The sequence below is a fragment of the Streptomyces phyllanthi genome (assembly GCF_009377205.1).
Classification (GTDB): Bacteria; Actinomycetota; Actinomycetes; order Streptomycetales; family Streptomycetaceae; genus Streptomyces; species Streptomyces phyllanthi.
Genome location: NZ_VJZE01000019.1, coordinates 1 through 45,226 on the forward strand (window position 1 = coordinate 1; position 45,226 = coordinate 45,226).

The following is a 45,226-nucleotide window of genomic DNA, read 5'->3' on the forward strand; positions in this document are numbered from 1 at the left end:
CAAGCCGGAAGTATGCCTCCCGCTCCTGGACCAGCTTCCTGGGTCCCTGCGGCCTCCGGTCCTCCCGGATCTTGAAGTCCATTGCCACCCCTGAACTGGGGTGTTGCAACGACCACTAGAACCTAAGGATCCGGTCGGGGGCCTTACTCGTGCACGCTTATAGCCGTCGGGCATGGCCGACCCTGGCACTTCGTCGCTCGGGGACAAGCCCGACCTGCTTGTGTGCGGAGCTGACGATCGGTGTGCGCTCGGGGGTCAGGACGCTGCAACCACAGATGCCGATCAGAACCTTGTGGCCTGGGACAGGCTCGTAGATCCACAGGCCGCCGTTGATCAGCGGGCCGGCCTTCGCCTCCCAGCCGGTCTCCTCCTGGATCTCCCGCGCGACCGTGGCCCGTTGGTGCCCGGAGTTCGGCGACGCGTCGACGAGGGACGCCAACGCTGGTTGCCCGGTCGGCCCCGGCGGTTGGTGTCAAAAGACCCCCGGCCCTAGTGGACCGGGGGTCTTTTCGCTGGTGGGGCTAACAGGATTTGAACCTGTGGCCTCATCCTTATCAGGGATGCGCTCTAACCAACTGAGCTATAGCCCCGCCGCGCTGTGCGGTATGTGTCCCGCGCGCTGACTCCTGAAGGTTAGCGCACGACCTGGGCAGTCCCAAAATCGATAGTCGGCGTGGACCGACAGTGCGTACGGGATGCCCGCCTAAGCGGCCCGGAGACGGAGCCAACAAACCCGGCCTCCCCGGCGCCCCTGCTACTCGTCCTCGGCCAGCGTCAGCTCCACGCCACCCACGAAGCCCGCGGAGAGGTTGTAGATGAAGGCGCCGAGCGTCGCGAGTGCCGTCGCGAGGACGACGTCGATGACCGCGATGACCGAGGCGAAGATCAGGACGTTCGGAAGGGACAGGAACGCCTGGAGGTCGAAGCCGTTCGACTCGTTCGAGCCCGTCGCCTCGGAGATGGTGCCGCCGACCGTAGTGAAGACGCCCATCGCGTCCATGACCATCCACAGCACCGCCGACGCGACGATCGTGCAGATGCCGAGCGCGATGGAGAGCAGGAAGCTGACCTTCATCACCGACCACGGGTCGGCCTTGGCCACCCGCAGGCGTGCCTTCCGGGTGCGTGGCACCGTACGCGCGCCGGTACGTGGACGGCGTACCCCACTGGCGGGAGCGCCCGCCGGAGCCCCCTGACCCGCCGCGGCAGGACCGGCGGGGCCACCCGAGGCGGGCTGGTAGGCCTGCGGCGGGTGGTACGGGCCGGCCGGCTGCTGCGGCTGCCGCTCCCCGGGCAGCGGGGAGCCGGACGGCTGGGCGGCATGGGGCTGGGGCGCGGGCTGTGCGGCGGCGGCCGCGCCCCCCTGGGCGGCCTGGCCCGCTCCAGCCGCGTACTGCTGGGTCTGCGGACCTCTGGTGTCCGTCACAGTTCCCCCCTGGGAGTCCTGAGAGTCATGGGAGGCCGTGGAGTCCGCGGCGGAGCCACGGTCCCCGTCCGTTTCCGTACCGGTCGTTTCCGTACCGGTCGATCCGGGGCCCGTGGCTCCGCTCACGATGACTCACTCCTCGCGCTACTCGGCCGAGGACGGCTCGCCCTCGTCCGTGCCGGTGGTCGTGACAGCCTCGGCCGGCTCGTCCACGGCATCCTCGCCGTCGACCTCCTCGGCCTCGCGTCCCGCCTCGGCGTTACGTGCGATACCGACGACGGCATCGCGCTTGCCCAGGTTGATCAGTTGGACGCCCATGGTGTCACGGCCTGTCTCCCTGACCTCGTTGACTCGCGTACGAATCACACCGCCGGACAGCGTGATGGCGAGGATCTCGTCGGTCTCCTCGACCACCAGCGCGCCGACGAGGGAACCGCGGTCCTCCACGATCTTGGCGGCCTTGATGCCGAGGCCGCCGCGTCCCTGGACGCGGTACTCGTCGACAGCGGTCCGCTTCGCATACCCGCCGTCGGTGGCAGTGAACACGAACGTACCCGTTCGAACAACATTCATCGAGAGCAGCTGGTCGCCCTCGCGGAAGCTCATGCCCTTGACGCCCGAGGTGGCACGGCCCATGGGGCGGAGTGCCTCGTCGGTGGCCGTGAAACGGATCGACTGTGCCTTCTTGCTGATCAGAAGCAGGTCGTCCTCGGCCGAGACGAGTTCGGCTCCGATCAGTTCGTCATCGGAACCGTCCTCCGTTTCACGGAGGTTGATCGCGATCACACCGCCCGAACGCGGCGAATCGTAATCCTTCAGAGGCGTCTTCTTCACCAGACCGCCCTTCGTGGCGAGCACCAGATACGGCGCCGCCTCGTAGTCGCGGATGGCGAGGATCTCGGCGATCGACTCGTCCGGCTGGAAGGCGAGGAGGTTCGCGACGTGCTGGCCTCGGGCGTCGCGGCCGGCGTCCGGCAGCTCGTACGCCTTGGCCCGGTACACCCGGCCCTTGTTGGTGAAGAAGAGCAGCCAGTGGTGCGTCGTGGACACGAAGAAGTGGTCGACGATGTCGTCTTCCTTGAGCTTCGTGCCGCGGACGCCCTTGCCGCCGCGCTTCTGGGCGCGGTAGTCGTCGGTCTTGGTGCGCTTGACGTAGCCGCCGCGCGAGACCGTGACGACGATGTCCTCCTCGGCGATCAGGTCCTCGATGGACATGTCGCCGTCGTACGGGACGAGCTTGGTCTTGCGGTCGTCGCCGTACTTCTCGACGATCGCGGCGAGTTCCTCGCTGACGATGCCGCGCTGGCGGATCGGCGAGGCCAGGATCGCGTTGTACTCGCGGATCTTCGCCTGGAGTTCGTCGTGCTCCTGGACGATCTTCTGGCGCTCCAGGGCGGCCAGTCGGCGCAGCTGCATCTCGAGGATGGCGTTGGCCTGGATCTCGTCGATCTCCAGGAGGCTCATCAGGCCCTCACGCGCGATCTCGACGGTGTCGCTGCGCCGGATCAGGGCGATGACCTCGTCGATGGCGTCCAGGGCCTTCAGCAGACCACGCAGGATGTGCGCCCGCTCCTCGGCCTTGCGCAGCCGGAAGCGCGTACGGCGGACGATGACCTCGATCTGGTGCGTCACCCAGTGGCGGATGAACGCGTCCAGCGAGAGCGTGCGCGGCACACCGTCGACCAGCGCCAGCATGTTGGCGCCGAAGTTCGTCTGGAGGTCGGTGTGCTTGTAGAGGTTGTTGAGGACGACCTTGGCGACCGCGTCCCGCTTGAGGACGATGACCAGGCGCTGGCCCGTACGGGACGACGTCTCGTCGCGGACGTCGGCGATGCCGCCGATCTTGCCGTCCTTCACGAGGTCGGCGATCTTCTGCGCGAGGTTGTCCGGGTTGACCTGGTACGGCAGCTCCGTGACCACCAGGCACTGGCGGTTCTGGATCTCCTCGACCTCGACGACCGCGCGCATCGTGATGGAGCCGCGGCCCGTGCGGTAGGCCTCCTCGATGCCCTTGCGGCCCACCACCAGGGCGCCGGTCGGGAAGTCGGGTCCCTTGATGCGCTCGATCAGGGCGTCCAGGAGGTCCTCGTGGGACGCCTCCGGGTTCTCCAGGTACCACTGGGCGCCGGCCGCGACCTCGCGCAGGTTGTGCGGCGGGATGTTGGTGGCCATGCCGACCGCGATACCGGCCGAGCCGTTGATCAGCAGGTTCGGGAAGCGGGCCGGCAGGACGGTCGGCTCCTGGGAGCGTCCGTCGTAGTTGTCCGTGAAGTCGACGGTCTCCTCGTCGATGTCACGGACCATCTCCATCGACAGCGGCGCCATCTTGCACTCGGTGTAGCGCATCGCCGCCGCCGGGTCGTTGCCCGGAGAGCCGAAGTTGCCGTTCGAGTCCACCAGCGGCATGCGCATCGACCACGGCTGCGCGAGGCGGACCAGCGCGTCGTAGATCGAGGAGTCACCGTGCGGGTGGTAGTTGCCCATGACGTCGCCGACGACGCGGGCGCACTTGTAGAAGCCGCGCTCGGGGCGGTAGCCGCCGTCGTACATGGCGTACAGGACGCGGCGGTGGACGGGCTTGAGGCCGTCCCGTACGTCCGGCAGCGCACGCGAGACGATGACGGACATCGCGTAGTCGAGGTACGAGCGCTGCATCTCCGTCTCGAGCCCGACGGGCTCGATGCGCATGGTCGTCTCGCCGGCCTCTTCAGGCGTGACTGGAATGTTCTCGTCGGCCATTGCTGGTGAAGATCCTTCCTGGTGCGGTCAGCTGAGACCGACTCAGATGTCGAGGAAGCGGACGTCCTTGGCGTTGCGCTGGATGAAGGCGCGGCGTGCTTCGACGTCCTCGCCCATGAGGACCGAGAACAGGTCGTCGGCCTGGGCGGCGTCGTCGAGCGTGACCTGGCCGAGGACGCGGTGGTCGACGTCCATGGTCGTCACCCGCAGCTCCTCGGCGTTCATCTCGCCGAGACCCTTGAAGCGCTGGACCGAGTCGTCCCTGATCCGCTTGCCGTTCTGCCGGCCGAGCTCGATCAGCGCGTCGCGCTCCCGGTCCGAGTACGCGTACTCGAAGTCGTCCCGACCCCACTTGATCTTGTAGAGCGGGGGGCGCGACAGGAACACGTGCCCGGCCTCGACCAGCGGCCGCATGAAGCGGAACAGGAAGGTCAGCAGCAGGGTGTTGATGTGCTGGCCGTCGACGTCGGCGTCCGCCATCAGAATGATCTTGTGATAGCGCAGCTTCTCGATGTCGAAGTCCTCGTGGACTCCGGTACCGAAGGCGGAGATCAGCGCCTGGATCTCCTGGTTCTGCAGGATCTTGTCGATCCGCGCCTTCTCGACGTTGAGGATCTTGCCCCGGATCGGGAGGATCGCCTGGTACTCCGGGTTGCGGCCGGACTTGGCCGAGCCGCCGGCGGAGTCACCCTCGACGATGAAGATCTCGCACTTGACCGGGTCGTTGGACTGGCAGTCGGAGAGCTTGCCCGGCAGGGACGCGGTCTCCAGGAGGCCCTTGCGGCGGGTAAGGTCGCGCGCCTTGCGGGCCGCCACGCGCGCGGTGGCCGCCTGGATGCCCTTGCGGACGATGTCCGCGGCCTCGTTCGGGTTGCGGTCCAGCCAGTCGGTGAGGTGCTCGTAGACGACCTTCTGCACGAAGGTCTTCACCTCGGTGTTGCCCAGCTTGGTCTTCGTCTGGCCCTCGAACTGCGGCTCGCTCAGCTTCACCGAGATGATCGCGGTGAGACCCTCGCGGATGTCGTCACCCGTGAGGTTGTCGTCCTTCTCGCGCAGCAGCTTCTTGTCGCGCGCGTACTTGTTGATCAGCGAGGTCAGCGCGGCGCGGAAGCCCTCTTCGTGGGTACCGCCCTCGTGGGTGTGGATGATGTTGGCAAACGAGTAGACGCCCTCGTTGTAGCCGCTGTTCCACTGCATCGCGACCTCGAGGGACAGGAGCTTCTCCTTGTCCTCGGCCTCCAGGTCGATCACGGTGGGGTGCACCACGTCTCCCTTGCGGGAGTTGAGGTACTTCACGAAGTCGACGATGCCGCCCTCGTAGTGGTACGAGACGGCCTTGACCTCGTGCTTCTCGTCCTCGCCCGCCTCGTCCGCACCGGCCGTGGCCTTCGCCGACTCACGCTCGTCGGCGAGGTTGATGCGCAGACCCTTGTTGAGGAACGCCATCTCCTGGAAGCGCCGCGAGAGCGTCTCGAAGGAGTAGTCGGTGGTCTCGAAGATGTCCGGGTCGGCCCAGAAGGTGACCGAGGTGCCGTGCTCCTCGGTGGCCTCGTGCTGGGCGAGCGGGGCGGTCGGGACACCGAGCTTGTAGTCCTGCGTCCAGCGGTATCCGTCGGTCTTGACCTCGACGGCGACCTTCGTCGACAGGGCGTTCACCACGGAGACGCCGACGCCGTGCAGACCGCCGGAGACCGCGTAGCCGCCACCGCCGAACTTGCCGCCCGCGTGCAGCACGGTCAGCACGACCTCGACGGCCGGCTTGCCCTCGGACGGCACGATGCCCACCGGGATGCCACGGCCGTTGTCGACGACCCGGACGCCGCCGTCGGCGAGGATCGTCACGTCGATGGTGTCCGCGTGGCCGGCCAACGCCTCGTCGACCGAGTTGTCGACGACCTCCTGCACGAGGTGGTGGAGTCCGCGTTCACCGGTCGAGCCGATGTACATGCCGGGTCGCTTGCGGACCGCGTCCAGCCCTTCGAGGACGGTGATGGCGCTGGCGTCGTACGAGGAGGCCGCGACCTCGCCGTTCGAGGAGGTGGCCTCGGCGTTCACGCCGGCGTCGGTGGACGGGATGTTCTCGATGGGGTTGCCGGAATCGGCCACGAAGCGCCCTTTCTGGCACGGCACAAGCCAGGCTCCCGGCGGGTTTGCCGGAGTGGCTGCGGCATGTTGCGGTGGAAGCCTTTGTCAGCGTTGCACAGTGTTTCCGAAGCGGTCCCCACAAGTGGGGCGGGATTGCTTCCAGTCTACCGGTAGCGCCGACAGTGATGGGCGTTTGCCGGTACCTGAGTCCGCATGTGCCGCCCTGAACCGGTCTCTCCCGACTCCCCATATGCGGAACGGGGCTCCAAGAGGCTCACGGAGGCACTCAGCGCTTCGAGGTGTCAACCCATCGCTACTTCCGGGTCAGGACGGCATTCGCAATCGTGTGCGGTTACGTGCGGCGACACGAGGGACGGTCCAGAGCCCATCAAAACGTGCACAACCAGCCCGTGACGGATTCGTCCGTGTGAATCTGGTCACCGATTGCCCGGTTTTGCCCTCGCGGCTTACCCGTACGTGTCTCCGGGACCCGTGCTCCCGGGTGCGCGCAGCGGACCGAACCGGCGGGCGGGGCCTCCGGGGCCGTTCACCCTGAGCAGCCGCACGGTGCCATGGCCGAGGTCCTCGTTGAGGCGGGCGACCAGTTGGGGCGCCAGCAGGCGCAGGTTCGTCGCCCAGGCCGTGGAGTCGCACCGCACGCTCAGGGTCCGCTCGTCCTCGTCGTACTTCTCCGGTACGCAGTGCTTGGCCACGTCCTCGCCGACGATCTGCGGCCAGCGGCCCATGACACCGCCGACAGCGGCCGGTGTCTCCCAGCCGCGCTCGGTGATCAGGCGGTTGATGGCGGAACCGAGCGCCATCGGGTCACGGCCGTCGGCGCGGGCGCCGGAGCGCAGTCCGCCACCGCGCCGGGCCTGCTTCTTCTGCTGAGCGGCATCCCCCCGCGCGCGTGCCGCCTCTTTCGCGGCCCTGAGCGCTACGCGCGCGAGGTCCACGCCGGAGGGTTCGGGGATCCTCCGGGGCGCGGGCTCCGGTGCGTCCGGGGCGGGTCCGTCGGTGCTCATACGCGCTCCACAGTGCCGTCCGACACGGCGTACCGCGTCCCTGTCAGTACGTCCGGTACGTCGTCGTCGACCGCCGCGGTGACCAGCACCTGCTCCCCCGGGGCGACGATCTCCGCGAGCCGCTCCCTCCTACGGGTGTCCAGCTCGGCGAACACGTCGTCCAGGACGAGCACCGGCTCGTTGCCCTCGGCCCGCAGCAGGTCGTACGAGGCGAGCCGCAGCGCCAGGGCGTACGACCAGGACTCGCCGTGGGACGCGTATCCCTTGGCGGGCAGCTGACCGAGCTTGAGAACCAGATCGTCCCGATGGGGCCCGACAAGGGTGACGCCCCGCTCGATCTCCTGTTTACGGGCCTCGGCGAGGGCGGCCGTCAACTGCTCGTAGAGGGCCTCGCGTGTGTGGGCCTCTCCGGGCGCGGACGACTTGTACTCCAGGGCGACCGGGCCGCCGCCGGGGGCGAGCTGCTCGTACGCCTTGTCGGTCAGCGGCTGGAGCGCGGCCACCAGGTCGAGGCGCTGGGCGAGCAGTTCGGCGCCCGCGCGCGCGAGGTGCTGGTCCCATACGTCGAGCGTGGACAGGTCCGCCCCCGTCCGGCCGCCGTGGCGACGGGCCAGGGCGGCGGTCTTGAGGAGGGTGTTGCGCTGCTTGAGGACCCGGTCGTAGTCGGAGCGGACGCCCGCCATGCGTGGGGAACGTGCGGTGATCATCTCGTCGAGGAAGCGGCGCCGCTCACCGGGGTCGCCCTTGACCAGGGCGAGATCCTCGGGCGCGAACAGCACGGTCCGTACGATGCCGAGCACATCACGGGGTCTGACCTGCGAGGACCTGTTGATGCGGGCGCGGTTGGCCTTTCCGGGGTTCAGCTCCAGCTCGACCAGTTGCTGACGGTCGCCCTGCCTCACCTGTGCCCGGATGATCGCGCGCTCGGCGCCCATGCGGACCAGGGGCGCGTCCGACGCCACCCGGTGGCTGCCGAGGGTCGCGAGATAACCGATCGCCTCGACCAGGTTCGTCTTGCCCTGCCCGTTGGGGCCGACGAACGCGGTGACGCCCGGGTCGAGCGGGACCTCGACCCGGGCGTACGAGCGGAAGTCGGCCAGCGACAGGTGCGTGACGTGCATGGTCGGGTGCCGACCTCCCCCAACGTGGTGCGTGCGCGGCCCCGGCTGACCGGTCCGCCGTGGCTTTCGGGTTTTCCCCCGGCCGTCCACGGCTTGTGGACAACCGGGCTGTTCCTGGGGGTGCCATGACGGTGTCACCCCCAGGCTGTGGACTACTTCTTCTCGACCGCGTGGCCGCCGAACTGGTTCCGCAGCGCCGCGATCATCTTCATCTGTGGGGAGTCGTCCTGCCGCGAGGCGAACCGCGCGAACAGCGACGCGGTGATCGCCGGCAGCGGGACGGCGTGATCGATGGCGGCTTCCACAGTCCAGCGGCCCTCGCCGGAATCCTGTGCATAACCGCGCAGCTTCTCCAGGTGCTCGTCCTCGTCGAGGGCGTTGACCGCCAGGTCCAGCAGCCAGGAGCGGATGACCGTCCCCTCCTGCCAGGAGCGGAAGACCTCGCGTACGTCCGTCACGGAGTCGACCTTCTCCAGCAGCTCCCAGCCCTCGGCGTACGCCTGCATCATGGCGTACTCGATGCCGTTGTGGACCATCTTCGCGAAGTGCCCGGCGCCCACCTTGCCCGCGTGCACCGCGCCGGAGGCGCCCTCCGGCTTGAGCGCGTCGAAGACGGGCTGCACCTTGGCGACGTTCTCGGCGTCACCGCCGTACATCAGCGCGTAGCCGTTCTGCAGCCCCCAGACACCGCCCGAGACACCGCAGTCGACGAAGCCGATGCCCTTGGCCGCCAGCTCCTCCGCGTGCTTCTCGTCGTCCGTCCAGCGCGAGTTGCCGCCGTCCACCACGACGTCACCGGGCTCCAGGAGCTCGGCCAGATCGTCGATCGTCGACTGGGTCGGGGCACCGGCCGGGACCATCACCCACACCACGCGCGGGCCCTCGAGCTTGCCCACAAGCTCTTCGAGGCTGTGGACATCGGCGAGGTCCGGGTTGCGGTCGTATCCGATCACGGTGTGGCCTGCGCGGCGTATTCGCTCGCGCATGTTGCCGCCCATCTTGCCGAGGCCGACGAGACCGAGCTCCATCAGTTGTTCCTTAGGTTGCGACGTGGCATGAGGGCACCTTCGTACCCGCGTACGAGCCTAAACCCGGACGCTCATGCACATCTGTGGGCATAGGCGCTCAGCCGTATGCCCCGACCTGCGGCTTCGCCCTGGGGCCCGGTGATCCACCGGGCCCGTCCGGCACTGTGGACAGCGGTCATGGCGCCTGTCGCCCAGCCGCTCGAGCGGTCAGCCGCTGAGGCGCACCGGCATGATCAGGTACTTGTAGGCCTCGTCCGCCTCGGCGTCGACCGCGGGCTTGCCACTGAGCAGCGCCGGCTTCGTGGACGTCGTGAAGGACAGCTGGGCCACCGGGGAGTCGATGGCGCTCAGGCCGTCCAGGAGGAACGTCGGGTTGAAGGCGATCGAGATCTCGTCGCCCTCCAGATCGGCGTCCACCCTTTCCACAGCCTGTGCGTCGTCGCTGGAGCCGGCCTCCAGGATGAGCACGCCCTTCTCGAAGCTGAGCCGCACCGGGGTGTTCCGCTCGGCGACCAGGGCCACGCGCTTGACGGCTTCCACGAAGGGGGCGGTCTCGATCACGGCCACGCTGTTGAACTCCGTCGGGAACAGCGTGCGGTACTTCGGGAGGTCACCCTCCAGCAGGCGCGTCGTCGTACGGCGGCCCGCGCCCTCGAAGCCGATCAGGCCCTCGCCCGAGCCCGAGCCGGACAGCGCCAGCGTCACGCTGTCGCCGCTGGTGAGCGCCTTGGCGGTGTCCAGGAGCGTCTTGGCGGGCACCAGGGCGACCGCGGACGCGTCCGGGTTCTCCGGCTTCCACAGGAACTCGCGGACCGCGAAGCGGTAGCGGTCGGTGGACGCCAGCGTGACCGTGTCGCCCTCGATCTCGATACGGACACCGGTGAGGACGGGCAGCGTGTCGTCGCGCCCGGCAGCGATGGCCACCTGGGCGGCGGCGGAGGCGAAGACCTCGCCGGGGACCGTGCCCGTCGCGTTCGGCATCTGCGGCAGCGCCGGGTACTCCTCCACAGGCAGTGTGTGGAGTGTGAACCGCGAGGAGCCGCAGACCACCGTCGCCCGTACACCGTCTGTGGAAATCTCCACCGGGCGGTTGGGGAGGGCTCGGCAGATGTCCGCGAGGAGGCGGCCGGAGACGAGGACGGTGCCCTCCTCCTCGACCTCCGCCTCCACCGACACGCGCGCGGAGACCTCGTAGTCGAAGCTGGACAGGCTCAGCTGGCCGTCCTCGGCCTTCAGAAGGAGGCCGGCGAGGACAGGTGCCGGCGGACGGGCCGGGAGGCTGCGCGCTGCCCAGGCCACTGCCTCCGCGAGTACGTCGCGTTCCACCCGGATCTTCACTGTTGCCGCCTCCTGCTGTTGCCGGCGCTTCTCGGCCTGCCTGGCTTCGTCGTCTGACTCGGTGTCCTCAGCCCCTGTGAGGGGAAGGACGCCGGGAACAGTCTGACGCACCCCACTGACAGTAAGTGCCTCTCGGGGTCAAGTCGTGATGAGGGGCAGCCGGGCGCCGGAGAGCGAGTTGTGCACAGGGCCCCCTTCGAAACGAATTCCCAGCTCTCTCTAGTTGGGAGTAGTAGTAGGGCCTGTGGAAACCGTGGATAACCGCGTTTGAGCAGCTCAGGGCGGAGATTTTGTCCACGGGTCCTGTGGGTGGCGGCAGTGGACAACCCGGTGTCTCTGTGGAGAACAGAAAGTTCTGCACATCCCGTGCACAGCTCCGGGCCACTTCTCCCCAGCGGCGTCCCCAGGTTTACCCACCTTGCCCACAGCCCAACCCGGCAGCTTCATGTGACGCCTTTCACTCGACGCGGTGAGAAGGCGCGCGGCGTTGCCGAACAGTGGACAGGCATGTGGAGAAGCCGGAGCTCACTGGGGACAACCTGCCACAGCCTGTGGGTTGTCGGTGGACAACTCCGTGCACAGCCTGTGGATCATCTCGTCGTCCACAGTCTGTGGAGATCTTCCGTCCACGAATCCACAAGTCCCTGACCTCGCATGATGGTTGCTCACAGGTGGCCCCTGTGGACATGATCTGCATAACTTCCCGGTCCCCAGGGTGTGGACGGGAGAAAGTCCCCAGATCTGTGGAGAGTGGCCGTAACGCCACGCATATTCGAACAGCCGTTGGCGGGGAGGGGGTACGCAACCACGACGGTGGTCCGTCGGTGTGCGTCGGGAGCAGCGGTGGGCGCCTGTGGCCAGGCGGTGGGCGATGGACGGTAGGCGGTGGGTGCTTTTCCGAGCCCTACGGGAACGCCGAAGGCGCCCTCGGGAAGCTCGTCCCGGGGGCGCCCTCGGCGGCGTACGGCGTGGGTCGTCAGCCGTTCTTGATGCGGTTCGTGAGCTCGGTGACCTGGTTGTAGATCGAGCGGCGCTCGGCCATCAGGGCCCGGATCTTGCGATCGGCGTGCATGACGGTCGTGTGGTCGCGGTTGCCGAACTGGGCGCCGATCTTCGGCAGCGACAGGTCGGTCAGCTCGCGGCACAGGTACATGGCGATCTGCCGGGCGGTCACCAGGGCGCGGCCGCGCGAGGTGCCGCACAGGTCCTCCACCGTCAGACCGAAGTAGTCGGCGGTGGCGGCCATGATGGCGGTCGCGGTGATCTCGGGTGCCGCGTTCTCGCCGCCCGGGATCAGGTCCTTGAGGACGATCTCGGTCAGTCCGAGGTCCACCGGCTGGCGGTTGAGCGACGCGAAGGCGGTCACCCGGATCAGAGCGCCCTCCAGCTCGCGGATGTTGCGCGAGATACGGGAGGCGATGAACTCCAGGACCTCCGGAGGGGCGTTGAGCTGCTCCTGCACCGCCTTCTTGCGGAGGATCGCGATACGCGTCTCCAGCTCGGGCGGCTGGACGTCGGTGATCAGGCCCCACTCGAAACGGTTCCGCAGCCGGTCCTCCAGGGTCACCAGCTGCTTGGGCGGCCGGTCGCTGGACAGGACGATCTGCTTGTTGGCGTTGTGGAGCGTGTTGAACGTGTGGAAGAACTCCTCCTGCGTCGACTCCTTGTCCGCCAGGAACTGGATGTCGTCGACGAGGAGGATGTCCATCTCCCGGTAGCGCTTGCGGAAGCTGTCGCCCTTGCCGTCGCGGATGGAGTTGATGAACTCGTTGGTGAACTCCTCGGAGCTCACGTAGCGCACGCGCGTGCCCGGGTAGAGGCTGCGCGCGTAGTGCCCGATCGCGTGCAGCAGGTGCGTCTTGCCGAGCCCGGACTCCCCATAGATGAAGAGGGGGTTGTACGCCTTGGCCGGCGCCTCGGCGACGGCCACCGCGGCCGCGTGCGCGAAGCGGTTGGAGGCACCGATGACGAACGTGTCGAAGAGGTACTTCGGGTTCAGCCGTGCCGTGGGCTCGCCCGGGCCCGTCGCCGGCGCGGGCTGCGCGGCCAGTGGGCCGGGGGCGCCACTGGGGGCGGGCAGGTTCGAGCCCACGGGCCCGCCGCGGTGCACGTGTCCCGAGCCCGGAGGGGGATCGGGCAGCTCACGGCGGTCGGGGCGCTGATCGTAGTCGCCGCCGTGCCGGTCGTAGTCGGCACCGTGACGGTCGTAGTCAGGGCGGGCCTGGTCGTAGTCGGCGCGCGTGACGTCGTACTCGGGCCCCTGCTCGTACGACGGCCGCTCCATGGGCTGCGGGCGGTAGTCCTGCGAGGGCGAGGCATACGGGTCGCGCTCCGGGAAGCCCAGTCGTTGCTGGTGCCAGCCGTAGTCGTCCTGGGGCTGCCTCGGCCAGGCGCCGGGCTCGGGGCGCTGGTAGTCCGACGGGTAGGCGGGGCGGACGGTCGGGAGCTGCTCCGTACGCGGGTGCGGCAGCTGGTCGCCGGGGCCGCCGGGGACCTGGTCGGAACGGCCGGGCGCCCGGCCGTCGGAGCGATGGCGCCCGTAGCCCTCGTACGGAGCCCGGGGCCAGCTGTCGTAGGGGTCCGCCCCCTGGCTGTCGTAGCTGTCCCGGTTCTGGGCCGGTACGGACGGGAGCTCGGGCTCGTCATAACGGGGCGCGGGCGCCGGCGGCGGGGCGGGAGCCTCGCCGACCGAGTTGTCGACGGTGATCGCGATACGGATCGGGCGGCCGCACTCCCGGCTCAGGGTCTCGCTGACGACGGGAGCCAGACGGCCTTCCAGTACGCCCTTGGCGAACTCGTTCGGGACGGCGAGCAGCGCCGTGTCCGCGACCAGCGCGAGGGGCTGGCAGCGCCTGATCCAGCGTTCGTCCTTGGCCTCGACACCCTGCCCGCGGCCCTCACCGAGAAGCTGCTCCACTACTCGTGGCCACACTGCGGCAAGATCGGCAGGTAGGTCAGCCACAGGGCACGCTCTCTCACGGGTCCCACGAACGTGTGGTTCTGGGACGGGTTGGGATTCGATTTGGGAGGAACTTCAGTTCCGGGCGGTCGGGCCGGCACAAGGCCGCTGGGGCATGGAGGAAAGACTCGGAGTCCAGTCACGGTAGTCAGGGCGACCGCTGCGGTTCAAGTTGTTGTCCCCAGGCTGTGGACAGTGTGCCTCCGTGACCCCTGGTTTGACCGGATGGCGCGGCCCCGCGTACCGTAACCAGGTCGAGTTGTCGATGGCTGCTGCCGCCTGCCTCCGATGGGCACAGATCGCATTTGGGTGATCGGTAAGCGGTGCACTCGGGCGTTAACGCGAGCTACTCGTGGGCGCACGGTGACAGCCAGGACGGCACCCCGCCAACCATCGAATCTTTCTGGAGCCCCCGAGTGAGCAAGCGCACCTTCCAGCCGAACAACCGTCGTCGCGCGAAGACCCACGGCTTCCGGCTGCGTATGCGCACCCGTGCCGGCCGCGCGATTCTCGCGTCCCGCCGCAGCAAGGGTCGCGCCCGTCTGTCCGCCTGATCCCGGTCAGGTCATGACGTCGTGCTGCCCACCGAGAACCGGCTGAGGCGGCGCGAGGACTTCGCGACCGCGGTACGACGAGGTCGCCGGGCCGGACGCCCGCTCCTCGTCGTCCACCTTCGAAGCGGTGCCACGGACCCGCACGCGCCTGGGGAGAGCGCTCCCCCGACGCGTGCGGGTTTCGTCGTGAGCAAGGCCGTCGGAGGCGCGGTGATACGCAACAAGGTGAAGCGCAGACTCCGTCATCTGATGCGGGAGCGAGTGGCCCTGGTGCCCCCCGGTAGCCTGGTAGTCGTACGAGCGCTGCCCGGTGCGGGCGACGCCGAGCACGCAGAGCTGGCCCGAGACCTGGATGCCGCCCTTCAGCGGCTGCTGGGAGGGGGCGCGCGATGAAGTACCCGCTGCTGGCGCTGATCAAGCTGTACCAGTGGACCATCAGCCCGCTGCTCGGGCCGGTGTGCAAGTACTACCCGTCGTGCTCCCACTACGGCTACCAGGCCATCGACCGGCATGGTGCGATCAAGGGCACGGCACTCACCGCCTGGCGCATCCTCCGGTGCAATCCGTGGTCACTGGGCGGTGTGGACCATGTCCCGCCGCGCAAGCGCCCGCGGTGGCACGAGATGCTGCGCAATGCCTGGCGCACACGCAAGGGCGGGCCCTCCGCCGCCGAACCGGCCACTGAGGGGCACGGGGTGCCCGACCGTCCCTCGAGCCCGGCCGCCGAGACCCCGTCCCATGTCCAAGGAGCATGATTAGTGGACACGATTGCCAGTCTCTTCAGCTTCATCACAACGCCCGTCTCGTGGGTCATCGTGCAGTTCCACTCGCTGTACGGTGCGATCTTCGGTCCCGATACGGGCTGGGCCTGGGGCCTGTCCATCGTGTCCCTGGTGATCCTGATCCGCATCTGCCTGATCCCGCTCTTCGTGAAGCAGATCAAGGCGACCCGGGCCATGCAGACGCTCCAGCCCGAGATGAAGAAGATCCAGGAGCGTTACAAGAACGACAAGCAGCGTCAGTCCGAAGAGATGATGAAGCTGTACAAGGATACGGGCACCAACCCGCTCTCCTCGTGCCTTCCCATCCTGGCGCAGTCACCGTTCTTCTTCGCCCTGTACCACGTGCTCAACAGCATCGCGAACAACGACACCATCGGTGTCATCAACGAGAGCCTGCTGCAGAGCGCGCAGAAGGCGCACATTTTCGGTGCCCCGCTCGCCGCGACCTTCACGGACAGCGCCGCGGACGTCGCGAAGCTCGACGCCTCGATCACCACTGTCCGCATCGTCACCGCGATCATGATCGTCCTGATGTCGCTGTCGCAGTTCTACACGCAGCGCCAGCTGATGATGAAGAACGTCGACACCACGGTGAAGACGCCGTACATGCAGCAGCAGAAGATGCTCATGTACATCTTCCCGGTCATGTTCGCCGTCTTCGGTATCAACTTCCCGGTCGGTGTCCTCGTCTACTGGCTGACCACCAACGTGTGGACCATGGGCCAGCAGATGTACGTCATCCACAACAACCCGACTCCGGGTTCCAAGGCCCAGGCCTCGTACCTGGAGCGTCTGTCCAAGCACGTCACGCACCACGGCAAGACCCGCAACCGCCGTGAGCGCGCCATCGTGAAGGCGATCGTCGTCAAGGGCCGCGACCGCAACGAGTTCGAGCGCAAGTTCATCAACGGTCTGAGCAAGGCGGGCCTCGCGGCCCAGGCCGACGGCACCGTGGTGCAGAGCGATGCCTCGACCGTGGCGATCGCCGAGGACGGTACGCCGACCACCGGTACCCCCAAGCGCCAGCAGCCCAAGCGTCAGAGCAAGGCCCAGCGCCAGTCCGGCGGAAGCAAGCCGGCGGGCGGCACCGAGCCGGGGGCTTCCTCTCCGTCGCTGAGCAAGTCGGACGAGTCGCACGAGTCGTCGGAGGAGCCCGAGGACGCCATGCCTGCCGGCTCCGCCGGTACCAAGAAGGCGCCTGCCAAGTCCGGCTCCGGCACCCGCAGCAAGGCCCAGTCCGGTCAGCGCAAGGGCCAGCAGCGCTCCAAGTCCCCGTCCAAGAAGTAAGAAGGAGTCCATCCCGTGACGGAAGGCACCACCTCCGCCGCCACCGAGGGTGGCGACACCCTGACCCGCCTGGAGCAGGAGGGCGAGATCGCGGCGGACTACCTCGAAGGCCTGCTGGACATCGCGGACCTCGACGGTGACATTGACATGGATGTCGAGGCCGACCGCGCCGCTGTCTCGATCATCAGCGACGCGGGAGGCCGTGACCTCCAGAAGCTGGTAGGCCGGGACGGCGAGGTGCTGGAGGCCCTCCAGGAGCTCACGCGCCTGGCCGTGCACCGGGAGACCGGGGATCGCAGCCGCCTGATGCTGGACATCGCGGGCTACCGCGCCAAGAAGCGCGCCGAGCTCTCGGAGCTGGGTGCCAAGGCCGCAGCCGAGGCCAAGAGCTCCGGTGAGCCGGTGAAGCTGAAGCCGATGACGCCCTTCGAGCGCAAGGTCGTGCACGACGCGGTCAAGGCCGCGGGCCTGCGCAGCGAGTCCGAGGGCGAGGAGCCGCAGCGCTTCGTCGTCGTGCTTCCCGCCTGATTCGCTACGTAGGTTCCTCCGGCCCCGTCTGTTGCGTCTGTTGCACAGACGGGGCCGAGCTTTGTCAGCCTGATAATTCCTTGTGAGCTGCCACGGACGGTGGTGGCTGGATCCCTGATGGTCCTGGTGGTCTGCGCCCAGTGCGCCTGTGCGGTACGGAAGGACGGTCCCTCGTGACGGAGGCAGCGGAGCTCCCCCCGGCTCCCGAGCAGGCCCGGGCGGTATTCGGTGATCGCTTCGCGGACGCGGTCCGATACGCGGAGCTGCTGGCCGAGGCAGGAGTGCAGCGAGGTCTGATCGGCCCTCGCGAGGTTCCCCGGCTGTGGGAGCGCCACCTGCTGAACTGCGCGGTGCTCTCTGAGGTCGTCCCCGAGGGCGTGACCGTGTGCGACGTCGGCTCGGGCGCTGGGCTGCCGGGGATCCCCCTGGCGCTGGTCCGGGAGGACCTGAAGATCACCTTGCTCGAGCCGCTGCTGCGGCGCACGAACTTCCTCACCGAGGTCGTCGAACTGCTCGGCCTCGACCACGTCACGGTGGTGCGTGGTCGCGCTGAGGAGGTCATGGGTCAGCTGCCGGCTGTCCATGTGGTCACGGCCCGTGCTGTGGCGCCACTGGACCGGCTGGCGACCTGGGGCATTCCCCTGCTGCGCCCCTACGGCGAAATGCTCGCCCTCAAGGGAGACACCGCCGAGGAGGAGCTGAAGAGCGCGTCCACCGCTCTGAGCAAGCTGGGCGCGGTGGGGACCTCCATCCTCCATGTGGGCGAGGGCGTGGTGGAGCCGATGTCCACCGTGGTGCGGGTCGAGGTCGGGGAGAGCCCTGGCGGTGTGAGGTTCGCTGCCAAGCGCGCCAAGGCGGCTCGAACAGGGCGGGCTCGTCGGCGCCGTTAGGTGAGACGGAGCTGTCAGGTGAGGCGGCGCCCGTGAGGTGGGGCGGGGTCGGCGTCGTTGATCCGTCCTGACGACGAGACGTACTCCACACAAGCAGGCCAACCTCCGCAGGCCGGAGTGTCGCGGCATCCCGGTTGCCAGCGCTGTGCATCGTGTTTCACGTGAAACGTCGCTCACTCCTGCACGGCATTATCAGTCGTGGTCGCGCTGCTGCCGAACCCCGCGACCGTAAGCCTCTCGGTTCACTCCGAGAGGTATCGGAGTTGTCCACAGAGGTGGATTTCTCCACAGAACACCAGGCCTCACTGGTTCGCGACCCCGAAGACATGGGAGGCTCTGTTCATTGCGAGCCTGAAGTCGAGGAGAGTGAATCCTTGCGGTCCGACGCCAACATCGCGGGACCGATGACCGATCCGGTCCCCGGTCCCCGTACCGAGTCGATGGGGGAGGATGTTTCACGTGAAACACCGCCTCCGATGGACGACACTCCCATCGGTCGTGCTGCCCAACTGGCGGTGGAGGCTCTAGGCCGCGCCGGTGAGGGCCTGCCACGGCCCGAGCAGACCCGTGTCATGGTGGTCGCCAACCAGAAGGGTGGCGTGGGGAAGACCACGACGACGGTCAACCTCGCTGCTTCGCTGGCGCTGCATGGTGGTCGGGTCCTGGTGATCGACCTCGATCCGCAGGGTAATGCCTCCACCGCTCTGGGGATCGACCATCACGCCGAAGTCCCCTCGATCTACGACGTGTTGGTAGAGAGTAAGCCGCTTGCTGAAGTTGTCCAGCCTGTCCCCGATGTCGAGGGGCTCTTCTGCGCTCCCGCCACGATCGATCTCGCCGGCGCGGAGATCGAGCTGGTGTCCTTGGTGGCACGGGAAAGCCGACTGCAGCGAGCGATTCAGGCGTATGAGCAGCCTCTCGACTACATCCTGATCGACTGCCCGCCCTCACTCGGCTTGCTGACGGTCAACGCGTTGGTCGCCGGCCAGGAGGTGCTCATCCCGATCCAGTGCGAGTACTACGCACTGGAAGGCCTCGGACAGTTGCTCCGCAATGTCGATCTGGTGCGGGGGCACCTCAATCCTGCCTTGCATGTGTCGACCATCCTGCTCACCATGTACGACGGCAGGACACGCCTTGCCTCCCAGGTCGCCGAGGAGGTGCGCACTCACTTCGGCGATGAGGTACTGCGGACAAGTATTCCGCGCTCGGTCCGAATCTCCGAGGCGCCGAGTTACGGGCAGACGGTGCTGACTTACGATCCAGGTTCGAGCGGTGCCCTCTCCTATCTGGAGGCGGCACGAGAAATCGCGCTGAAGGGTGTCGGTGTGGGGTACGACCCGACGCACGCCCACATCGGCGCACAGAGCAATCAGAGTTTGGTGGAGGGGATCCAGTGAGCGAGCGACGGAGGGGGTTGGGCCGTGGTCTCGGCGCACTGATCCCAGCAGCTCCGACCGGGGAGCAGGCGGCACCGCCCACGGGGGGTGGAGGGCCGGCATCACCCGCGGCCGCGCCCCTCCTGACGACGGACCGGGGAGTGGCCGCGGCGAAGGTGGCGACGCTGCCACATGTTTCACGTGAAACAGAGGAGCCTTCGCCGAACGGTGCTGTGGAGATGCCTTCGGCACCCCTCGGCGCCCACTTCGCCGAGTTGCCGTTGGACTCCATCACGCCGAACCCGCGCCAACCCCGGGAGATCTTCGACGACGATCTTCTTGCTGAGCTCGTCACCTCCATCCAGGAGGTCGGTCTCCTCCAGCCTGTCGTTGTACGGCAGCTGGGTCCGGGCCGCTACGAGCTCATCATGGGTGAGCGGCGTTGGCGTGCCTGCCGCGAGGCGGGTCTGGAAAAGATCCCGGCGATCGTGCGGGCCACAGAGGATGAGAAGCTCCTCCTGGACGCACTCCTCGAGAACCTGCACCGAGCTCAGCTGAATCCGCTGGAAGAGGCGGCCGCCTACGACCAGCTGCTCAAGGACTTCAACTGCACGCACGATCAGCTCGCCGATCGGATCGGCAGGTCACGCCCGCAAGTCTCCAACACCCTGCGTCTGCTGAAGCTCTCGCCCTCGGTGCAGCGCCGTGTGGCTGCCGGTGTCCTCTCAGCGGGGCATGCCCGAGCGCTGCTTTCCGTGGAGGACTCGGAGGAGCAGGACCGGCTGGCTCATCGGATTGTTGCCGAGGGGCTGTCGGTGAGGGCGGTCGAAGAGATTGTCACCCTCATGGGCTCGCGGCCCAAGAGCACCCAGCGATCCAAGGGACCGCGCGCGGGCAGTCTGGTGTCTCCAGCGCTGGGCGACCTTGCGACCCGGCTCTCGGATCGCTTCGAGACACGGGTGAAGGTCGACCTGGGGCAGAAGAAGGGCAAGATCACCGTTGAGTTCGCCTCAATAGAGGATCTTGAGCGTATCCTCGGAACTCTCGCTCCCGGTGAGGGATCAGTCCTTCAGAAGAGCCTCTTGGAAGACAAGTCCGACGAGACTGAGTCCTGAGCGCCTTCGTGCTGTGGGGACGAATCTGGGCCTAACGAGCAGCAGAGCGGGCCGTGTCCGGTGTGTACCGGAACACGGCCCGCTCTTTGCTTTCAGTCGGTATCGATGGAATCGCATCGTGGATACGATGCGTTCGGATATGGCGCATCTACCTGGCGGCACCTTGATTGGGGAGGCGGGGGCCATGCGAACCATGAGCCGTTCCGGACTGGTGACCGCGGGCCTGGGACTAGGGGTGGTCGGCGGTTTTGTCGGCAGCCTTCTCAGAGAGCGGAGCGCCCTGACAGCCGCCCGTGACGCTGCGGGCGAAGGAAGCGAGGAACAGCCTTCATGGGGCGTCGGCTTGTACCGCTCACGCTGGACAACCTTAAGGACCTTCCCAAGCGCTGTCGCTCGTGTGTCTTCTGGGAGTTGGACCCAGTCAGCGGTGAGGCCGCGGTAACTGCGGGCACGCCTGCACTGGAGAAGGAGGCGTGGATCTCCGCCGTCCTGCTGGACTGGGGATCCTGCGGCCGTGTTGTCTACGTGGACGAGATGCCGGTGGGGTTCGTGCTCTACGCGCCGCCCGCCTATGTCCCGCGCTCGACGGCGTTCCCTACCAGCCCGGTGTCTCCCGATGCCGTCCAGCTGATGACTGCCTTTATCGTGCCGGGTTATCAGGGGCAGGGCCTGGGCCGTGTGATGGTCCAGACGGTGGCCAAGGATCTGCTGCGACGGGGCTTCAAGGCCATTGAGGCCTTTGGCAACGCCCGTTGGAAGGAGCCGGCGTGCGTTCTCCCGGCTGACCATCTGACGGCGGTGGGCTTCAAGACAGTTCGCCCTCACCCTGCTCACCCTCGGCTGAGGTTGGAACTCAGGACGACGCTCTCCTGGAAAGAGGACGTCGAACTGGCGCTGGACCGTCTCCTGGGCGCCGTACAGAAGGAGCCTGCTCTGCGGCCGCTGTGATCATGTCTGCGGTACCTCACACGATTGGGCCAGCCCTCATGGGCTGGCCCAATCGTGTTTCACGTGAAACATCGCCGCTGGCGTGAAACGGCGTGCTGACTACTTAGCCGGGTCAGCGATGAAGTCCTCGAGGTCGCGCACGATCGCGGCCTTCGGCTTCGCACCAACGATGGTCTTGGCGACCTCGCCATCCTGATACACGTTCAGGGTCGGGATGGACATGACGCCGTACTTGGCGGCCGTACCCGGGTTCTCGTCGATGTTGAGCTTGACGACCTCGATCTTGTCGCCGTACTCGGCGGCGATCGCCTCAAGCGACGGTGCGATCTGGCGGCAGGGACCGCACCAGGCGGCCCAGAAGTCCACCAGGACGGGCTTGTCACTCTTGAGGACGTCCTGCTCGAAGGAGTCGTCGGTCACGTTCTTCAGGGTGCCGGCCACGGAAGGGCTCCTTACTGGTTGTGCGGTGGGGCGGATGGGGGATCAGACGGTGGTCTTCTCGGGCTCAGCGGTCTGCTCGCCGTCCGCGAGGGCGGCGAGGAAGCGCTCGGCGTCGAGAGCGGCGGAGCAGCCGGTACCGGCCGCAGTGATCGCCTGACGGTAGGTGTGGTCGACGACATCGCCCGCGCCGAAGACACCGGTCAGGCTCGTCCGGGTCGAGGGCGCCTCCACCTTCAGGTAGCCCTCCTCGTCCAGGTCGAGCTGACCCTTGAAGAGCTCAGTGCGCGGGTCATGACCGATCGCGATGAAGAGACCCGTCACCGGCAGCTCGGACGTCTCGCCCGTCTTCAGGTTGCGCAGTGTCAGACCAGCCAGCTTCTGGTCGCCCTTGATCTCGGCGACCTCGCTGTCCCAGACGAACTTGATCTTCGGGTCGGCGAAGGCGCGCTCCTGCATGGCCTTGGAGGCACGCAGGGTGTCCCGGCGGTGGACGACCGTCACGGACTTGGCGAACCGGGAGAGGAAGGTGGCTTCCTCCATGGCCGTGTCGCCGCCGCCGATCACGGCGATGTCCTGGTCCCTGAAGAAGAACCCGTCACACGTGGCGCACCAGGAGACGCCTCGACCGGAGAGAGCGTCCTCATTGGGCAGCCCCAGCTTGCGGTGCTGCGAGCCAGTGGTGACGATGACCGCCTTGGCCCGGTGGACCGTGCCCACGGTGTCTGTGACGGTCTTGATCTCACCGCTGAGGTCGACGGCAACGACGTCGTCGGGAACGAGCTCGGCACCGAAGCGCTCGGCCTGGGCACGCATGTTGTCCATGAGCTCGGGGCCCATGATGCCGTCCCGGAAGCCGGGGAAGTTCTCCACGTCGGTGGTGTTCATCAGTGCGCCACCCGCGGTGACAGCACCCTCGAACACCAGCGGCTTGAGCGACGCGCGTGCGGTATAGAGCGCCGCCGTGTAGCCGGCGGGCCCAGAGCCGATGATGATCACGTTACGGACGTCGCTCACGGCTTGATTCCTTGTCTCTGGGGACTGCTGCGTACTGCTGCCGGTGGGAGCTTCTCTCACAACTCTCACCCCACCCAACGGATCCTACGGGGCGTGCATTCCCGGTGTGTCCGGGCACACGGTGTCGTGGCACCGCACAGGGAAGCCATGGGTTGGCAGGTGACCGAAAGCCAAGCTCAGCGACTGGCGCTTGCTGTTATGGCTAGGAGCGGGGGAAGGAGTGCTTCACCAGGACGTCACCCGGGGACGCCGATTTCTTGGTCACACAGGTGGCGTCGACGACGTACGCGGTGACGCGGCTGGTGTCGTCGGTGTCGGGCAGCACCACAAGATAGGCGGGAGCCTCCTCGTACTCGCCCTTTCTGTATGCCAGCGGGGCCTCGCTGCGGCCGATGCCCTGAGCGATACAGGGGGGCACGTCGACCACGCCATAGATGTTGTGATTCGGCTCGTTGGTGGAGCCCGGTGGTTTGGTGGCGGTGCCCCAGGTGTCCCTGTCGCCAGAAGTGCTGCCCTCGCGGTTGGTTCCGGCGAGGAGATCCGCCACCTGGTTCTTCAGCGTGTCCCCGGAGAATGTGCTCGTGGACACGTCCTGGCTGTATGTCTCCGCTGGGGTGTCAGCGGAGTTCGTCCCCATCGACTGCACGAGCAGACTTCCGAACCCCAAGGTGGCTGCAGTGAAGACCGCGCCCACGACGATTGTCCTCCGACGAGCGCGGCGCTTGCGGTCCGGACGACCGGGGCCCGTGGAGGCGCGGGAGTGGCCTGCGGGCCTGTCCGCCGCGGTCGATGTTTCACGTGAAACATGCACGCCGCTGTCCTCATCGCTCTCCCGGCGCGAGGCCCTGACCGATGTAGGAGTCGTCGTGGCCTCGGGGGCGGGTGCCGTGGCGTCCAGCAGAGCTTCGGCGGCCAGGGCTGCGTCGATGCGGCCGGCGATGTCGGCGGGCATACGCGGTGCGTCCGGCAGGGTGCCGAGCATGCCGCGGATCTCCTCCAGGGAGGCGTACACGTCGGCGCAGAGGGGGCACTCGTCCAGGTGCTGTCGCAGGTCCGACATACGAGAGGGGGGGAGCAGACCTTCGGTGAGGTCGGAGAGTTCCGTGACCTCCGGGTGCTCGGCCGTGTCGGTCGTGGATGTCACGCTCGCCCACCTCCGCCCTTCACAGCTGCTGAATCGCTTGGCCCCGCATCATGTGGTCCTGCTGCGGGTGGGACGGATGTCCCTCCCGTCCGGTTCCTTCTCCCCGCCGACTTCTTGCCGCCCCTGTCTCCGCCGTCCGTACGGAGATGGGTGAGGAGAGGAAGAAGTCTGGCCCGGCCACGGGCACAGCGGCTTTTCACGGTGCCGGTGGGCACGTCGAGGATCCTGGCCGCCTCTGCCACCGGGTAGCCCTGCATGTCCACCAGGACGAGTGCGGCGCGCTGGTCGGCGGGCAGGGTTCCGAGCGCTTCCAGGAGCTGGCGGTGCAGGTCGTTGCGCTCCGCCGGAGCCGACGCCGACTCGTGCGGCTCCAGGAGCTGCTCCAAGCGCTCGGTGTCGTCGACAGGTGAGGTCTTCCGGGAAGCGGCTTTGCGGGCGCGGTCGAGGCAGGCGTTCACCGTGATGCGGTGCAGCCACGTCGTGACGGCCGACTGGCCCCGGAAGGTATGGGCGGCCCGATAGGCGGAGACGAGGGCGTCCTGGACCGCGTCGGCTGCCTCCTCGCGGTCCCCCAGGGTGCGCAGAGCAACGGCCCACAGCCGGTCGCGGTGCCGCCGCACGAGCTCTCCGAAGGCGTCGGGATCACCCTCGACATGGCGCGCGAGGAGATCCTGATCGCTCGCCATGCCGTGTGCGGCGTCGTCTGCCATCGGACCCCCTCCCCTGGGTCGAGCCGTCAGCCCTTGAACGTCACATCGGTGATGGCCTGCTTGTAGCCCTGACCGCTGTAGTCGTCCCTGGGGGCGAAGGGTACATCCGTGATCCACAGGAGCACGTACCGAGTCTTCACCGACTTCGACGCCTTCACGCCGATGGTGGTGCCGCTCGTCGTGTTGGATCCGATCTTCTTCATCCCGTCCACGGATGTCGAGGGGGTCAGCGAATCGGCGGCGTAGAGATGGACGGTGGTGTGGTCGCCGCCATAGCGGAGCCCTATCGACGCCGTCGAGACGTCCTTGGCCGAGCCGAGGTCGTAGACGATGCCCACACCGGGCTTGTACGGCGCGAGTCGAGGGCCGTCCGCGTAGCTCTTGGTGCGCCAGAACGTGGAGGCCCTGCCGTCGTACGTGTTGTCCGCGTCCTCCGCCGCCTGGGCGGAGCCCTCGATCACGTACTCCTCGGCGTCCTTGATCGCTATGGTCTTGACCGGCTTGGTCTCGGGAGCCTTCTTGTCGTTCTCGTCCGTCGTCTGGGTCTTGTCCGTGTCGCCGGACGAATTGCCGCCCTGGTCCATGAGGGCGTCCGCGAGCTGCCAGCTACCGAGACCCAGAGCGGCGATGAGAAGCGCCGACACGGCCCACTTGAGGGCTTTGCCGGTACGACTCTGCAAGGGGGGCGGGGGCGTCGGGATCGGCTGGGTGGCGCCGGGGTGGGGCGTCTGACGGCCGTAGGTCCCCTGTTGGTACGTCGTGCGCTGGTACTCGGGCGGCGCGGTGAACGCGGGCTCCGGCGGGCGGATGCGTGGCATGTCACCGATCGCCTTGACCAGTTCCTCCGGCGTGGTGCACGGAGACTCGTGACGGGAGGCGGTCGCGCCGTCGTTGACCAGCGCGCGCATGGCGAGCTCCGACAGACCGCGGTGAACGCCTGCCCGCACCTGGTCGGGGGCGATGAGCCCGACGTCCTTGGGCAGCCCGGAGAGACCGTATGCGTCGTCCTCGTACGGCCAGCGCTGGGTGAGAGCGGCGTACAGGAGGGCGCCGATCGCTTCCGTGTCGGTGCGCTGGGGGGTCTCGGAGCTGATCCCGCGCAGCGCGGCGTTCACGGCAAGCCCGCGGATGCGCCACTGACCGGAGCTGGAGCGGAGCACGGCGGCGGGGTTGAGCCGCAGATGGGACAGACCCTCACGATGCGCCGCGGCCATGGCGTGAGAGATCTGGGTGACCATCTGATAGGCGTCGTGGGGCTCCAGCGGGCCTGAGGCGAGCAGCGCCGTCAGTTCCGTGGCGTCCGGGAGCCACTCGTGCACCACGTAGACGAGGTCGTTCTCCTCGACCGCATCCAGGACCTGGACGAAGCGGGGATCGCCCAGCAACGCCGAGGAGCGGGCCGCGGCCAGCACGGAGCGGGCCCGTGCGTGGTCGGCCGGCAGGATGTGCACGCCGACGGCGCGGCGGAGTTTCTCATCCACCGCACGCCAACTGCTGAACCCGTCCAGACGGGTGACGCACTCTTCAAGGCGATAGCGTCTGGCGAGCTTGTGGCCGCTGTGCAGTTCGGGCGGCGTGGCCTTTCCGGCCTCGGTTCCGCCGCTCCCCTGTGCCTCTTCACTCGCCGAGCTGTCCGTGTCCCGCTCCCGGTTCTGGGCCACCCCGTCGGCCGTGGACTGGTCCGCCTGTGCGGTCAGCGGCTCGTCACCGCTGTTGTCTGCCACGTCGACGGCAGCCGTGCTCCGTTCCGCCACCGTCGTTCCTGCCTCCCCATCCATTACGCGCTGTCCGACGCCAAAGCCAATTGTGCCCACAGTCCGCCGCTATGAGCGACACACGGCGGCGGACGATGGTTGTGCGCGTACCCCGCCTCAGCGCCCGAGGCGCCCACGGACCATGCCGACCATTGAGTTGAGCTCCTCGATGCGCATCCGCCGCGCCGCGACGTAGAAGACACCAAGAAGAACGATTCCGCCACCCACAAGCGCGAGCATAGAGCCGCCGACGCCCTGTCCCAGACTGCGGCTGATCCCGAAGCAGGCCGCACCGCTCAGCATGGCCGCGGGCAGCGAGGCGATGCTCAGCCGCGCGTAAGTCCGCAGCACCCTGGATCCGTCCAGGTCACCGCCCAGCCGCTTGCGCAGCCGCCGCCAGGCAATGCCGACACCGATCACGTACGCCAGCCCGTACGAGGCGGCCATACCGACGACGGCCCACCGGGCCGGCAGCACGAAGTAGCAGAGCCCGGATGCCGCGGCGTTGACGACGGCCACAATGACCGTGTTGTAGAAGGGAGTCCGGGTGTCCTCGTACGCGTAGAAGGCGCGAAGCACCACGTACTGCACGGAGTACGGGATCAGACCGAGGCCGAACGCCATCAGCATGAAGCCCATGTTCGTGGCCGCGCTGGTGCCGGAGGAGCCGAAGATCAGGGTGCACATCGGGATGCCGAGTGAGACGAAGCCGAAGGCGATCGGCACGATCGCGACGGCCGTCGTACGCAGGCCCTGGGAGATGTCATCGCGGACGGCGCCCGCGTCGTCCTCGGCGGCCGAGCGAGAGATCCGTGGCAGCAGGGCGGCCATCAGGGAGACCGTGATGATCGCCTGCGGCAGGCCCCAGATGAGCTGGGCGTTGGCGTAGGCGCTGAAACCGGTGCCTGCGATGTTCGTGTCCGCGACGGAGGCGGTGGCGAGCTGGGTGACGACGAGGGCACCCGCCTGGTTGGCGAGGACGAACAGGATCGTCCACTTGGCCAGCATCGCGGCCTTGCCCAGGCCGTGGCCCTTCCAGTCGAAACGCAGGCGCAGTTTGAATCCGGTCTCCCGCAGATACGGGATCATCGCGAGGGCCTGGACGACGAGGCCGAGGAGGACACCGACACCGAGGAGCCGAAGCCCCTCCGGCGGGATGTTCTCGACTTTCATGTGCGAGTTGGCCGCGCTGCCGTACACCCAGAGGAACGCCCCGAGAGTCACGATGATGACGATGTTGTTCAGGACCGGGGTCCACATCATGGCGCCGAACCTGCCGCGGGCGTTGAGGATCTGCCCCATCACCACGTGGATGCCCATGAAGAAGATCGACGGCAGGAAGTACCGGGTGAAGGTGACGGCGACCTCGTTGGCCGAGGCATTGGTGGCGAGAGGGTTCGACAGCGCACGGACCAGGAGTGGTGCGGCGAACCAAGCCGCCACGGTGAGCCCGCCAAGAGCCACCATGACCAGAGTCAGCAGCCGGTTGGCATAGGCCTCTCCGCCGTCGTCGTCCTCCTTCATGGCCCGCACGAGCTGAGGCACGAAGACGGAGTTGAGCCCGCCGCCGACGGTCAAGATGTAGATCATCGTCGGCAGCTGGTACGCCACCTGGAAGGACTCGCCCAGGAGGTTCAGGCCGAGCGCGGAAACGATCATCGCCGAGCGGATGAACCCTGTGAGGCGCGACACCATGGTGCCGGCCGCCATCACGGCGCTGGACTTCAGCAGGCCCGAGGCGCGGCCGCTCTTCTTCGCCGGAGGGGCGGGAGCGGGTGCTGCGGCAGATCGTGGCGGTTCGGAGTCCTGGCCGGGCATCGGAGGCTGGGCCGGACCCGGTACGGACGCCTGTTCCATGGCCGCGTGTCCGCCGCCCTGCTGCTGGTCGCGGAAGAGGTGGGCGAAGGCGTCCGGCTCGTGACGCTGCTCACCGGCCTCGGAGACCAGGTCGTCCACGCCCACGAACTGCGTCGTACGGGGGTTGTCGCCGTAGGGGAGATGCCGCGTCGGCCCCTCCGGCTCGGGCGGCGGTGTCTGCGCCCATACGCGAGGGTCGGGAGCGTACGGGGAGGCGGGCGGCTGGGCGTAGAGCGGCTGCTGCGGCTGGTACGTGCCCGGAGGCGGTGGGGGATGAGCGGCGCGGTCGTAGAGCGCCTCGGTGACCGGGTCCTGAGCCGACAGGTCCTGCGCCCGGTAGGGATCCTGGCCGAAAGCATCCTGTCCCTGGGCATCCTGGAGGTACATGTCTGTGTGGGGCTGAGGCGGAACCTGGCCCGGACCCGGCTGCGGGTGCTGGGGGCGGCCCGAGTCGGCCGCCCCCTGCCCGCGGTCACCGTCGTACGGCGCGTTCATCGTTACCCCACCTCATCGTCCCCTGGCCCACGGGGCCACGACATCGCTCAACGGTCCACTCTCTCACCCGTGCCGGACGGGTCGGTGCTTTCCCGTGCGGTGTCCGGTGCCGGGTCACTCGGGTGCTCCGGCTCATCTGCCCCGGACCGTCCGGGGGACTCCTCCCCGGACTCGTGTGCCAGGGGAACGTCGGCGTCGCTCGCCTCTTCGGCGGTGGCCTCCTCCTCGGCCTGCCGGGCCGCAGCGCGCTTGCGCTGCGTGTACATCCGGAACCCGGCGAGCACGAGCAGCAGGACGCCGCCGGCGATCACCAGCATCACCGTTGGGGTGAGTTCGGTGACGTTCACGTCGAACCTGACGGGGTCACCGTACTTCTGGCCGTCCTCCGTGTAGAGCTGGGCGACCACCTTGACCTCGCCGTTGGCGTGGGCGTTGGTGTCGAACTTCACCGACTGGCTGTGCCCGCCCGAGACCGTGATGGTCTGCTCCGCGTAGTCCTCACCATCGATCTCCAGACGCGTGGGCTGCATCGATGTGAGGCGCAGCACCAGCTTGTCGACGTCCTGTACGAGGTTGTTCTGTACCGTCACGGGGATCGTGGCGCTGCGGCCCGAGAGCTTCGTCTCGGACTTTTCGATCAGCCTGACCTGGTCGGTGAGGGTGTCCAGGTACGACTGAACGCTGTCGCGGTAGGTCTTGGCCTCGGCGGCCCGTCCACGCCAGGAGGCGGACATCTCGCGGTTCATGGCGCGCCCGAAAGGCGTGACGACGCGGGACTGGTCGCTGAGGATCACCTTGAAGCGGTCGAGGACGCTCTGCGTGTACTGGGTTTCCTCGAAGGCCGACCTCGGCAGCTCCTGCTTGCGCAGCGAGGAGGGGTACGCGGAAGCGCCGGGGACCTTGGTGGTGGCACCCGGGTCGGGCTTGGCGTCGGCGGCCGCGGAGAGCTTCTGGAACTGGGACCAGTTCCCGCCCTGGAGAGCGGTCAGCGCCTGCGCCATGGTCTGGGCCTGGCTCGGGGAGGGCATGCGCTGCGGGGCAATCACGATGCTGCGCTGCCTGTCCGCGTCCTGGAGCTGGGTCATCAGGCTCTGGCCGAGGAACTTCTGCACGGCGAGGGTCGAGTTGTCGGCCTGTGTCATGTCGCCCTGGAACGCCGTCGACAGCCGTGCGTCCGCGACGACCGCCGTGGTGCCGCCGCCGATGGGGCGGGCCGCGTTAGGTGTGTACGCCAGGCTCCCGGTCTCCTTCAGGCTGTCGCTACGAGCGATCACCTTGTCGGCGCCCGCCGAGGTGGCGATCTTGATGATCGACGGGTCGACGGCGCCGTTCACGGGCCAGGAGAAGTCCGTTTCCGGTTCCACGTGGAGCACCGTCTCGACGGTGATGGCGGCCACATCGGTGGCGTCCTGGAGGTGGCTCAGGGAGCCGGTGACGTTCTTGCCGGTGTGTGCCAGGGAGGCCAGGTCGGGGTCGGCGAAGGGCAGAGCGACGACCTCCTCGCCCTGGACGGCCTCCTCCAGCTGGGCGAGCCACCGTTTGGCGACCGCCTGGTTCTTGCCCGGGGTTGTGTCGCTTTCCCCTGCGGTGTCACTTTCGGTCTTGACCTGGTAGCTGCGCGTCATCGCATCGACGGAGGCCAGCAGATCCGGGTCGATCACCCAGGTGATGTTGAGTTCCTTGCCCAGGCTCAGCATCTGGTCCAGTCGGCCACCCGGGGAGATCTCCTCGGCCAGCTCCTCGTCCTGGAATACCGGCGGCTGCTGCTCGCCGGCACCTGTCTCCGCCGTGAGATGGGCGGTGGAGATCAAGGGCCATAGGTATGTCGTCTTCGTCCTGGTGTCCGCCATGTCCGGCTGCCAGGGCAGGAAGGTCCGCTGGATGCCGAGCACCTGGTCGTACGGTGCGGCCGCGGTCCGGCCCGAGAGCGAGACTCCGAGCTGGTAGACACCGTCGGCGCCGAGATCCAGTTTCTTGACGGGCACCGAGATGCTGAAGGACTGGGCGATGCCCGGGACGAGCTCGGAGAACTCCTCGACGTACTTCCCGCCGATCTCGCTCCCATCGGCGTACGAGTCGAAGCCGGTGCGCTTGGTGGCGTCGTCGAGGGCCGTGCGGCTGGGCAGGGCCTCGCCCACGCGGAGGCCCACATGGGCGCTCTTGACCGTCTGCTTGCCGTTGTTCCTGACCGTGCCGGAGACGGTGAGCGTGTCGTCGTCGGTGGGAACGCTCGGGGTGAGCGAGCTCAAGGAGATGTCGACCGTGTTCGACCCGGTGGCCTTGGCAACGGAAGACTTGCCGACCGAGTGCGCGTCCGGGGCGGCGGACAGCTGGAGCAGACCGGCGAGCAGGGGCGCCCCGGCGAACAGCGCTCCGGTACGCCGGAGCCACCGGCGGGCAGGTGAGGAGCTTCTCCCCTGGTTGTCTGCCGCCTCGGCCACGCGCTCGCCCGTCCCTCGTCGTGTCAGTGGTCGTCGGAATGTGCGTCCAGGCATGGTAACGATGCGCGCCGAGGGGAAGTGCCGCGGTCCGTCCCGCAAGATCGGCGGACAGGGGCGGCGTGTCCCGTATGTACACGTATTGAGCGGAGCACCCACGCGCAACGTCTGTGCACGTTCAATGGAGGCGCTCGCGGTGGCCGGGGGCACGTACCCTTTTCTGTTGTGCCGAACGCCCACGAAGACAATCCCAGTGCCCTGAGTCAGGTGCAGCGCCGCGCGGTGAGTGAACTGCTGCGGGTGTCCCCTGTCGCCGACGATCTTGCCCGCCGTTTCCGGGAGGCCGGGTTCTCGCTCGCCCTCGTCGGCGGATCGGTTCGGGACGCGCTCCTCGGCCGGCTCGGCAACGACCTGGACTTCACGACGGATGCCCGTCCCGAAGACGTGCTGAAGATCGTGCGCCCTTGGGCCGACGCGGTGTGGGAGGTCGGCATCGCCTTCGGCACCGTGGGAGCGCAGAAGGACGCCCGTGTGGGAGATGCTGTTCAGCGCTTCCAGATCGAGGTCACCACCTACCGGTCGGAGGCGTACGGCCGGACCTCGCGCAAGCCGGAGGTTTCATACGGTGACTCCATAGAAGAGGACCTCGTACGGCGTGACTTCACGGTGAACGCGATGGCCGTGGCGCTCCCCGACAAGGAGTTCATCGATCCCCACGGAGGCCTGCAGGATCTCGCGGAACGTGTGCTGCGCACGCCCGGCACTCCGGAGGAGTCCTTCTCCGACGATCCTCTGCGGATGATGCGGGCCGCGCGGTTCGCCGCGCAACTGGACTTCGAGGTGGCCCCGGACGTCGTCTCGGCGATGACCGAGATGGCCGGGCGGATCGAGATCGTCTCGGCCGAGCGGGTCCGGGACGAGCTGAACAAGTTGATCCTCTCCGCGTACCCGCGCAAGGGCCTGACGCTGCTGGTCGACACGGGGCTCGCGGCCCATGTGCTGCCCGAGCTTCCGGCTCTGCGGCTGGAGCGCGACGAGCACCATCGACACAAGGACGTCTACGACCACACTCTGATCGTCCTGGAGCAGGCGATGGAGCTGGAGGAGGCCGGTCCCGACCTCACTCTCCGGCTTGCCGCGCTGCTGCACGACATCGGTAAGCCGAAGACGCGTCGCTTCGAGAAGGACGGCCGGGTCTCCTTCCATCACCACGAGGTGGTGGGTGCCAAGATGACCAAGAAGCGGATGATCGCGCTCAAGTACTCCAATGACCTCGTCAAGGACGTCTCGCGCCTGGTGGAACTCCATCTGCGATTCCACGGGTACGGCACCGGCGAGTGGACGGACTCGGCCGTCCGTCGGTATGTACGCGACGCGGGGCCTCTTCTCGACCGGCTCCACAAGCTGACCCGTTCCGACTGCACCACGCGGAACAAGCGCAAGGCGAACGCCCTGTCCCGCGCGTACGACGGTCTGGAGGAGCGGATCGCTCAACTCCAGGAGCAGGAGGAGCTGGACGCCATCCGTCCGGACCTCGACGGCAATCAGATCATGGAGATCCTGGGCGTGGGACCCGGTCCGGTTGTCGGCCGGGCGTACAAGTACCTGCTGGAGTTGCGGCTGGAGAACGGCCCGATGGAGTACGACGCTGCTGTGGCGGCGCTCAAGGAGTGGGGTGCCGAGCAGGGCTGAGTCTGCGGTTGAGCGGGGCTGTGCTGTGAAACGGGTTCATGTTTCACGTGAAACATGAACCCGAGGAACCGGTCCCGCACACGACGAGGGGCGGTGTTTCACGTGAAACACCGCCCCTCGTCGTGTTCTGGGGTCCGCCTCACACGGACTTCAGGCAGAGCACCACGTCGTGGTTGTCGCCCACCTGGTAGTACGAGATCTCGGCTTCCTTGACCGCCTCGCACTTGCTGCTGTCGCTGGTGTTGTCGAACTTCTCGACGACCTTGTACTCGGCGTCGCTGGAGGAGCAGTCGACCGTCTGAAGGTCCGGCGAGGACTGCGAGCCCTCGTTGTGCATGCAGCTACCCACAGAGGTGGTCTCGGCGTCGCTCTGACCCAGGTACCACTTGCCAAGGGCGATGACTATCGCGATGACGATGAAGCCGCCGATGCGCAGAAGCGTCTTGCTGAACCGCTTCGCCGGCGCGGGCGGCGGGACCGGAGCCCCGAAGGAGGCGCCCTGCTGGGGAGCCCCCGGCTGATCGGGCTGCGAAGCGAACGGGTTCTGGCCCTGGGGCGGCGGAGTGGTCACTTTGGGGTCCCCCTCGGATGTGGGTTGCGCATGGCGCGAAGTAAGACCCCCGTAAGCTACCGGCCTCCACAGACAACTCCGTCCTTCAGGAAGGCTCTGTGGCATTGATGTGACACTTACTGCCGTTCAAAACGGGCCATAGCAGTAGCAATCGCTGCGTAGATAACGGCAATTGTTATCACCAGTGGAACGGAGCGACCGTCAGGAGGCAGCATCAGGGCGGCGACACCGGCGGCGCCGACGAAAGCGACATTGAACAGCACGTCGTAAACGGAGAAGATCCGGCCACGGAAGCCGTCGTCGACGGCGGACTGCACGATCGTGTCCGTGGCGATCTTCGCGCCCTGGGTGACGAGCCCCAGGACGAACGCCGCGGTCAGCATCGGGACCTCCGTGAACGGCAGGCCGAGCGCGAACTCCAGGACGGCGGCGGCAGCGGCGCAGGTGACAATCCACCAGCCCGGGCCCAGCCGGCCGACCGCCCATGGCGTCACCACCGCCGCTGTGAAGAAGCCCGCCCCCGAGATCCCCACGGCGAGCCCCAGCAGGGCCAGCCCGTCATCGGTGTCGGACGACCAGGCGTACCGGCAGAGCATGAGCACCATGACTGTCAGGGCCCCGTAGCAGAACCGCATCAGCGTCATCGAAGCCAGCGCCCAGGCGGCCTCCCGGCGCGGAGGCTCCGCGAGGTGCCGTACGCCCGCCACGAGGTCGCGAGCGGTTCCGGTGAGCGCCGCCTTCAGCCCTGGCTGCACCAGGTCGGGCTCGGGCCCGAGCAGTTCCGGTGCCATGCGCAGCGAAGCCAGGGCCGAACACAGGTAGAGGGCCGCGCCCAGGAGAACCACCGCGGCATCGGAGTCCGACACCACCAGCCGTACGACGAAGGCGAGTCCGCCACCCGCTGTCGCGGCGAGGGTTCCGGCCGTGGGCGAGAGGGAGTTGGCCATCACCAGCCGGTCCTCGTCCACCACGCGCGGCAGGGCCGCCGAGAGCCCCGCGAGGACGAAGCGGTTGACCGCGGTGACGCAGAGCGCGGAGACGTAGAAGAGCCAGTCAGGCACGCCGCTCAGCATCAGGACGGCCGTCACGCCGGCCAGCAGGGCGCGCAGCAGGCCGCCGTACAGGAAGACCTGGCGGCGTCGCCAGCGGTCCAGCAGGACGCCGGCGAAGGGGCCGACGAGCGAGTACGGGAGGAGCAGGACGGCCATCGCCGAGGCGATCGCCGCCGCCGACGTCTGCTTCTCCGGGGAGAAGACGACGTACGTGGCGAGCGCGACCTGGTAGACGCCGTCGGCGCCCTGGGAGAGCAGTCGTACGGCGAGCAGGTGCCGGAAGTTCCGGAAGCGGAGCAGGGCGCGCAGGTCACGCACGACGGACATGGACCACAGCCTCACATACGAGGAGGTCCCCGGGCCGACGACCCGGGGACCCGAACAGCAGAGCGTGGCCTGGGGGCCTAGCGCTCGACCTCGCCCCTGATGAACTTCTCGACGTTCTCGCGGGCCTCGTCGTCGAAGTACTGGACCGGCGGGGACTTCATGAAGTAGCTCGACGCGGAGAGGATCGGGCCGCCGATGCCGCGGTCCTTGGCGATCTTGGCGGCGCGCAGGGCGTCGATGATGACGCCCGCGGAGTTCGGGGAGTCCCACACCTCGAGCTTGTACTCCAGGTTCAGCGGCACGTCGCCGAAGGCACGGCCCTCCAGACGGACGTACGCCCACTTGCGGTCGTCGAGCCAGGCCACATAGTCCGACGGGCCGATGTGGACGTTCTTCTCGCCGAGCTCACGGTCGGGGATCTGCGAGGTCACGGCCTGTGTCTTGGAGATCTTCTTGGACTCCAGGCGCTCGCGCTCGAGCATGTTCTTGAAGTCCATGTTGCCGCCGACGTTCAGCTGCATCGTGCGGTCCAGGATGACGCCGCGGTCCTCGAACAGCTTCGCCATGACACGGTGCGTGATGGTCGCGCCGACCTGGGACTTGATGTCGTCGCCGACGATCGGGACACCCGCCTCGGTGAATTTGTCCGCCCACTCCTTGGTGCCGGCGATGAAGACCGGGAGGGCGTTGACGAAGGCGACCTTGGCGTCGATGGCGCACTGGGCGTAGAACTTCGCCGCGTCCTCGGAACCCACGGGCAGGTAGCAGACGAGGACGTCGACCTGCTTGTCCTTGAGGATCTGGACGATGTCGACGGGGGCCTCGGCGGACTCCTCGATGGTCTCGCGGTAGTACTTGCCGAGGCCGTCGAGCGTGTGGCCGCGCTGAACGGTGACACCGGTGCGCGGCACGTCGCAGATCTTGATGGTGTTGTTCTCGGAGGCGCCGATGGCGTCCGCGAGATCGAGGCCGACCTTTTTCGCGTCCACATCGAAGGCGGCGACGAACTCGACGTCACGGACGTGGTAGTCACCGAACTGCACGTGCATGAGGCCCGGGACCCTGGACGCCGGGTCGGCGTCCTTGTAGTACTCGACTCCCTGCACCAGCGACGCGGCGCAGTTGCCCACGCCGACGACGGCTACGCGAACCGAACCCATTCCGGTTGCTCCCTGTGTGTACGAGTGAGGTCCTGGCAGGGACCTCACGTGGTGGTGTCGCCGGGCGTATCCGGCCCGGGGGTGGTGTCCCCGGGCCGGGGCAGGACGCCCGGCGCTCCCTCTGTGGTGTCGCGAGCGGGTTCTCCGTGGGCGGGGCCTTTCAGGTCCCGGCCCGCCCGCTCGCTCTCGATGAGCTCGTTCAGCCAGCGCACTTCGCGCTCCACGGACTCCATCCCGTGGCGTTGGAGCTCAAGCGTGTAGTCGTCGAGGCGCTCGCGGGTGCGTGCCAGGGAGGCACGCATCTTCTCCAGTCGTTCCTCCAAACGACTGCGACGGCCCTCCAGGACGCGCATGCGCACATCACGGGAGGTCTGCCCGAAGAACGCGAAACGAGCGGCGAAGTGCTCGTCCTCGTACGCGTCGGGACCCGTCTGCGAAAGCAGCTCCTCGAAGTGTTCCTTACCTTCCGCCGTCAACCGGTAGACGATCTTGGCCCGGCGCCCCGTGAGCGGAGCGGCGGCGGCGTCCTCCTGGGCGCCCCCTGATTCCTCGATCAACCAGCCGTTGGCGACCAGCGTCTTGAGGCAGGGGTAGAGCGTCCCGTAGCTGAAGGCGCGGAACACGCCCAGTGACGTATTGAGGCGTTTGCGCAGCTCATAGCCGTGCATCGGGGATTCGCGGAGCAGGCCGAGTACGGCGAACTCGAGGATTCCGGAACGCCGGCTCATCGTCGCCTCCTCCCTGCCACGGGCTTGCAGCCACGTCTTTATGCCGCGCTGATGTATCGACTCGATACATCACGACGATAGAACGCGCCTCCGGATGCGACAAGAGGAGTCATGGTGAACGGGGTCACATCACCGATTCATCACCGAATCGTGGGAAGCAAGTTGCCTGTTATGGGGTGAAGTTAGGTGCTCGGAGGGATTTGGCGGTGCGTAGTCTGTGCGGTGCACACCACCGGGAAGCGAGTGACCGCTGAGCATGTCGTTGCCCTGGGTGCAGTACGGATGAGTGCCAACACGACCGCATCCGTATTTCGGGGGGACCGGAAACCAGCCGCCGTTTCCAGGCGCGCAAAGGTGCGCCTGCCCGAGGAGTAGTCGTTCGATGAGCGAGCATCGTCGCAAACCGCCGCAGCCGCAGGAAGGCGGACGTGCCGCGGCCCGACGCGGCCAATCGGCGCCCTCAGGCCGCCGCGCGTCACCGCGAGGCGCCACCGGGTCTCTTTCCGGCACCTATGGCTCGGGGGGTGAGGAACGCGCATACGGCGGCCGTGCCGAGGCCCGGCGTGCGGCCCAGAGGAGCGGAGGGGGCGGCCGCCGCAGAGCGGCTCCCGACAGCGCGGGTCGTGGTCCCGGACGCGGCAGGGGCCGTGCCGCCCCGCCTTCCAGGACGCGGATCATCGACTACCCGCGGGCCGGGAGGTACGGGGCCGCGCGCTGGGTCCCGTCGTGGCGGCTCGTGACGGGGCTCTTCATCGCGTTCTTCGGAAGCCTGGTGGCGGTGGCGGGGATCGGTTACGCGCTCGTGGGCGTTCCCGACCCGGCCAAGACGGCCCAGGCGCAGAACAACGTCTACTACTGGGACAACGGCAGCCAGATGGTCTCCACCGGTGGGGAGACGAACCGTCAGATCATCCCGTACTCGAAGATCCCCAAGGAGATGCGGTACGCGGTCATGTCGGCCGAGAACAAGACGTTCGAGACCGACAGCGGCATCGACCCGATGGGTATCGCCCGGGCCCTCTTCAACATGGCCAAGGGTGGCGAGACACAGGGTGGCTCGACCATCACCCAGCAGTACGTGAAGAACGCGATGCTGGACGACCAGTCGCAGACCCTGTCGCGGAAGTTCAAGGAACTCTTCATCTCCATAAAGGTGGGCGCTCAGGAGCCCAAGGAGGAGGTGATGGCCGGCTACCTGAACACCGCCTACTTCGGGCGCGAGGCCTACGGGATCCAGGCCGCCGCGCGCGCGTACTTCAACAAGGAGGCTGACAAGCTCAACGCCAGCGAGTGCGCCTTCCTCGCGGCGGTGCTCAAGGGCGCCACGTACTACGACCCGGCGGGCGCGCCCGAGATCGACCCGGTGGCCGCCACTGCGGAGAAGAACCGCAAGCGGGCCACGGAGCGCTGGCGCTGGATTCTCGACGAGATGGTCAAGGACAAGCGCATCAGCGCCGCGGAGCGGGCCAAGTACACGACGTTCCCCAAGATCGAGAGCCCGCGGTCGAACACCGCGCTGGGCGGCCAGGTCGGCTACCTCGTCGCTCTCGCCAAGGCGTACATCATCAAGAACACCGACATCACCGAGAGCCAGCTGCGGCAGGGCGGCTACGAGATCCACACCACCTTCAGCAAGAAGAAGGTCGACCAGCTCTCGAAGGCCGTGGAGAAGGTCCGCAAGGAGAACATCAAGCCCAAGCTGCGCCCCAAGACGGACACCCACGTCGAGTTCGGCGGGGCCTCGGTGGACCCGGACAGCGGTGCGATCAGGGCCATCTACGGCGGTTCGGACGCGACCAAGCACTTCACGAACAACGCCGACCAGACCGGTGCGCAGGTGGGTTCGACGTTCAAGCCGTTCGTCCTGGCAGCCGCCATGAAGTGGGGTGTGCGGGACAAGGACGGTGACCCGGTCCAGGCTCAGGACGAACGGACCATCGTCTCCCCCAAGAGCCTGTTCAGCGGCCAGAACGATCTGAAGATCAGGAACTACGACGGGACGGTCTGGCAGAACGAGGACGGGGAGGAATGGCTGCAGGCCAACGACGGGGACGAGTCGTACGGCACCCCGCCGAACTACAACATCGACCTGCGTGAGGCGATGAGGGTCTCGGCGAACTCCGCGTTCGTCCAGCTCGGCATGGACGTCGGTCTGGACAAGGTGAAGGAGTCCGCCGTGGACGCAGGCCTCCTGCAGGACAGCCTGACGGGCACCGGCTTCCCCTCCTTCTCGATCGGTATCTCCGACCCCAGTGCGATCCGCATGGCGGGGGCCTACGCCACCTTCGCGGCCAGCGGCAAGCAGCGCGATCTCTACTCGGTCAAGGAGGTCGAGGACAAGACCGGCGTCGTCTTCCAGCACCAGGACGTCGCCAAGACCAAGCAGGCCTTCACCTCCAAGGTCGCCGACAACGTCACCGACGTCCTGAAGACCGTGGTCGACGAGGGAACCGGTACCGCAGCCCAGCTGACCGGCCGCGACGTGGCCGGCAAGACCGGTACCACCGACGGGAACAAGTCGGCCTGGTTCGTCGGGTACACCCCGCAGCTGTCGACGGCGATCGGCATGTACCGCATGGACGACGACGAGAAGCAGAAGAACCGCCAGTTCCTCGAGATGTACGGAACGGGCGGCCAGCAGTCGATCCACGGTGCATCGTTCCCGGCGGAGATCTGGCACGACTACATGGAGCAGGCGCTCAAGGGTGAGGAGAGCGTCGACTTCCCCGAGCCCGAGCCCATCGGTGTGATCGTCAACGACGATCCGGACCCGACTCCGACCCCGACGGTCACCGAGTCCGACGACGAGGACACCGAGCCCAGCCCGACTCCGACCGAGACGGAGAGCGAGCCCTCGCCCACGCCGAGTAAGCCCTGCAACAACCCCTTCGATCCGACCTGCAACACCGACACGGGTGGCACCGACACGGGTGGTACGGACACCGGAGGAACGGACGGCGGTGTGACGGCCACACCAACCGAAACCGAGGGCAGCAGCAGAGGCAATGGGAACGGTGGAGGCCTCTTTGGAGGAACGGACGGATAGGCCAGTGGACGGACACCGCCATGGGTGTTTCACGTGAAACACCCGCCGTGAGGTGTTTCACGTGAAACGAGGGCCGCTCCACCCGACCGGGTGTGGCGGCCCTCGGTCGATTCCTAGGCGCGTACGGCAGGATGTGCGGCATGCCCCATGCAGACACGACGCGAGTGAGCGTGGACGAGCCGGAACCGGTGCGGCCGACCAAAGAGGACGAGGTCGCCGCGACCGGCAGTGAGCTGATCGGTGGGCCCATCGGGCGGCGCGCACTGCTCGGGACGTCCTGGTGGACCCCGGTGCGGGTGGTCGCGCTGGTCGCGATCGGCATGTTCGCCCTCGGTATGGTGCAGAAGCTGCCCTGCTACGACGGCGCCTGGTTCTTCGGGGCCAGCTCCCAGTACACACACGCGTGCTACTCGGACATCCCGCACCTTTACCAGGGGCGCGGCTTCGCCGACGGACTCGTGCCGTACTTCGACAAGCTCTCCGGCGACATGGAGTACCTCGAGTACCCGGTGCTCACCGGCGTGTTCATGGAGGTCGCTTCCTGGCTCACCCCGGGCAGCGGCAGTATCCAGTACCAGGAGCAGTGGTACTGGATGGTCAACGCGGGGATGCTGATGGTGTGCGCGGCCATCATCGCCGTCTGCACCGTACGCACGCAGCGTCGGCGCCCCTGGGACGGTCTTCTGGTCGCCCTCGCGCCCGCCTTCGCGTTGACGGCCACCATCAACTGGGACCTGCTCGCTGTCGCCCTGCTGGCCGCCGCGATGCTGATGTGGTCGCGGAAGCGGCCTCTGGCGTTCGGTGTACTGATCGGGCTCGCCACGGCTGCGAAGTTCTATCCGTTCCTGCTCCTGGGGCCGCTCCTCGTCCTTTGCTGGAGGGCCGGCAGGTGGCGGGAGTTCGGTACGGCGCTGCTCGGCGCCGTCGGTGCCTGGCTCGCCGTGAACCTGCCGGTGATGCTCCTCGCGCCGGAGGGATGGGTGAAGTTCTACAGCTTCAGCCGTGAGCGCGGAGTCGACTTTGGCTCGATCTTCCTGATCATCACGCAGCGGACGAACATCCAGATCACTGCGGACACGGCCAACACCTACGCGATGATCATGATGCTGCTCGCCTGCGCGGGTATCGCCGCGCTCGCGTTCACCGCCCCGCGCCGACCACGCTTCGCCCAGCTCGCCTTTCTGATCGTCGCGGCCTTCATCCTCACCAACAAGGTCTACTCGCCGCAGTACGTGCTCTGGTTGGTTCCCCTCGCCGTGCTTGCCCGGCCACGCTGGAGGGACTTCCTGATCTGGCAGGCATGCGAGGTCGGGTACTTCCTCGGGATCTGGATGTATCTGGCGTACACGACCAGCGGGGACGCCCACAAGGGACTGCCGCCCGAGGGCTACCAACTCGCCATCACTGCCCACCTGCTGGGGACGCTGTACCTGTGCGCTGTCGTCGTGCGGGACGTCTACATGCCGGAGCGGGACGTGGTGCGCCGGGCCGGTGACGATGATCCGGCGGGCGGGGTGCTGGACGGCGCGGCGGACGTCTTCGTGCTGGGCGGGGCGGCCCGTCATCCTGCGCGGCACGCGGCGCAGCTCGACGGGCCGCCCGTGGAGTGGGGTAGCCGCGGCCCCGTGGAAGGTTCGCCCTGAGCGAACAAGGAGCAGAAGACAGAAGGCCGTACACGATTCCGTGTACGGCCTTCTGTCTGGAGCGGCAACCGCGGGCGAAGGTCGCCTCGGGGCGCTCCGCGCGATCGGTGGGGTCAGGCGGTCAGCGGTCGACGAGCCGGTCGAACTGCGTGGTGGTGTGCCGCAGATGGGCCACGAGTTCCTCGCCGACCTTGGGCTCCGGAGCGTCCGCGGGCACGAAGAGGATCGACACCTGCATGTGCGGCGGCTCCGCGAACCAGCGCTGCTTGCCGCCCCAGACGAATGGGGAGAGGTTCCGGTTGACCGTCGCCAGGCCGGCACGGGCGACGCCCTTGGCGCGCGGCATGACGCCGTGCAGCGCCTTGGGGGCCTCCAGACCCACCCCGTGCGACGTACCGCCCGCCACGACGACCAGGAAGCCGTCGGAGGCCGCCTTCTGCTGGCGGTAGCCGAAGCGGTCGCCCTTGGAGACGCGGGTGACGTCCAGGACGGACCCGCGGTACTCGGTTGCCTCGTGGTCCCCCAGCCACAGCCGCGTGCCGATGCGGGCGCGGAAACGGGTCTGCGGGAACTGCTGCTGCAGGCGGACGAGATCCTCGGCCTTGAGGTGGCTCACGAACATGGTGTGCAGCGGCAGGCGGGCCGCGCGCAGGCGGTCCATCCAGCCGATGACCTCCTCGACGGCGTCCGAGCCGTCGGTGCGGTCCAGCGGCAGGTGGAGGGCGAATCCCTCCAGGCGGACGTTCTCTATGGCAGCGTGGAGCTGGGGCAGGTCCTGCTCGTTCACCCCGTGCCGCTTCATCGAGGACATGACCTCGATGACCACACGGGCGCCCACAAGGCCGTACACGCCGTCCACGGACGACACGGAGCGGATGACCCGGTCGGGCAGCGGCACCGGCTCCTCACCCCGCCGGAACGGCGTGAGCACCAGCAGGTCGCCGCTGAACCAGTCCTTGATCCGGGCGGCCTCGTAGGTGGTGCCGACGGCGAGGATGTCCGAGCCGAGGCGCGTGGCCTCCTCCGCCAGCCGCTCGTGGCCGAAGCCGTAGCCGTTGCCCTTGCAGACGGGGACGAGTCCCGGGAACTGCTCCTGCACGTGCTTGTGGTGTGCCCGCCAGCGCGCGGTGTCGACGTAGAGCGTGAGCGCCATGGCCGGTCCCGGAACCTTTCTCGTGGCTGCGGTGTATCAGAGGTGTGAAACGAAATTGTGGTGCATCCGCCGGACCGGCGGGGCGATACGGGGCCGGGTCAGCGCCGCGACATGTAGATGTCGAGTGCCTTGTGGAGCAGCTTGTTGAGCGGAAAGTCCCACTCGCCCAGGTACTCGGCGGCCTGCCCGCCCGTTCCCACCTTGAACTGGATCAGACCGAAGAGGTGGTCCGTCTCGTCCAGCGAGTCGGAGATACCGCGCAGGTCGTAGACAGTCGCACCGAGGGCGTACGCGTCGCGGAGCATCCGCCACTGCATCGCGTTCGAGGGCCGGACCTCACGTCCGATGTTGTCCGAGGCACCATACGAGTACCAGACGTGCCCGCCGACGACCAGCATCGTCGCCGCCGAAAGGTTCACGCCGTTGTGACGGGCGAAGTACAGCCGCATGCGGTTGGGGTCCTCGGTGTTGAGGGCCGTCCACATGCGCTGGAAGTACGACAGCGGGCGGGGCCGGAAGCGGTCACGCACGGCTGTGATCTCGTACAGCCGCTGCCACTCCTCGAGGTCCTGGTAGCCGCCCTGGACGACCTCGACGCCTGCCTTCTCGGCCTTCTTGATGTTGCGCCGCCACAGTTGGTTGAAGTTCTTGTGGACCTCTTCCAGGGACCGGTTGGCGAGCGGCACCTGGAAGACATAACGGGGCTGCACATCGCCGAATCCGGCGCCACCGTCCTCGCCCTGCTGCCAGCCCATGCGGCGCAGCTTGTCGGAGACCTCGAAGGCGCGCGGCTCGATGAAGTCGGCCTCGATGTCGCGCAGCCGCTTCACATCCGGGTCCTGGATGCCCTTCTTGATGGACGCGGCATCCCAGCGCCGGATGATCACCGGCGGGCCCATCTTCACGGAGAAGGCGCCCTGCTGTTTGAGGTGGGCGAGCATCGGTTCCAGCCACTCGGCCAGATTCGGCGCGAACCAGTTGATGACCGGGCCCTCGGGGAGATAGGCGAGATAGCGCTTGATCTTGGGCAGCTGGCGGTACAGGACGAGGCCTGCGCCGACCATCTCGCCGGTCCTGCCGTCGAACCACCCGAGGTTCTCGGAGCGCCACTCCGCCTTGACATCGGCCCATGCCGGAACCTGCATGTGGCTCGCCGCCGGCAGGCTCTGGATGTATGCCAGATGCTGCTCTCGGCTGATCGTCCTCAGGGTCAGGCTCATTCGGGGCGCTCCTCGGGCTGGTGTGTCCCCATGGGTACAGGGGCTCCGGCTCTCGCGCCGAAGCCTACTGCGCCCTGCGAGCGCGCCGTCTGGCCGTATGCAACCCGGGCTCCGACCGGAATGTGGCCGGGGTTCCGAAAGGCGGCGTTCGGTCGGCTGACGGTTCGTCGGCCGGAGTGCTCGCGGACGAACCGTCAGCCGCTGTTGCCGTGTCAGCCGACGAGGCCGCCGAAGAGACCTCCATGTGCCATACCGAGGAAGAAACCGACCGCCGAGGCGCCGAGACCCACGATCAGACCGAAGCGCTGGCGGGTCGTCTCCGAGATGAACTGCCCGTACGCGCCGGTGAAGATCCCCACCAGCCCTGTCCAGGAACTGAGCAGGTGCAGATGGTCGAACATCGCCGTGACGAAGGAGACCGCTCCGAGCACCAGCGTCACGGCGAGCAGGGTGTCCTGCACTGGGTGGGGCTTGTGATCGGTGGCGAACAGGGAGCCGGCGATGTTGGGTCGCATTGACTGTGCCATGGGGCACCTCCTGCGGAAGGCGGCGCATCGTAGCGCCATACACACCCGATGTGTACAGACTGGCGGCTGGAGCCGCCTAATTTCAACCGGAAGCGGGTCTGCGGGTAGTCTGTACCGTCTGCACCGGTGTCTGCCCAGGCCGCGAACGGGATTCCCCTCCGGGACCCCCGATTGTCAGTGGCGGCCGATACCGTTGCGTACGCATCACAACCCTCCTGCCACGGAACGACCGTGGCCGCTGAGTCCAAAGGAGGTGGGTTCCACATGCGTCACTACGAGGTGATGGTCATCCTCGACCCCGATCTGGAGGAGCGCGCCGTCTCCCCCCTGATCGAGAACTTCCTCTCCGTCGTCCGCGAGGGCAACGGAAAGGTGGAGAAGGTCGACACCTGGGGCCGTCGTCGTCTCGCGTACGAGATCAAGAAGAAGCCCGAGGGGATCTACTCGGTCATCGACCTGCAGGCTGAGCCCGCGGTCGTCAAGGAGCTCGACCGCCAGATGAACCTGAACGAGTCGGTCCTCCGGACCAAGGTCCTTCGCCCCGAGACCCACTGAGCCTTCCGCTCAGCTGATCTCGGGAATCGAGTAGCAAGCAGCCAGCAGCAAACCCGCCGAGAGGTTCCCCATGGCAGGCGAGACCGTCATCACGGTTGTCGGCAATCTTGTCGACGACCCCGAGCTGCGCTTCACCCCTTCCGGTGCGGCGGTCGCGAAGTTCCGTGTCGCGTCCACGCCCCGCACCTTCGACCGCCAGACGAACGAGTGGAAGGACGGCGAAAGCCTCTTTCTGACCTGCTCGGTCTGGCGCCAGGCGGCGGAGAACGTCGCCGAGTCGCTCCAGCGAGGCATGCGCGTCATCGTGCAGGGCCGGCTGAAGCAGCGGTCCTACGAGGACCGTGAGGGCGTCAAGCGCACGGTCTACGAGCTCGACGTCGACGAGGTCGGCGCGAGCCTGCGCAACGCCACGGCCAAGGTCACCAAGACCTCCGGTCGCGGTGGCCAGGGCGGTTACGGCGGCGGCGGTGGCGGCCAGGGTGGCGGCGGCTGGGG

37 protein-coding genes and 1 tRNA gene are annotated in these 45,226 nt (G+C 67.6%); 14 read left to right on the top strand and 24 right to left on the bottom strand.

The annotated features are described in order from the left end of the window. Positions 1 to 157 precede the first annotated feature (157 nt). From FNH04_RS05250 to dnaA, 10 genes are all read right to left on the bottom strand, one after another. Complete coding sequence (locus FNH04_RS05250; protein WP_152780798.1) at positions 158 to 439, bottom strand: NUDIX hydrolase; 282 nt, start codon at positions 437 to 439, stop codon at positions 158 to 160. A 74-nt stretch (positions 440 to 513) separates the two neighbouring features. Beyond that, positions 514 to 590: transfer RNA gene (locus FNH04_RS05255), tRNA-Ile, on the bottom strand. Positions 591 to 754: 164 nt separating this feature from the next. Further along, positions 755 to 1,552, bottom strand: coding sequence for a DUF3566 domain-containing protein (locus FNH04_RS05260; protein WP_322722609.1), 798 nt, complete (start codon positions 1,550 to 1,552; stop codon positions 755 to 757). 18 nt (positions 1,553 to 1,570) lie between these two features. Next, complete coding sequence (gyrA, locus tag FNH04_RS05265; protein WP_152780800.1) at positions 1,571 to 4,165, bottom strand: DNA gyrase subunit A; 2,595 nt, start codon at positions 4,163 to 4,165, stop codon at positions 1,571 to 1,573. A 42-nt stretch (positions 4,166 to 4,207) separates the two neighbouring features. Further along, on the bottom strand, positions 4,208 to 6,271 hold the full coding sequence (gene gyrB / locus FNH04_RS05270) for a DNA topoisomerase (ATP-hydrolyzing) subunit B (RefSeq protein WP_322722610.1): 2,064 nt from the start codon (positions 6,269 to 6,271) through the stop codon (positions 4,208 to 4,210). Between the two features lie 446 nt (positions 6,272 to 6,717). Beyond that, positions 6,718 to 7,275 (bottom strand): DUF721 domain-containing protein, encoded by a 558-nt coding sequence (locus FNH04_RS05275; protein WP_152780802.1) that lies wholly within the window; start codon positions 7,273 to 7,275, stop codon positions 6,718 to 6,720. Then, positions 7,272 to 8,396 (bottom strand): DNA replication/repair protein RecF, encoded by a 1,125-nt coding sequence (gene recF / locus FNH04_RS05280; RefSeq protein WP_152780804.1) that lies wholly within the window; start codon positions 8,394 to 8,396, stop codon positions 7,272 to 7,274. Before recF ends, FNH04_RS05275 begins: the two co-directional genes overlap by 4 nt. 152 nt (positions 8,397 to 8,548) lie before the next feature. Then, positions 8,549 to 9,424, bottom strand: coding sequence for a phosphogluconate dehydrogenase (NAD(+)-dependent, decarboxylating) (gnd, locus tag FNH04_RS05285; protein WP_152780806.1), 876 nt, complete (start codon positions 9,422 to 9,424; stop codon positions 8,549 to 8,551). A 207-nt stretch (positions 9,425 to 9,631) separates the two neighbouring features. Next, positions 9,632 to 10,762 carry a DNA polymerase III subunit beta gene (dnaN, locus tag FNH04_RS05290; RefSeq protein ID WP_322722611.1) on the bottom strand — a complete coding sequence of 377 codons (1,131 nt, stop codon included), beginning with the start codon at positions 10,760 to 10,762 and terminating at the stop codon, positions 9,632 to 9,634. Between the two features lie 976 nt (positions 10,763 to 11,738). After that, positions 11,739 to 13,724, bottom strand: a complete 1,986-nt coding sequence (dnaA, locus tag FNH04_RS05300; RefSeq protein WP_322722612.1) for a chromosomal replication initiator protein DnaA — start codon at positions 13,722 to 13,724, stop codon at positions 11,739 to 11,741. Between the two features lie 413 nt (positions 13,725 to 14,137). On the opposite strand from dnaA, the gene rpmH reads away from it, so the two are divergent. From rpmH to FNH04_RS05345, 9 genes are all read left to right on the top strand, one after another. Further along, positions 14,138 to 14,275 (top strand): 50S ribosomal protein L34, encoded by a 138-nt coding sequence (gene rpmH, locus FNH04_RS05305; RefSeq protein ID WP_003956500.1) that lies wholly within the window; start codon positions 14,138 to 14,140, stop codon positions 14,273 to 14,275. A gap of 21 nt (positions 14,276 to 14,296) precedes the next feature. Beyond that, positions 14,297 to 14,668, top strand: coding sequence for a ribonuclease P protein component (gene rnpA / locus FNH04_RS05310; RefSeq protein ID WP_322722613.1), 372 nt, complete (start codon positions 14,297 to 14,299; stop codon positions 14,666 to 14,668). Next, the gene (gene yidD / locus FNH04_RS05315) at positions 14,665 to 15,030 is read left to right on the top strand and encodes a membrane protein insertion efficiency factor YidD (RefSeq protein WP_152780808.1); all 366 of its coding nucleotides are present in this window, start codon (positions 14,665 to 14,667) and stop codon (positions 15,028 to 15,030) included. Before rnpA ends, yidD begins: the two co-directional genes overlap by 4 nt. Positions 15,031 to 15,033: 3 nt before the next feature. Next, positions 15,034 to 16,344, top strand: a complete 1,311-nt coding sequence (yidC, locus tag FNH04_RS05320; protein ID WP_322722614.1) for a membrane protein insertase YidC — start codon at positions 15,034 to 15,036, stop codon at positions 16,342 to 16,344. 15 nt (positions 16,345 to 16,359) lie between these two features. Then, positions 16,360 to 16,872 (top strand): Jag family protein, encoded by a 513-nt coding sequence (locus tag FNH04_RS05325; protein ID WP_322722615.1) that lies wholly within the window; start codon positions 16,360 to 16,362, stop codon positions 16,870 to 16,872. 173 nt (positions 16,873 to 17,045) lie between these two features. Beyond that, positions 17,046 to 17,762, top strand: coding sequence for a 16S rRNA (guanine(527)-N(7))-methyltransferase RsmG (gene rsmG, locus FNH04_RS05330; RefSeq protein WP_322722616.1), 717 nt, complete (start codon positions 17,046 to 17,048; stop codon positions 17,760 to 17,762). Positions 17,763 to 18,088: 326 nt separating this feature from the next. Further along, entirely contained in the window at positions 18,089 to 19,162 is a 1,074-nt protein-coding gene (locus tag FNH04_RS05335; RefSeq protein WP_152780842.1) for a ParA family protein, read from the top strand. Beyond that, positions 19,159 to 20,256, top strand: coding sequence for a ParB/RepB/Spo0J family partition protein (locus tag FNH04_RS05340; protein WP_322722617.1), 1,098 nt, complete (start codon positions 19,159 to 19,161; stop codon positions 20,254 to 20,256). Before FNH04_RS05335 ends, FNH04_RS05340 begins: the two co-directional genes overlap by 4 nt. A gap of 330 nt (positions 20,257 to 20,586) precedes the next feature. After that, positions 20,587 to 21,204, top strand: a complete 618-nt coding sequence (locus FNH04_RS05345; protein ID WP_152780810.1) for a GNAT family N-acetyltransferase — start codon at positions 20,587 to 20,589, stop codon at positions 21,202 to 21,204. Positions 21,205 to 21,303: 99 nt separating this feature from the next. On the opposite strand, the gene trxA is transcribed toward FNH04_RS05345, so the two are convergent. From trxA to FNH04_RS05380, 7 genes are all read right to left on the bottom strand, one after another. Next, a complete protein-coding gene (trxA, locus tag FNH04_RS05350) occupies positions 21,304 to 21,645 on the bottom strand; it encodes a thioredoxin (RefSeq protein ID WP_322722618.1) in 342 nt (113 codons plus the stop codon). Positions 21,646 to 21,687: 42 nt separating this feature from the next. Beyond that, positions 21,688 to 22,659, bottom strand: coding sequence for a thioredoxin-disulfide reductase (gene trxB, locus FNH04_RS05355; RefSeq protein WP_322722619.1), 972 nt, complete (start codon positions 22,657 to 22,659; stop codon positions 21,688 to 21,690). A 202-nt stretch (positions 22,660 to 22,861) separates the two neighbouring features. Beyond that, entirely contained in the window at positions 22,862 to 23,803 is a 942-nt protein-coding gene (locus FNH04_RS05360; RefSeq protein ID WP_322722620.1) for an anti-sigma factor family protein, read from the bottom strand. Then, positions 23,800 to 24,513, bottom strand: coding sequence for an RNA polymerase sigma factor SigM (gene sigM / locus FNH04_RS05365; protein ID WP_152780812.1), 714 nt, complete (start codon positions 24,511 to 24,513; stop codon positions 23,800 to 23,802). The genes FNH04_RS05360 and sigM overlap by 4 nt, the downstream gene beginning before the upstream one ends. A 26-nt stretch (positions 24,514 to 24,539) precedes the next feature. Continuing rightward, positions 24,540 to 26,267 (bottom strand): protein kinase family protein, encoded by a 1,728-nt coding sequence (locus tag FNH04_RS05370; RefSeq protein WP_322722621.1) that lies wholly within the window; start codon positions 26,265 to 26,267, stop codon positions 24,540 to 24,542. Between the two features lie 117 nt (positions 26,268 to 26,384). Next, positions 26,385 to 28,619 carry a murein biosynthesis integral membrane protein MurJ gene (gene murJ, locus FNH04_RS05375; protein ID WP_152780814.1) on the bottom strand — a complete coding sequence of 745 codons (2,235 nt, stop codon included), beginning with the start codon at positions 28,617 to 28,619 and terminating at the stop codon, positions 26,385 to 26,387. A gap of 47 nt (positions 28,620 to 28,666) precedes the next feature. Next, positions 28,667 to 31,060 carry a DUF6049 family protein gene (locus FNH04_RS05380; protein WP_322722622.1) on the bottom strand — a complete coding sequence of 798 codons (2,394 nt, stop codon included), beginning with the start codon at positions 31,058 to 31,060 and terminating at the stop codon, positions 28,667 to 28,669. A gap of 222 nt (positions 31,061 to 31,282) precedes the next feature. On the opposite strand from FNH04_RS05380, the gene FNH04_RS05385 reads away from it, so the two are divergent. Further along, positions 31,283 to 32,749, top strand: a complete 1,467-nt coding sequence (locus tag FNH04_RS05385; RefSeq protein ID WP_322722623.1) for a CCA tRNA nucleotidyltransferase — start codon at positions 31,283 to 31,285, stop codon at positions 32,747 to 32,749. A 139-nt stretch (positions 32,750 to 32,888) separates the two neighbouring features. On the opposite strand, the gene FNH04_RS05390 is transcribed toward FNH04_RS05385, so the two are convergent. The 4 genes from FNH04_RS05390 to FNH04_RS05405 form a co-directional block, all read right to left on the bottom strand. Further along, a complete protein-coding gene (locus FNH04_RS05390; RefSeq protein WP_322722624.1) occupies positions 32,889 to 33,320 on the bottom strand; it encodes an LppU/SCO3897 family protein in 432 nt (143 codons plus the stop codon). A 116-nt stretch (positions 33,321 to 33,436) separates the two neighbouring features. Continuing rightward, positions 33,437 to 34,699, bottom strand: a complete 1,263-nt coding sequence (locus FNH04_RS05395) for an MFS transporter (RefSeq protein ID WP_152780818.1) — start codon at positions 34,697 to 34,699, stop codon at positions 33,437 to 33,439. Positions 34,700 to 34,776: 77 nt separating this feature from the next. Continuing rightward, a complete protein-coding gene (locus FNH04_RS05400) occupies positions 34,777 to 35,859 on the bottom strand; it encodes an inositol-3-phosphate synthase (RefSeq protein WP_152780820.1) in 1,083 nt (360 codons plus the stop codon). 44 nt (positions 35,860 to 35,903) lie between these two features. Next, positions 35,904 to 36,587 (bottom strand): PadR family transcriptional regulator, encoded by a 684-nt coding sequence (locus FNH04_RS05405; RefSeq protein WP_152780822.1) that lies wholly within the window; start codon positions 36,585 to 36,587, stop codon positions 35,904 to 35,906. 382 nt (positions 36,588 to 36,969) lie between these two features. Here FNH04_RS05405 and FNH04_RS05410 point away from each other — a divergent pair, with 382 nt between their 5' ends. Next, positions 36,970 to 39,633, top strand: a complete 2,664-nt coding sequence (locus FNH04_RS05410) for a transglycosylase domain-containing protein (protein WP_152780824.1) — start codon at positions 36,970 to 36,972, stop codon at positions 39,631 to 39,633. 140 nt (positions 39,634 to 39,773) lie between these two features. After that, entirely contained in the window at positions 39,774 to 41,276 is a 1,503-nt protein-coding gene (locus tag FNH04_RS05415) for a glycosyltransferase family 87 protein (protein WP_152780826.1), read from the top strand. A 121-nt stretch (positions 41,277 to 41,397) separates the two neighbouring features. Here the strand turns inward: FNH04_RS05415 and FNH04_RS05420 are convergent, their stop codons facing one another. From FNH04_RS05420 to FNH04_RS05430, 3 genes are all read right to left on the bottom strand, one after another. After that, the gene (locus tag FNH04_RS05420; RefSeq protein WP_152780828.1) at positions 41,398 to 42,429 is read right to left on the bottom strand and encodes an alanine racemase; all 1,032 of its coding nucleotides are present in this window, start codon (positions 42,427 to 42,429) and stop codon (positions 41,398 to 41,400) included. Positions 42,430 to 42,527: 98 nt separating this feature from the next. Beyond that, positions 42,528 to 43,649, bottom strand: a complete 1,122-nt coding sequence (gene femX, locus FNH04_RS05425; protein WP_152780830.1) for a peptidoglycan bridge formation glycyltransferase FemX — start codon at positions 43,647 to 43,649, stop codon at positions 42,528 to 42,530. Positions 43,650 to 43,861: 212 nt separating this feature from the next. After that, positions 43,862 to 44,176 carry a hypothetical protein gene (locus FNH04_RS05430; RefSeq protein ID WP_152780832.1) on the bottom strand — a complete coding sequence of 105 codons (315 nt, stop codon included), beginning with the start codon at positions 44,174 to 44,176 and terminating at the stop codon, positions 43,862 to 43,864. Positions 44,177 to 44,440: 264 nt separating this feature from the next. On the opposite strand from FNH04_RS05430, the gene rpsF reads away from it, so the two are divergent. Both rpsF and FNH04_RS05440 read left to right on the top strand, forming a co-directional pair. Then, on the top strand, positions 44,441 to 44,731 hold the full coding sequence (gene rpsF, locus FNH04_RS05435; RefSeq protein ID WP_004950685.1) for a 30S ribosomal protein S6: 291 nt from the start codon (positions 44,441 to 44,443) through the stop codon (positions 44,729 to 44,731). A 70-nt stretch (positions 44,732 to 44,801) separates the two neighbouring features. Continuing rightward, positions 44,802 to 45,226: single-stranded DNA-binding protein (locus FNH04_RS05440; protein WP_152780834.1), on the top strand; the 425-nt coding region annotated here is incomplete at its 3' end.

Bases quoted from the DNA above. Each gene is read 5' to 3' on its own strand.
- FNH04_RS05430 (WP_152780832.1), bottom strand. From the start codon at position 44,176: ATGGCACAGTCAATGCGACCCAACATCGCCGGCTCCCTGTTCGCCACC.
- FNH04_RS05275 (WP_152780802.1), bottom strand. From the start codon at position 7,275: ATGAGCACCGACGGACCCGCCCCGGACGCACCGGAGCCCGCGCCCCGG.
- murJ (WP_152780814.1), bottom strand. From the start codon at position 28,619: ATGAACGCGCCGTACGACGGTGACCGCGGGCAGGGGGCGGCCGACTCG.
- FNH04_RS05395 (WP_152780818.1), bottom strand. From the start codon at position 34,699: ATGTCCGTCGTGCGTGACCTGCGCGCCCTGCTCCGCTTCCGGAACTTC.
- gnd (WP_152780806.1), bottom strand. From the start codon at position 9,424: ATGGAGCTCGGTCTCGTCGGCCTCGGCAAGATGGGCGGCAACATGCGC.
- FNH04_RS05405 (WP_152780822.1), bottom strand. From the start codon at position 36,587: ATGAGCCGGCGTTCCGGAATCCTCGAGTTCGCCGTACTCGGCCTGCTC.
- rpsF (WP_004950685.1), top strand. From the start codon at position 44,441: ATGCGTCACTACGAGGTGATGGTCATCCTCGACCCCGATCTGGAGGAG.
- FNH04_RS05415 (WP_152780826.1), top strand. From the start codon at position 39,774: ATGCCCCATGCAGACACGACGCGAGTGAGCGTGGACGAGCCGGAACCG.
- FNH04_RS05345 (WP_152780810.1), top strand. From the start codon at position 20,587: ATGGGGCGTCGGCTTGTACCGCTCACGCTGGACAACCTTAAGGACCTT.
- gyrA (WP_152780800.1), bottom strand. From the start codon at position 4,165: ATGGCCGACGAGAACATTCCAGTCACGCCTGAAGAGGCCGGCGAGACG.
- yidD (WP_152780808.1), top strand. From the start codon at position 14,665: ATGAAGTACCCGCTGCTGGCGCTGATCAAGCTGTACCAGTGGACCATC.
- FNH04_RS05420 (WP_152780828.1), bottom strand. From the start codon at position 42,429: ATGGCGCTCACGCTCTACGTCGACACCGCGCGCTGGCGGGCACACCAC.
- FNH04_RS05410 (WP_152780824.1), top strand. From the start codon at position 36,970: ATGAGCGAGCATCGTCGCAAACCGCCGCAGCCGCAGGAAGGCGGACGT.
- FNH04_RS05400 (WP_152780820.1), bottom strand. From the start codon at position 35,859: ATGGGTTCGGTTCGCGTAGCCGTCGTCGGCGTGGGCAACTGCGCCGCG.
- sigM (WP_152780812.1), bottom strand. From the start codon at position 24,513: ATGGCAGACGACGCCGCACACGGCATGGCGAGCGATCAGGATCTCCTC.
- FNH04_RS05335 (WP_152780842.1), top strand. From the start codon at position 18,089: ATGGGAGGCTCTGTTCATTGCGAGCCTGAAGTCGAGGAGAGTGAATCC.
- femX (WP_152780830.1), bottom strand. From the start codon at position 43,649: ATGAGCCTGACCCTGAGGACGATCAGCCGAGAGCAGCATCTGGCATAC.
- recF (WP_152780804.1), bottom strand. From the start codon at position 8,396: ATGCACGTCACGCACCTGTCGCTGGCCGACTTCCGCTCGTACGCCCGG.